At 60.0% G+C, this 50142-nt stretch carries 50 protein-coding genes and 1 pseudogene; 30 read left to right on the top strand and 21 right to left on the bottom strand.

Going from position 1 to position 50142, the window contains the following annotated elements; translation table 11 throughout:
• Positions 1–250: 250 nt before the first annotated feature.
• Positions 251–1141, bottom strand: a complete 891-nt coding sequence (locus tag NKJ09_RS29645; RefSeq protein ID WP_352496479.1) for a LysR family transcriptional regulator — start codon at positions 1139–1141, stop codon at positions 251–253.
• Between the two features lie 152 nt (positions 1142–1293).
• On the opposite strand from NKJ09_RS29645, the gene NKJ09_RS29640 reads away from it, so the two are divergent.
• From NKJ09_RS29640 to NKJ09_RS29630, 3 genes are all read left to right on the top strand, one after another.
• A complete protein-coding gene (locus NKJ09_RS29640; protein WP_352496480.1) occupies positions 1294–1677 on the top strand; it encodes a DUF1330 domain-containing protein in 384 nt (127 codons plus the stop codon).
• Positions 1678–1779: 102 nt separating this feature from the next.
• Positions 1780–2622, top strand: a complete 843-nt coding sequence (locus tag NKJ09_RS29635; protein ID WP_352496481.1) for an SDR family oxidoreductase — start codon at positions 1780–1782, stop codon at positions 2620–2622.
• A 260-nt stretch (positions 2623–2882) separates the two neighbouring features.
• The gene (locus tag NKJ09_RS29630) at positions 2883–3635 is read left to right on the top strand and encodes a 3-methyl-2-oxobutanoate hydroxymethyltransferase (protein ID WP_352496482.1); all 753 of its coding nucleotides are present in this window, start codon (positions 2883–2885) and stop codon (positions 3633–3635) included.
• A gap of 899 nt (positions 3636–4534) precedes the next feature.
• Here NKJ09_RS29630 and NKJ09_RS29625 read toward each other — a convergent pair.
• The gene (locus tag NKJ09_RS29625; RefSeq protein ID WP_095521422.1) at positions 4535–4765 is read right to left on the bottom strand and encodes a helix-turn-helix domain-containing protein; all 231 of its coding nucleotides are present in this window, start codon (positions 4763–4765) and stop codon (positions 4535–4537) included.
• Between the two features lie 554 nt (positions 4766–5319).
• On the opposite strand from NKJ09_RS29625, the gene NKJ09_RS29620 reads away from it, so the two are divergent.
• Both NKJ09_RS29620 and NKJ09_RS29615 read left to right on the top strand, forming a co-directional pair.
• A complete protein-coding gene (locus NKJ09_RS29620; RefSeq protein WP_352496483.1) occupies positions 5320–5766 on the top strand; it encodes a helix-turn-helix domain-containing protein in 447 nt (148 codons plus the stop codon).
• A complete protein-coding gene (locus NKJ09_RS29615) occupies positions 5732–6337 on the top strand; it encodes a PIN domain-containing protein (RefSeq protein WP_352516125.1) in 606 nt (201 codons plus the stop codon). The genes NKJ09_RS29620 and NKJ09_RS29615 overlap by 35 nt, the downstream gene beginning before the upstream one ends.
• Before the next feature lie 55 nt (positions 6338–6392).
• On the opposite strand, the gene NKJ09_RS29610 is transcribed toward NKJ09_RS29615, so the two are convergent.
• Positions 6393–7175: a thermonuclease family protein gene (locus NKJ09_RS29610; protein WP_352496484.1), complete on the bottom strand. Its 783-nt coding sequence runs from the start codon at positions 7173–7175 to the stop codon at positions 6393–6395.
• Between the two features lie 147 nt (positions 7176–7322).
• Between NKJ09_RS29610 and NKJ09_RS29605 the strand changes: the two genes are divergently transcribed.
• The 3 genes from NKJ09_RS29605 to NKJ09_RS29595 all read left to right on the top strand — a co-directional run bounded on the left by NKJ09_RS29605 (position 7323) and on the right by NKJ09_RS29595 (position 9701).
• Positions 7323–7568, top strand: coding sequence for a KTSC domain-containing protein (locus NKJ09_RS29605; RefSeq protein WP_352496485.1), 246 nt, complete (start codon positions 7323–7325; stop codon positions 7566–7568).
• 61 nt (positions 7569–7629) lie between these two features.
• A complete protein-coding gene (locus NKJ09_RS29600; protein ID WP_352496486.1) occupies positions 7630–8523 on the top strand; it encodes an ATP-dependent DNA ligase in 894 nt (297 codons plus the stop codon).
• Between the two features lie 539 nt (positions 8524–9062).
• Positions 9063–9701 carry a glutathione S-transferase family protein gene (locus NKJ09_RS29595; protein WP_352496487.1) on the top strand — a complete coding sequence of 213 codons (639 nt, stop codon included), beginning with the start codon at positions 9063–9065 and terminating at the stop codon, positions 9699–9701.
• A 156-nt stretch (positions 9702–9857) separates the two neighbouring features.
• Here NKJ09_RS29595 and NKJ09_RS29590 read toward each other — a convergent pair whose 3' ends face one another.
• Together NKJ09_RS29590 and NKJ09_RS29585 are read right to left on the bottom strand one after the other, a co-directional pair.
• Positions 9858–10100: a hypothetical protein gene (locus tag NKJ09_RS29590; RefSeq protein ID WP_352496488.1), complete on the bottom strand. Its 243-nt coding sequence runs from the start codon at positions 10098–10100 to the stop codon at positions 9858–9860.
• 9 nt (positions 10101–10109) lie between these two features.
• On the bottom strand, positions 10110–10292 hold the full coding sequence (locus NKJ09_RS29585) for a hypothetical protein (RefSeq protein WP_352496489.1): 183 nt from the start codon (positions 10290–10292) through the stop codon (positions 10110–10112).
• A gap of 81 nt (positions 10293–10373) precedes the next feature.
• On the opposite strand from NKJ09_RS29585, the gene NKJ09_RS29580 reads away from it, so the two are divergent.
• Entirely contained in the window at positions 10374–10667 is a 294-nt protein-coding gene (locus NKJ09_RS29580; RefSeq protein WP_352496490.1) for a hypothetical protein, read from the top strand.
• A 64-nt stretch (positions 10668–10731) separates the two neighbouring features.
• Here the strand turns inward: NKJ09_RS29580 and NKJ09_RS29575 are convergent, their stop codons facing one another.
• Entirely contained in the window at positions 10732–10878 is a 147-nt protein-coding gene (locus NKJ09_RS29575; protein ID WP_352496491.1) for a hypothetical protein, read from the bottom strand.
• A gap of 55 nt (positions 10879–10933) precedes the next feature.
• Here NKJ09_RS29575 and NKJ09_RS29570 point away from each other — a divergent pair, with 55 nt between their 5' ends.
• Positions 10934–12091: a S1 family serine peptidase gene (locus NKJ09_RS29570; RefSeq protein ID WP_352496492.1), complete on the top strand. Its 1158-nt coding sequence runs from the start codon at positions 10934–10936 to the stop codon at positions 12089–12091.
• A gap of 232 nt (positions 12092–12323) precedes the next feature.
• Here NKJ09_RS29570 and NKJ09_RS29565 read toward each other — a convergent pair whose 3' ends face one another.
• Together NKJ09_RS29565 and NKJ09_RS29560 are read right to left on the bottom strand one after the other, a co-directional pair.
• Positions 12324–13403 (bottom strand): FAD-binding oxidoreductase, encoded by a 1080-nt coding sequence (locus NKJ09_RS29565; RefSeq protein ID WP_352764303.1) that lies wholly within the window; start codon positions 13401–13403, stop codon positions 12324–12326.
• A gap of 88 nt (positions 13404–13491) precedes the next feature.
• Positions 13492–14349, bottom strand: coding sequence for a LysR family transcriptional regulator (locus tag NKJ09_RS29560; protein WP_352496494.1), 858 nt, complete (start codon positions 14347–14349; stop codon positions 13492–13494).
• 134 nt (positions 14350–14483) lie between these two features.
• On the opposite strand from NKJ09_RS29560, the gene NKJ09_RS29555 reads away from it, so the two are divergent.
• The 6 genes from NKJ09_RS29555 to NKJ09_RS29530 all read left to right on the top strand — a co-directional run bounded on the left by NKJ09_RS29555 (position 14484) and on the right by NKJ09_RS29530 (position 21287).
• Positions 14484–15566 (top strand): amidohydrolase family protein, encoded by a 1083-nt coding sequence (locus NKJ09_RS29555; RefSeq protein ID WP_352496495.1) that lies wholly within the window; start codon positions 14484–14486, stop codon positions 15564–15566.
• Between the two features lie 11 nt (positions 15567–15577).
• On the top strand, positions 15578–15931 hold the full coding sequence (locus NKJ09_RS29550) for a Rieske (2Fe-2S) protein (RefSeq protein ID WP_292653661.1): 354 nt from the start codon (positions 15578–15580) through the stop codon (positions 15929–15931).
• Between the two features lie 99 nt (positions 15932–16030).
• Entirely contained in the window at positions 16031–17638 is a 1608-nt protein-coding gene (locus tag NKJ09_RS29545; RefSeq protein WP_352496496.1) for an ABC transporter substrate-binding protein, read from the top strand.
• 100 nt (positions 17639–17738) lie between these two features.
• On the top strand, positions 17739–18785 hold the full coding sequence (locus NKJ09_RS29540) for an ABC transporter permease (RefSeq protein ID WP_352496497.1): 1047 nt from the start codon (positions 17739–17741) through the stop codon (positions 18783–18785).
• Between the two features lie 14 nt (positions 18786–18799).
• Positions 18800–19666 carry an ABC transporter permease gene (locus NKJ09_RS29535; protein WP_502896978.1) on the top strand — a complete coding sequence of 289 codons (867 nt, stop codon included), beginning with the start codon at positions 18800–18802 and terminating at the stop codon, positions 19664–19666.
• Positions 19656–21287, top strand: a complete 1632-nt coding sequence (locus NKJ09_RS29530) for an ABC transporter ATP-binding protein (protein ID WP_352496498.1) — start codon at positions 19656–19658, stop codon at positions 21285–21287. The genes NKJ09_RS29535 and NKJ09_RS29530 overlap by 11 nt, the downstream gene beginning before the upstream one ends.
• A 342-nt stretch (positions 21288–21629) precedes the next feature.
• Here the strand turns inward: NKJ09_RS29530 and NKJ09_RS29525 are convergent, their stop codons facing one another.
• Entirely contained in the window at positions 21630–22502 is an 873-nt protein-coding gene (locus tag NKJ09_RS29525) for a ferritin-like domain-containing protein (protein ID WP_352496499.1), read from the bottom strand.
• 520 nt (positions 22503–23022) lie between these two features.
• Between NKJ09_RS29525 and NKJ09_RS29520 the strand changes: the two genes are divergently transcribed.
• Positions 23023–23235: a cold-shock protein gene (locus NKJ09_RS29520; RefSeq protein WP_031194806.1), complete on the top strand. Its 213-nt coding sequence runs from the start codon at positions 23023–23025 to the stop codon at positions 23233–23235.
• Between the two features lie 463 nt (positions 23236–23698).
• Here the strand turns inward: NKJ09_RS29520 and NKJ09_RS29515 are convergent.
• Positions 23699–24888 (bottom strand): IS3 family transposase gene (locus NKJ09_RS29515; RefSeq protein WP_352536470.1). Its coding sequence is split into 2 segments (ribosomal slippage): positions 23699–24639 and positions 24639–24888, totalling 1191 coding nucleotides; the frame shifts between segments, so codons are not numbered across the junction.
• A 100-nt stretch (positions 24889–24988) separates the two neighbouring features.
• Between NKJ09_RS29515 and NKJ09_RS29510 the strand changes: the two are divergent.
• The 5 genes and pseudogenes from NKJ09_RS29510 (at position 24989) to NKJ09_RS29490 (ending at position 30305) form a co-directional block, all read left to right on the top strand.
• Positions 24989–25239: pseudogene (locus NKJ09_RS29510) on the top strand (BrnA antitoxin family protein).
• Positions 25240–25406: 167 nt separating this feature from the next.
• A complete protein-coding gene (locus tag NKJ09_RS29505) occupies positions 25407–26546 on the top strand; it encodes a metallophosphoesterase family protein (protein ID WP_352496447.1) in 1140 nt (379 codons plus the stop codon).
• Complete coding sequence (locus tag NKJ09_RS29500) at positions 26543–28630, top strand: AAA family ATPase (protein WP_352496448.1); 2088 nt, start codon at positions 26543–26545, stop codon at positions 28628–28630. Before NKJ09_RS29505 ends, NKJ09_RS29500 begins: the two co-directional genes overlap by 4 nt.
• Positions 28631–28632: 2 nt before the next feature.
• On the top strand, positions 28633–29061 hold the full coding sequence (locus NKJ09_RS32575) for a MarR family winged helix-turn-helix transcriptional regulator (protein WP_502900434.1): 429 nt from the start codon (positions 28633–28635) through the stop codon (positions 29059–29061).
• 128 nt (positions 29062–29189) lie between these two features.
• Complete coding sequence (locus tag NKJ09_RS29490) at positions 29190–30305, top strand: Fic family protein (RefSeq protein ID WP_352496449.1); 1116 nt, start codon at positions 29190–29192, stop codon at positions 30303–30305.
• Between the two features lie 277 nt (positions 30306–30582).
• On the opposite strand, the gene NKJ09_RS29485 is transcribed toward NKJ09_RS29490, so the two are convergent.
• Complete coding sequence (locus tag NKJ09_RS29485; protein ID WP_352496464.1) at positions 30583–31572, bottom strand: Tim44 domain-containing protein; 990 nt, start codon at positions 31570–31572, stop codon at positions 30583–30585.
• Between the two features lie 350 nt (positions 31573–31922).
• On the opposite strand from NKJ09_RS29485, the gene NKJ09_RS29480 reads away from it, so the two are divergent.
• From NKJ09_RS29480 to NKJ09_RS29460, 5 genes are all read left to right on the top strand, one after another.
• Positions 31923–32642, top strand: coding sequence for a FadR/GntR family transcriptional regulator (locus NKJ09_RS29480; RefSeq protein WP_352484283.1), 720 nt, complete (start codon positions 31923–31925; stop codon positions 32640–32642).
• Positions 32643–32657: 15 nt separating this feature from the next.
• Entirely contained in the window at positions 32658–33863 is a 1206-nt protein-coding gene (locus NKJ09_RS29475) for a mandelate racemase/muconate lactonizing enzyme family protein (RefSeq protein ID WP_352496450.1), read from the top strand.
• Positions 33864–33902: 39 nt separating this feature from the next.
• Positions 33903–34886 carry a sugar ABC transporter substrate-binding protein gene (locus NKJ09_RS29470; RefSeq protein WP_352496451.1) on the top strand — a complete coding sequence of 328 codons (984 nt, stop codon included), beginning with the start codon at positions 33903–33905 and terminating at the stop codon, positions 34884–34886.
• Positions 34887–35090: 204 nt separating this feature from the next.
• A complete protein-coding gene (locus tag NKJ09_RS29465) occupies positions 35091–36071 on the top strand; it encodes an ABC transporter permease (RefSeq protein WP_031194994.1) in 981 nt (326 codons plus the stop codon).
• Positions 36072–36073: 2 nt separating this feature from the next.
• Positions 36074–36805, top strand: coding sequence for an ATP-binding cassette domain-containing protein (locus NKJ09_RS29460; RefSeq protein WP_352484286.1), 732 nt, complete (start codon positions 36074–36076; stop codon positions 36803–36805).
• Positions 36806–36857: 52 nt separating this feature from the next.
• Here NKJ09_RS29460 and NKJ09_RS29455 read toward each other — a convergent pair whose 3' ends face one another.
• From NKJ09_RS29455 to NKJ09_RS29410, 10 genes are all read right to left on the bottom strand, one after another.
• Positions 36858–37856 carry a sugar-binding transcriptional regulator gene (locus NKJ09_RS29455; protein WP_352642023.1) on the bottom strand — a complete coding sequence of 333 codons (999 nt, stop codon included), beginning with the start codon at positions 37854–37856 and terminating at the stop codon, positions 36858–36860.
• Positions 37857–37955: 99 nt separating this feature from the next.
• A complete protein-coding gene (locus NKJ09_RS29450; RefSeq protein WP_352496452.1) occupies positions 37956–39011 on the bottom strand; it encodes an NAD(P)H-dependent glycerol-3-phosphate dehydrogenase in 1056 nt (351 codons plus the stop codon).
• A complete protein-coding gene (locus NKJ09_RS29445) occupies positions 39012–40094 on the bottom strand; it encodes an ABC transporter ATP-binding protein (RefSeq protein ID WP_352496453.1) in 1083 nt (360 codons plus the stop codon).
• Between the two features lie 80 nt (positions 40095–40174).
• On the bottom strand, positions 40175–41500 hold the full coding sequence (locus tag NKJ09_RS29440) for an iron-containing alcohol dehydrogenase (protein ID WP_352496454.1): 1326 nt from the start codon (positions 41498–41500) through the stop codon (positions 40175–40177).
• Positions 41493–43022: a xylulokinase gene (locus NKJ09_RS29435; protein ID WP_352516122.1), complete on the bottom strand. Its 1530-nt coding sequence runs from the start codon at positions 43020–43022 to the stop codon at positions 41493–41495. Before NKJ09_RS29435 ends, NKJ09_RS29440 begins: the two co-directional genes overlap by 8 nt.
• 65 nt (positions 43023–43087) lie before the next feature.
• Complete coding sequence (locus NKJ09_RS29430; protein WP_352496456.1) at positions 43088–44617, bottom strand: ABC transporter substrate-binding protein; 1530 nt, start codon at positions 44615–44617, stop codon at positions 43088–43090.
• Positions 44618–44664: 47 nt separating this feature from the next.
• A complete protein-coding gene (locus NKJ09_RS29425) occupies positions 44665–45564 on the bottom strand; it encodes a carbohydrate ABC transporter permease (protein ID WP_352496457.1) in 900 nt (299 codons plus the stop codon).
• On the bottom strand, positions 45564–46475 hold the full coding sequence (locus NKJ09_RS29420; protein WP_352496458.1) for a carbohydrate ABC transporter permease: 912 nt from the start codon (positions 46473–46475) through the stop codon (positions 45564–45566). Before NKJ09_RS29420 ends, NKJ09_RS29425 begins: the two co-directional genes overlap by 1 nt.
• Positions 46476–46827: 352 nt before the next feature.
• Positions 46828–47874, bottom strand: coding sequence for an NAD(P)-dependent alcohol dehydrogenase (locus NKJ09_RS29415; protein ID WP_352496459.1), 1047 nt, complete (start codon positions 47872–47874; stop codon positions 46828–46830).
• A gap of 428 nt (positions 47875–48302) precedes the next feature.
• Positions 48303–48545, bottom strand: coding sequence for a hypothetical protein (locus NKJ09_RS29410; RefSeq protein WP_352496460.1), 243 nt, complete (start codon positions 48543–48545; stop codon positions 48303–48305).
• Between the two features lie 79 nt (positions 48546–48624).
• On the opposite strand from NKJ09_RS29410, the gene NKJ09_RS29405 reads away from it, so the two are divergent.
• Genes NKJ09_RS29405 through NKJ09_RS29395 form a run of 3 tightly spaced genes read left to right on the top strand, consistent with a single transcriptional unit; the run spans position 48625 to position 49858 of the window.
• On the top strand, positions 48625–49044 hold the full coding sequence (locus tag NKJ09_RS29405; RefSeq protein WP_352496461.1) for a hypothetical protein: 420 nt from the start codon (positions 48625–48627) through the stop codon (positions 49042–49044).
• On the top strand, positions 49037–49603 hold the full coding sequence (locus NKJ09_RS29400; RefSeq protein ID WP_352496462.1) for a type II toxin-antitoxin system VapC family toxin: 567 nt from the start codon (positions 49037–49039) through the stop codon (positions 49601–49603). The genes NKJ09_RS29405 and NKJ09_RS29400 overlap by 8 nt, the downstream gene beginning before the upstream one ends.
• A gap of 24 nt (positions 49604–49627) precedes the next feature.
• The gene (locus NKJ09_RS29395) at positions 49628–49858 is read left to right on the top strand and encodes a hypothetical protein (protein ID WP_352496463.1); all 231 of its coding nucleotides are present in this window, start codon (positions 49628–49630) and stop codon (positions 49856–49858) included.
• Positions 49859–50142: the final 284 nt, after the last annotated feature.

Genomic DNA, 50142 nt, shown 5'->3' with positions numbered 1-50142 from the left:
GAATCGGTGATTGCAACGTCACCACCGTGCCATGGCCGCTCGCCCTTCAGAGCAAGCGCCGTTCTCTCTCCAAAACTTTTTGCAGAACCTTCAGGACACTATCTGCCAATTCCTAGGCCGTGAACTCATAAATTGGGGAGACCGGGATCGGTGGGAAACGGACGCTCCGGACTTTCTGTACTGAGCGGCTTGGATAGGCGCCATGGTCGCCATGGTCGCCGAGGTCTGACGATCCTTATTTCAACCGCACTCAGTCGCGGTAGCGCAGCGTTTCCAGCACGAGTGCGAAAGGCGGCGAGAGTTGGCGCCGGCTTGGATAATACAGGTGATATCCCGGCCGGAGGGGGCACCAGTCCTCAAGAACACGCACTAGGCGACCCTCTTCAAGTGGGTAGGTCACCAGATCATCAGGCAGATAGGCGAGCCCGAATCCCTCAAGGCTGGCCTGACAGATCATCGCGAGGGTGTTGAACGCGGCGTGTCCTTGAACGCGCACCTTCAACTCCCGCCCCTCCTTGCGAAACTCCCACGGTGCACAGCCGCCTGTGGGCAGTCGCAGGGGTATGCACGCATGATCGGCAAGGTCTTCAGGCGTGACCGGACGGGAGCGGCTTGCGAAGTATGAAGGCGCTACCACAACCGCCATGCGGAAGTCTGGCCCAACGCGCGCCGAGATCATGTCCTTGTCCACCTGTTCGCCAAGCCGTACACCCGCATCGAAGCGATCGGCCGCAATGTCTGCCAAGCCGTAGTCGTGGATAATCTCGACCCTGATGTCGGGATAGTCGCGCATGAGCCCGACCATGGCGGGCCAGATGATGGTCTCGCCGGCATGCTCCACCGTGGTGATCCGGACTGTGCCGGCCGGCTTGTCGCGCAGGGCGCTGAGGGCGGCAATCTCGCTTGCGATCTCATCTAACTTGGGAGCGATGCTTCGAAACAGGCGATCCCCCGCTTCGGTTAGCGAGACGCTGCGGGTCGTGCGGGTCAGCAGCCTAACGCCGAGGCGCTCTTCCATCGTCCGGATCGAATAGCTCAGAGCCGACTGCGACACGCCGAGCATGGCGGCCGCCTTGGTGAAGCTGCGCTCGCGGGCGACGGCGATGAAGGTCAGGAAGTCATCCAGGCTGTCGCGACGCATTCATCAATCCCCCTTCTAAGCTCATGCAAATTATACCATCTAATTGCATGCCGCTAAAGGAGCTAACTTCCTGACATCAAGGCCAGACGGTCAACCGGAGCAACTCTCCGCGCAATGCCTACCGTCCAACTGGCCCACTGAAGGAGAACAAAATGAAGAAGGTAATCGTGGGCGCGCTCACCGCTCTCACCATGATCGTGAGCCCGGCCGCCTTTGCTCAGGAAGCGACGGGCGCCGTCCCCCGCGCCTACATGATCGGCAGCTATGACATCAAGGATCAGGCGGTGTTTCAGCAGTACATCGAAGCCGCCTCGCCGCTCGTCACCAAGTATGGCGGCCGCGTGATCGTCTACAATCCCAATGTCACTGCCATCGAAGGAAGCTCGAGATCGGTGATCGCCATCGCCGAGTTCCCGAGCCTTGCTGACGCCCAGCGCTACTACAACTCGCCTGAATACACGGCGGCCCGGCAGTTTTTTACCAAGTCGACCGAAGGATTTCGCATCATCACCGAAGGTGCCGGCCTTCCGCAGTGACGCAGTCCGCTGGCGGATGGACACCAGCATGGGGATCAGTCCCTGCTGGCCATCGCGTCCGAATTCGAGGCCGAGCTGCGGCCTAGAGAACAGGAGCCCAATATGGGTGTTTGGTTCATCACCGGCGCAGGCCGGGGCCTCGGTCTGGATATCGCCAAGGCCGCATTGGCGGCGGGCCACAAGGTGGTGGCAACCGGCCGCAACACGGAAAAGGTCGCAAGGGCCGTCGGAAAGTCCGAGAACCTCCTTATCGTCAAGCTGGACGTGACGAGCGCGGCCGACGCCGAAGCCGCTGCCCAGGCAACGCTTGACCGGTTTGGCCGCATCGACGTGCTGGTCAACAATGCGGCGAGTTTCTTTGCCGGGTACTTCGAAGAGTTGACCGCCGAACAGATGCAACTGCAGCTCAGCACCAGCCTCGTCGGTCCCATGAAGGTGACGCGGGCCTTTCTGCCAGCGATGCGCAACCAGCGGTCCGGCAGGGTCATTTCGATCTCCTCGACGGCCGGGCTGATGGGTTTCGAGTTCTGCTCGGCCTATTCAGCCTCGAAGTTCGGCCTCGACGGCTGGATGGAGGCGCTGCAGACCGAAGTCGTGCCGTTCGGCATCGAGACGATGATCGTGAACCCCGGCTTCTTCCGCACCGAGCTTCTCACGGAAGAGTCGACCAACTATGCCGCGCCTTCCGTCGAGGACTACCATGAGCGGCGGACGGCGCAGATCGCTTTCTGGCGTTCTCAAAACGGCAAGCAAGGGGGTGACCCCGCCAAGCTTGCGCGCGCCCTGATCACGCTCGCGGCTGGGGACGTGCTGCCCCACCGTTTCCTTGCCGGTGCCGATGCCATTGCCACGGCAGAGCAGAAGATTGCCATTCTGCAGCAGCAGATCGATACCTATCGCGAGCTGTCGAGTTCCCTCGCCATCGACGACAACGGCCGCAACTAACGACCCCTGCGGAACATCCGGACTTGCGGTGCTGGTGGCTGAACACCACTGGCACTGCAATTCCGAGGTGAAGACTTCGTGGCTGCGGCACTCCCAAAATGGCCACCTGTGAATTGATCAAATACGTCCGCAAAGAGGTCGATTGTCGACTGGCGGCTTTCCTATTGCAGCGGAATCTGATTCCAGACTCTGCATGAGCCGATATGACCTGACCGACTTCGAATGGCACGTGATCGAAGAGGAACGGACAGAAGATATCCATGCTCTTCGTCAGCACGCCCGACGAGGCAGCCGCCGCTGCCGCGGCAGGCATTCACATGCTCTCCATCGAGGGCCGATACTTTGACCAGGAAATGCGACAGGCAGCCGGCGACTGTTTCGTTCAGGTCGGTCTGCCTTACGGCGGCTGGGGCAGCTTTGCTGGCCGTCCGCTCGCTACGGCAGAGGACTATCTGCGTGCGGCTTTCCACTTTGCTGGCATTGGCGGCGACGCCTTCTACTGCTCCGCGTCCTACGACATCCAGAAGGCGCTCTGCGACAACCACCTCCCTGTCGTCGGGCATATCGGCCTGATCCCTTCGTACATCACCTGGACGGGTTGGCGCGCAGTCGGAAAGAGCGCGGAAGAAGCGATACGCCTCTGGCGGCACACCCAGAAACTCGAGGAGATCGGTGTCTTCGGGGCGGAACTGGAAGTCGTGCCCGACCGGGTGGCGAAATTCCTGACCGAAAACTCGTCACTGGTCATGCTTGGCATGGGCGCCGGCGAGCATGCAGATGCGCAATACCTCTTCACAGAGGATGTCTGCGGCTATGGCAAGAACCATAAGCCTCGGCACGGAAAGGTTTACCGGAACCTCGGCCCTGAGCTGCAGAAGATCCAAGACGAGCGCGTGGCGGCGTTCAGGGAATACAAAGCCGACGTCGATTCCGGGCGGTACCCCGGTTACGAGCACACAGTTCCGATTGGGGACGCTGACTTCGATAGCTTCATGCGAGCAGCCAAAGGGTGACAACCATGCGTGCGGGGCTATCCGATTGCTCAGGAGCGGGTGTCAGGCAAGTCGAAGTCCGCAACACGAAGGCGCCAACGCTTGCTGAACTCAAAATGCTGATTGCCAAGAGGGAGCTGATCCTTCCGGCGAAGTTGGAAACTCTCGCTCGCGTGATGTTTGCAGAGCCAGACTGCGTTGCCTTCGAAAATTCCGCCTCGATCGCTCGCCGGTGCAACGTGTCAACGACAACCTTATCTCGCCTCGCTCCGCGCCTTGGCTTCAGGTCTTTTAAAGAAATGCAGAACTGCTTCCGAAATCACATCCTTGATCGAAAGGCCCAGCGCAAGCCGAGCTGATAACTCGGCTACATCGATCACTCAGAAGTCAGACCCGCGCCTTGAGCAAGCCCGCGGCCCAAAGTTCAGCTTTCTAGCCCGGCGTACCCAGAAGCTGACTTTCCGCTTAGGCCCAATTTCAGTGATCCCGATTAGAGGCCAGTGGGGCCGTTCTTGAGAGCAATATATCGTTTCGGCGAGCGGCGATTGCCGATATCTCCGTCGCTCAGCAGGTTCGTCAAAGGGTGCAGTGGCGCGAAATCGACGCTGCATTGTGGGGCAGGGAAGGGGCATGTCTTGCCCCAATCAATGCCGTTGCGCGATAATTGGCATTCTGCTCACTACCACCCGTCACACCGCGATAGAGTCGGTGGCAGGGGAAACTCGTAAGCCACTGACTTTGGAGAGAATTTGGATCGAGGCGTAGAACATTGTGATCCAGCATGCCGTGGGGTGTCGAGCGGGATTGTTATGAGCCACCCGCGCCACTCCATATCTATCTGATAGTTAACGTGAAAATTGGGATAGCGAAGTTAGTGAGGGCGGTTTCTGGGGTGCGTAGGGAGCTCTATTCGACGAGGTTCACGATTGCTCATGTTCCTTCCCGTTGAGTCGATTTGTCGCGCGGCACTTAACAGTTTGCTGATTTGCCCATTGGTTTAGGTCGGCCACGGGATAGACGATGGACTTTCCAATCTTCACGAACGCTGGCCCGACGCGCATTGCTCGCCAGTTGGCCAATGTCCCGGTCGAGATAGCGCCGCGAAAACGTTCGCTCACTTCCTCCGGTGTCAGATAAAGTGGTTCCGTCATCTTCTACCTCAAACCAAGTCTCGGTTGGGATGATCGGGTCCGCGAATGATGAACGGAGACGACCTCCTACGCTCGGGGTCGACAAGGCAATCTTCATTGAGAACATCAGTCGATACCGGGGCGTCACGCATCTCTACGGCGACTTCGCGCAAGACTAAAAGGGGGTTCTGACCACGGTAGGACCATCTCGGGCTGCCGGCTAGAAAAAGGCCGGAAGGAAGCGCGATCATTAGTCTGATGCTCCGGGCAGGATCAACCAGCAGGGCCCTCCGAAGGCAGAGGTCACAGGTTCGAATCCTGTCGGGTGCGCCAAGGTTTTCAATCACTTACGTCCTTTTCACGGGCTGACCTCTGGGCCGTCCCACACTGCCTTCCCACATAAACGGCTTTTGGCAAGTTGGAAACGTCAGGGGCGTGGCTCCGGCGAGCGAAGATCGGCACCTGCGGGGAACGGGAACCAAAGAGGTGACGGTTCGTTCACTTGTTTCGGTTATTTCGGATATTGCGATTGTTGATTCGCGGTGCTATATCCGTTGAACACAGGGAAGACGACCATGACAACGCTGCTCGAACGACCGATATTGCCTTCGGCCGACGACGCCGAATTGGCTGCGCAGGCCAGCCGCCACCTTTCTAGAGCCAAACACGAGGGCGCTGAATTGCGCGTTCAAGTGGATGGAGGAGAGATGCTGCGCCTTCCTAAGGCAGTGAATGATCTTCTCTATCATTTGCTGACCGAAATGGCGCAGGGTAACGCCGTTACCCTGTTCCCAATCCATGCCGAACTGACGACACAGGAAGCCGCTGACTATCTGAACGTGTCACGTCCTTATCTTGTTCGACTTCTCGAGGAGGGCAAGGTGAAGTTCCACATGGTAGGAACTCATCGTCGAGTTAAGTTCCGTGATTTAGATGCGTTCCGCAAGTCAACTGAGGAAGAGCGTCAGCGTGTAATGGACGAACTAGCTGCCCAAGCGCAAGACTTGGGGATGGGCTATTAGGAAGTCCAGTTACACCGTCATTCTTGACGCCTGCGCACTGTACCCAGCCCCGCTGCGAGACTTCCTCATGGAGCTCGCAGCGGGAGGGCTGTTCCGTGCGAAATGGACCGAGCGCATTCATGACGAATGGATTCGTAACGTCCTTAATGACCGCAAGGACCTTAAGCCAGAGCAGTTGTTGCGGACGAAGCAGCTGATGAATCAGGCTGTACCTGACTGCTCGGTCGAAGGCTACGAGGATCTGATCGAAGGCCTGAAGCTCCCAGACGGTGATGACAGACATGTTCTTGCAGCCGCCATCCACACGGCTTGCGACGCCATCATCACTTTCAATCTAAAAGACTTTCCGCGAGACTACCTAGCGAAGTTCCAGCTAGAGCTCCTGCATCCGGACGAATTTCTGTTCCATCAGTTCGGGCTGAATACAGCTGCGGTCGTTGTGGCGGCGCAACGCTGTCGCGCGCGCTTGAAAAACCCTCCTAGGACGGCAGAGGAATACCTCGACACCCTCGAACGGCAAGGGCTCACCAAAACCGTGGCCGAACTCCGACACTACGCCGCCGTCATTTAGTCGCAGCCGTTCGCACTCGGCACATTAACACAGCGTCTCGCATGCCACGCCGTCGCTATCGCGGTCCAACTTTCCACCCCAGGGAGCAGTTGCTAAGATACCATTGGGCCTCGTCGCACGAACTGATCTGCTTGCACGTTCGCCGCGGCTCGCATGAGTAACCGTTCTGCGCGACCAACTTGCGGCTGACGAGGCCAAGCGGCTGGCTGGGCGTCGCCCTATCGGCGTGCGCCGCCCGCCACTCCCAGGGCGCCTGAAACGTTCCGACCCACAGACCGACCTTCGCCGCCTTTGCCTTTGCTTGCTGCTCCGCGTACGCGCCGTGGCTGTAGCGCGGCCAATCCAGCGCCTGGCCGTTCTCGACCATCCATGAGGCGACACTGGAGCCGTCCGCCCGCCAGCAATCCCCGACAAAGCGGCCGTAGCGGTCCCAAGTGACGAAACTGCATTGCACCGGCCTCGAGGCGGCCAGGAACGTGTCCAGCGCGTTAGCGGCCCGTCGCCCGCAGGAATACTCAGAACCGTTCGCGTCGTTGCAGTACTGCCGGCTCTCGGGCGCATCGATGCCGTTGAAGCGGATGCGCTGGCCGTGGATCTCGATCGTATCGCCATCGATGACAGACGCGACACCGGCGATCGGCGCCGGCTTTGATCCGATCCAGTTTGATACGTTGAGCTCGGGCACAGGATCGCTATGCTGCATGACGAACTGCGTCACGTAGGCTGCCATCGCCGCCAAGGCCACGAACACGAGCCGCTTCGGAACGCCAGCCAGTTGGCGCACGCGCCCCGGCTTACGCCACTGGTCGGTTCGACCATTATAGCGAGACTTGCCCAACCCCTGTCTCCTCTTGAGGGGCAGAGTGCTTCTAATTGACGGCCAAGTCTAGAGCCGACGGCGGTCGGGTTCTTGGCCGGCGCACCGCACTGACCCAGGAACGCCACCGCTTCTCTGATCGTTGACTGCTTTTATTGAGCCGCGGTCATGCCATCTACCTCGATCCGCAAAACGGAATATGATCCCGGCAGCAAAACCCTCTCGGTGTGGTTCGTGGCCAGCGGAAAAGGGTACGTATTCGAGGACGTCCCACCGGAAACTTACGCCGCGTTCCGAGCTGCATTCGCCAAGGGCCGCTACTTCAACGACCATATCCGCAATCACTTCCGTTACCGAGATCGGTATGGCATCCGATCTGCCCGCGTCTCCTCCCTCCAGAGACGCGGGCTTTGAGGTTCGCGGAACCGAAACGTTCAAAGTTTATTGAATCGGGTTGGTGTGGCGTGGAGTTTGTATGAACGGGGCGAGGCTGGCGTTTATCCGTCCGATGGAGCCCAAGCTGGTCGCAAAGCCACCCGAGGGTGAACACCGGATTCACGAGATCAAGCTCGATGGCTACCGAACCCAGATCATCTTAAACAGCCCTGACGATATTCGCGCCTTCAGCAGCAGCGGAGCGGATTGGACGAGGAAATACACCGGCATCATCGAGGCGGCGCGGGATCTCGACGTCAAGAGCGCGATCTTTGAGGGCGAGGCGGTCGTCACGGGCGTGAATGGCCTGCCCGATTTCGACGCACTACAGAAAGCCGTACACAGCGATCGCTACGCCACGATCCTCGGCGCCTTCGACATCATGCATCTTGACGGCCACGATCTGCGCGACGTTGGCTGCAAGGCGCGCCGGGAAATTTTATTTGGCATCATCAAGCCGAACAGCCGCATCCAGTTCAGCGAGGCTCTACCCGGTGATGCCAAGTCGATTTTCTACCTCGCTGACCAGGCTGGCCTTGAAGGGATCGTCTCCAAGCGCGCCGACAGCCCGTATCGGAGTGGCCCGACGTTGAATTGGCTGAAGACCAAGAGCTGGACGGTCGAGGAATTCGAACTGCTCGGCGTCGAGCGCGAGCCGGGCAAGGCGGCGTTCGCCTTGCTCGCGCATCCCGACACCGGAAAGTATGTCGGTTCAGCCTTCATCTCGTTGGGGCGCGACATGAAGGAGCGGCTGTGGAAGCGGGTCAAGGAACATGCCGGCCCACCTCCGGGCGGCATCAAGAAGCGACCGGCGACGCTGTGGGTTGAGCCAGGCGTGAAGCTACGGATCAAGCATCTTCGTGGCGAGCACAGGTATATACGCCACGCTTCGCTGCTTGGCTTCGGCGACGATCCGGAGCGTCCGGGGAGATAAGGGCCCGCCTGCCAAATCCAGCAATGGCCGGCGGGCCCCCATCAGCGCAATGAAGGGACTTTTCTTGCTCCGATTTCTCCTTTCGGAGATGACGCTACCAACTATGAATGGGATGCGGCAGTTCCCGACGCCGCCCGTGCACCGGACCATTGAGCAGTCAGGTCAGACTTGGGTCCCGATGATCGGAGCGACGGTGCTGGGGCGCACCTCAATTGGGGCAGCGGGTCAGTCGCTCGACCGTCTCAATAATCGCCTTTGCCAGCGCCTCGCCCTCATGCACCGGCAGCGGTCCATAGAGCGTTGACCGCCTGCTCGCTCGGCAGCACGCCGGCGGGGCAGGTTAGCTCGATCGCTATGCGAACGAGCTGCAGGCCGGTTCTTTCGCGTGCTTGGCTTTTGCCCGCGAATGCGGGACTGTCCTGATCGTCGGCTTGTTCCAATCGAACCACCTGCTAGTTACTCCGATCTCATCCCGCTTCTTGGAAAACGGGTTCGCACCCGACGTGATGGGGGGTAAGATGCGGTTTTCGGAGGAATTGATGCATTACACACTCCATGCTGCGCCAGGCTCTTGCTCTTTTGCACCTCACATCGTCATGGAGGAGATTGGAAGGCCCTATTCGCTGGCGTTGATGTCGCCAGGCCATCCCGAAGCCAAGACCGACGAATTTCACCGCTTAAACCCGAAAGGGCGAATCCCTGTTCTCATTGCCGACAATTTCACTCTCACTGAAGCGCCGGCAATCTTATTTCACCTGGCCCTGACGAATCCAGACGCGCGGCTCCTGGGAGCGGATGCAGAAAATATCATCCGTTCCATCGAATGGTTTAACTGGCTATCGAGTGCGGTTCACGCGGTCGCCGTCCGAATGATCTGGCGCGCCGACTTTTTCTTACCGGATCAATCGATGTACGAGCCCTTGATTCATAAAGGAAAGGAGCACTTGGCTTCTGCGTTTGCCCTTATAGAATCCAAGTTGACGGACCGAGATTGGGCCGTAGGAGAGTCCTATTCAATTGTTGATCCGTATTTGCTCGTATTCTACAGGTGGGGAAATCGTATGGCCGTTGACATGCGAAATACCTACCCAGCTTGGACCTCTCATGCACGTCGGTTGGAGGAGCGAGCGGCTGTGCAACGAGCCTTAACGCAAGAGGGAATATCCCTCTGGGAGTAGCTGTCGCGTTGCCGAATCCAAAAATTCACAAGACCATCGATCCTACGCGGTCGTGCTTAAATGTCTGGTAGCGTTGTTTAGCGGGAAACCAACGCTACGGCCTCATAAATGTAGTTCTCGTCCATCGTCAGGATACTGGCGCTGCGGTGGCGATCGTCAAGGCCGGCCAGCACGCATCATCGCGCGCGCGATGGCGAGCTGCGCCTCGACTTTGGCGTTTTCCTTCTGCGTCATGTTGTCGGCCGCGATCAGCCGCCGAAGCGACCGCATGATTTCGCCGCGCGTCAAACCTGCTTCGAGCATGCAATCAATGATCGCCTGAAAGCCTGGCTCCATCGCCTCCTGGCAATCGATCTCGCGGTCGGCATATTCGCCCTGTCGTCTCGGCGGCGTGATCATGCTCGCTCCCTAGAGATACGCTTCGCCGTCCGCACCATGTTCAAAACAGAACCAGTGCGACGGCTGTTTGGGCTTGGCGAAGCACCATCCTGCATCCTTGCCACAGTCGGGACGCTCGCACCTATGGTGCTGAATGCCAGGCCGCGTGACGGGCTCTATTGCGCCGGGAAGGCGGATCAGGTCGTCGCTCATCGGTAGTTTCTCGGCTTAGGTTGGTTCGAAAGATTCCATAGCCGGTCTTGACGATCAAGGAAATGTTCCTTTTCTGTTCTCATGGCGCACGATCCGATCGACACGCTGGGCAAGGCGACCCGACACAATATGCTCGTCAAGGCCGAATGCAGCTGCGGCAATGTCCGCTACTGCCGCTCGGCCGATCTCATGATGGTCTATGGCGGCGGCGCCGATCCGCTGAAGCTCAAATTCGACTGCAGCCGCTGCAAGCCAACAGTGAAGATCACCTTGCTCGAGATTCACCCCGAGCATCTGCCGAAGCGCCTGATGATCCACAAGCCGATGAAGATTGACGGCAAGATCGTCTGGCATACGGAACGGTTTAGGGCATGACTAGCGATGCTGACCTGAATGGGTTGGCCGGCGCCGCTGGGATTGGGGCCTGACAGGCGACCGGCTAGACAAAGATAAGCGACGTCCCGCCATTAGCGGACGCGCTGGCCGCGATGCGCGCCTGAATACGCGCCCAATCCGCATCAAGGACTGTCTGCGGATCACGACCTGAAACTTCCAGGTTCTCCACCCAGCCACGATAGAGCTTCATTTGGTTTGCTGCTGTTACCTGCGCAGGCACAAAGGCAAGTAGCGCGCCGGGAGTGATGCCGAACTGGGGCCTCTTTGCCGAGAAGTCTCCAGTGTTTGCAATTCCAACCGCGCCAGTGGCTATCTTGGAACCAAGCGCCGACTTGACGCGTAAGCCACGCCCGGCAGCATTTCGCCAGAACGCCAGTTGGCACATCTGGCCAAAAATCGTGCTGTCGGCAGTGACACCCAGCGAGTCGATAGTGCCCGCAACGCATGTGCGGATCGCTGGGGTCGACGTCGACCGCGCTGACGACCACGCGACGGTTCTTCTTAAGAAGCCAGTCAAAGGTGGTGTGCCCATTGCCTTAGCTATGGCGCCGATGCCAAAAGACCAACCGATCATTACGATTTCCGGCTATCAGGATATTGCGAGGAAGGAGATAGACAACCGAGACGCCGTGGTCCAAGCCTGTGCCGTCCGCGACGTTGAATTTTCGCAAGGTGATTGGAATAGGCCGACGGTTTACCATTCCGATTGCGACTTGCACCCAGGCATGTCGGGAGGAGCAGTTATCGTCAAGTCCGAAAGTGGCTTGAACGCCGTGGCTTTGATGATCGAAAGCGGATTGGAGAAATTGAACGGACTTGACTACAATCTTCGGACTGGAAGTTACGGGTCCATGACCGGCCTGGATAACACGTTCCTTTCCGACATCATGGATTTGCGCAAGGCCACTCCGAAGAAAAAGGGAGTGGTCTGGAGCCACTCTCCAGCAAACCGGCCTCCATCGGCGGGGGCCCAATGTGTGACCCGCAGCAAGTTGATCACGCATACCGCGACGGGCAGCTTTCTGTCGTTGCATTTTCACAGCGATTGCGCAACGTCCATCCAATGCACACTGTCAGGCAGCTACAGACTGGCTCGGAGGCTGTTCGATCGATTTGATGACAGTTTTACCCTGGCGGTCGGGGAAACCAACACGCGCAAGTTCTACGGCGTGAACTCGGAGATGGAGGAGTACGATCAGTTTCGGTGCGAGGCAGTGGGCACTACTCCACCCGCCGAGCAAAGCAAGGGTGTGCATGCGGAGCAAACCGAGGCTCAGCCGGCCGAGCCAAGCAAGGTTACGCCGAAAAAGGTCAAGACCGTGACTATCAGGACCGGCGAATGTGCAAACAAACAGAATTGCGTTTCCAATAACTCCACGCCCGGAACGTCGAACAGCAAGTAATGTGTTCGAAGCGAATTAGAGTGTGCTATGGGATTGAGAATTTCATGCTCTTGGTTGCAAAGACAGCCAATTGGGCACTCGTTCCCTAGCGATTGTGCACGAGACGATCTCGCTGGTGAAAGTGATAGGCGGAAAAACAGGTTCCGAAACGCTAACCACTTGCGGTCGCATTAGTATGGCTTGGTCGTGGAACGCAAAGGCTGACCCGATTTCGTCCCGCGATGCGGTACAGTTAGAGATCAAGCAAAACGTCGCCATGTGGGCGGCTGCAGCACGCTAGGATGTAGCCTGCCGATTGATCCTCCAAGGTCAGCCCGCCTAGGTCATCCATGACGACTTCGCCGGACAGCTTGGCGATCCGGCACGTACCGCAAATTCCCTGCTGGCAGGCGGTGGGGATGTGGACGCCACATTGGCGCGCCGCTTCCAGCAGGGTCTCTCCGGGCGCACAGTGATGCGCAATGCCGGAGCGGGCGAAGCGGACCGAAGACGAAATCTTTGAAGCCAGTTCCGAACGCGAACCGTTGCCGCCTCCGAAGCTCTCCTCATGAAACTGTGAAGGGGCGAGGCCGATTGCCTCCAGGCAGGCGCGTGCCGCCTTCATGTAGGATTCCGGCCCACAGGCGAAAACGGTCCGGCTGTGAAGATCGGGAACCAGATTCAGGAGCATTTGACTGCTAATGCGTCCAGTTGGACCCGTCCAGGCTGGGTCTTCCTGACCGCAAATGCAAGTCACTTGAACATTGGGAAAGCGAGCGGCAAGTGCGTCCAGTTCGAGCCGAAAGATGATGTCGTCCGGCGTTTTCGCACTGTGAATGAAGTGGATATCCTGGGCGGCTGCGCGGTCGGTAAGTGCCCGCAACATAGACATGACGGGAGTTATCCCGCTGCCACCTGAAAGGAAGAGGGACTTTCCATGCGGCAGATCGTCGAGATTGAACGAGCCGAGCGGCCCTTCGATCTCGATCGCATCGCCCGGCATCAAATTGTCATGGAGCCAATTCGAAACGAGCCCGCCCGGCGTCCGTTTCACGGTAATCTGAAGGTCGAGCGGTCGCGTCGGTGGTGACGAAACAGAGTAGGAGCGCGTCACCGCGGCACCGTCGATCCTCAGGTGCACCAGAACATACTGGCCAGCGCTGAAGCAGAACATTCGATCTGAAGCGGGTGTGAGAACGAATGTTTTCACATCGTGCGTTTCGTCGATCACGCGCCGGCAGTGCACAAGCTGCGGTGTGGTCTGTGCCCACTGCCGGTGACGCTTTGTTGGGACGAAGCCGGAGGCTGCAAAGGCCGCGTATGCATTCATCATTCAACTCAGGTTTGGAGTCGAGCCAAGATGCCATTTCAAACCCCGCTGAACAGCCGCGCAATCCTGCCTTTATGATCGGTAATTTCGATTAAACTTCCAGTGACATCACAGCGACCTGGAGGGCTCGGATGCCTTTGCGAATGATGGGTTCGTGTTTGCGGCGCGCGAGTATCGCGGTGTGGACTGGCTGGTGCAGCGTCGGCGCTCCCTCGACCAGGAACGATCGGAGTTCAGCAGTGAACCTGCGCGCATCGTCGCTACGCATATAGCAGGTGCCACCCGTTCGTCGGAGCATGATCTCCGCCAGAGTTTCCGATCCCGTCGAAAGCCGACAGATCGCCAGCTCGGCCAGCAGCTCTGCGTGCGTCTTTTCCAGCACGGCGGTATAGCCCGGGCGAATGTACGTTTCAGGGTCCACGTCGGACAGCGTTCTGGCAGCCGTCGAAACCATCACATATTCCTCGACCATCAGATGTTCGTAGGCGATCTCAGGCAGGTAGCGAGGCGCATAAAGCACGGCGATATCCAGATTTCCCATGCTAAGATCGCTGACCATCTGGTTTGAATAATCCGACTCGACATGGATCGAGGACTTTGGAAGGGCCTGGCATAGTGTCTCGACCCATCCGGGCAGGACCGAGCGGGTCATGCCCACCTGTGCGGCGATGCGCAAGGTGCCCTCGAAACGGTTGAACGCCCGCACGTCGTGGCGAGCTTGCGACCAGGTTGACAGCAGGGATCTGGCGTACGCTTCGAACCGCCGTCCCGCGGCTGTCGGCTCAGCGCCGGCGCGCCCGCGCTGAAAGAGCTCGGACCCGATCGCGCTCTCGAGGTTCTTGATGCGGGTGCTGATCGTCGACTGGGTCAACCCCAAGCGATCGGCGGTACGATTGAAATTTCGCGACTCGATGATGTCGAGAAAGGTTTCGATGTGATCTAGCTGCACGGGACCTCCCGATCGAAAAAGTCGATCATATTGCGCAGGATCATAAGCTTGATCAAACAATACTCAAGGCGGAAGCTGCCCTCGGTGAAATCGGCCGGCAGATCGACCAGGCTGAAGCTACGGAGCTGAGCAACGTGTTCATAGTCGACTGCGATTGTCACAATTACTGGTCAAGCGCGACCGTACTGGAGTCCTACCTTTCCGGCCTATGGAAGGACATGTTCGTTGAAGGCGAGAAGACAGGCCCCGTTGGCGCCTTCCCGCATGGCCATCGTCCCTGGTTTCATCCGCAGGACTTCTCCCGCAAGGACGTCCGTCCGAAAACAGAAGCCGACAACTATCTCATCATGAAGGAAAAACACCTCGACAAGTACAAGGTCGATGTGGCGATCCTGACCGGCGATGAGCCGATCGAGGCTTCCACCCTCGCCAATCCTTATTATGCCAGCGCCCTCGTCAGCGCCTACAATGACTACCAGATCGACCAATGGCTGCCGAAGGACGATCGCTTCATGGGCTCGATCATCATCGCGCCACAGGATCCGAAGCTCGCGGCCGCCGAGATACGCCGTCTGGGCAATCATCCGCGCATGGTTCAGGTTCTCGCTTCGCAAGGCTCCGTCAAGCCTTATGGCGATCCGTTTTACCATCCAATCTACGAGGCTTGCGCCGAGGTGGGGCTGCCCTTTGCCATACATCTGGGCGGCCATGGCGGCGTGAATTCGACCGCGATTGCTCCGGCCCCGACGACATTCTTCTGGGAGACCCATGCCATCCTGCACATGTCGGCGATTTCGCATGTCGCAAGCATGATTGCGCATGGCGTCTTCGAAAAATGGCCGGACCTCTACTTCGTGGTCATCGAATGCGGCGTCGCCTGGGTGCCGTCGGTGCTGTGGCGCCTGGACGCCGATTACAAAGCCCTACGCAAAGAGACGCCATGGCTGAAAATGCTGCCTTCCGAATACTGCCGGCGCAACATCCGCTTTTCCACGCAGCCACTGGAGCAGCCCGCAAATATTCAGCATCTCTGGTCCACTCTCGAGGCAATGGACGGAGAAAATACGCTGATGTTTGCCTCAGACTATCCGCATTGGGATTACGACGATGCCAACACGCTGCAAATCCCTCCTGCCTGGAAGAGCAAGATCATGGGGCTGAATGCGCTGGAGGTTTACAAACGCATCCCCCGCGCGCAAGCGGCGAATGCCGCCTGAGGAAGCAGACGATGCCCGAGAAGACATACATCTGCCGCGTCGACGAGATCGAAACCGGATCTCCCTTCATCGCCAAGATCCGCAGCCTTTCGGTCGGCGTTTTTCGCATCGGAGACTCATTCCACGCGCTGCTGAATGTTTGTCCGCACCGCGGCGCTCCGCTTTGCGAGGGGCCGCAATGCGGAACAACTGCACCGGTCGAAGAGGCGCAATTCATCTATCACCGCGAAAACGAGATCGTGCGCTGCGCCTGGCATGGCTGGGAATTCGACATCAAATCAGGCGCGGCCCTGGTCGATCCGTCCGTTCGCGCGCGCACATTTCCAGTAACCGTCGAGGCGGGCAGCATCTATGTGACGGCCTGATTGAGGTACGGATTCGAAGAGTAGAAGAAAGGTGATCGAAACTAACTTCACAGGTGCTTGACGAACAATAACGCGGAAAATCCGTAATGGGAGAGTCAAATGTCAGAATCTGAATACAAGCTTGGTATCGCTCAAAGCCTGATTGGTCACGGCAAGATTTCCCGCCGTGACTTCATTCATCTTGGGCTGGCCGCTGGGCTGACGGTCACCGCTGCGAACAAGCTCTTTGTCAGCACGGCCCGGGCCGAACCGCTGCAGGGCGGCTTCGCCAAGCTCGGCATGGCTCATGGCGCAACGACGGATTCGATCGATCCGGCCGGCTACCCGGACACATTCACACAAACGGCATTCTCCGGCTCGATGTCCAACAGCCTCACCGAGGTCGACGCGAAAGGCAACGTCCAACCGGATCTTGCCGAGAGCTTTGAATCATCCGATGGCGCCAAAACCTGGGTCTTCAAGCTGCGCAAGGGCGCAACCTTCCACAATGGCAAGAATGTGACGGCGGACGATGTCGTGACTTCGCTGCGCTATCATATGGGCGACGAAACCAAATCGGCGGCGAAGCCGCTGCTTGAGCCCGTCGCGAGCATCAAGGCGGATGGCCCGGAAACGGTTGTCTTCACGCTGAAAAGCGGCAACGCCGATTTCCCCTACATCATGAGTGACTACCATTTGGTCATCATGCCGGCCAAGGACGGCAAGGCGGATTGGGGATCGGGCGTTCGCACCGGTGCTTTCGTGCTTGAGAATTTCCAGCCCGGAGTTTCGGCAAAACTCAAGCGCAATCCGAACTACTTCAAGAACGGCAAACCCTATCTCGACGAGGTGGAGTTCATCGCCATCACCGATCTCGCCGCTCGCATGGCCGCGCTATCGACAGGGGAGGTGGACTATATTGGCCGCGCCGACCTCAAGACCCTCGGCATGTTGAAACGCAATCCCAAGGTGGAGATCGTCGAGGTCACCGGCTATGGCCACTATACCTTGCCGATGAATGTCACGGTTGCGCCGTTCGACAATCCAGACGTCCGAATGGCTTTGAAATGGGCGATTAACCGTCAGGAGATCGTCGACAAGATCTTTCTCGGCCACGCCACTGTGGCCAACGACAACCCGATCGCGCCGGCGATCAAATTCGCTACGAATCCGCAGCCGCAACACAGTTTTGATCCCGAAAAAGCCAAGCACTATCTGAAAAAGGCCGGAATGGAAAAGCTGAAGGTGGACCTCTCGGTCGCCGATGCCGCCTTTGCCGGCGCTGTGGACGCGGCTGCCCTCATCCGCGAGACGGCAGCCCAGTGCGGCATCGACGTAAACGTCGTGCGTGAGGCCGAGGACGCCTATTGGGACAATGTCTGGCTCAAGAAACCTTGGTGCGCTTCCTATTGGAGCGGTCGCGCGACGGCCGACTGGATGTTCACGCAAGCCTTCGCCGCAGACTCCAGCTGGAACGAGTCGTTCTGGAAAAATCCCCGCTTCAACGAGTTGCTTGTCCAGGCGCGCGCCGAGACGGACGAGGCCAAGCGGGCGGCAATGTATGCCGAGATGCAGCAACTGACCCATGATGATGGCGGCAGCATCGTGCTGGTGTTCAACAATTTCGTCAGCGCCAAATCCAATAAGCTCGCACATGGCGAGGTGGCGCCGAACTGGGAGAATGATGGATTGAAGATGGCCGAACGCTGGTGGATCGCCACTGCGTGAGAGTGCGGGCCGGACCCGCGATGGCTATTAGGCTCCGGCTTGCAACCGCGTGCCCTGACTGGTGTGGCAGGGCGGCGGCAGCAACGAGAAACGCGTACCCATGAACCCCGTCGCAAGAACGGTTTTGCAGCGCCTTGGCCTCGGCCTGGTCACGCTGTTCATCGTGTCCATCATCATCTTCTCTGCGATTGCAATGCTGCCGGGCGACTTCGCCAAGGCGATGCTCGGGCAATCGGCGACACCCGAAACGGTCGTCGCCTTCCAGCGAGAAATCGGCATCGACCGTCCGCCTGTCGAGCGCTACTTCGTCTGGGTCGGGCAGATGCTCCACGGTGATTTCGGCTCTTCATTCGCGAGCCGCACCGGGTACCGGCGCACCGTGGCCGAGATCATCGCGCCACGCCTCTACAACACGATGTTCCTAGCAGCGATGACCGCGCTGATAGCAGTTCCGCTGGCCCTGGGACTGGGCATCCTCGCTGCGCTCTACCGCAATGGCTGGTTCGACCGGCTGGTGAACGCAGTGACGCTGACGACCATTTCGTTCCCCGAGTTTTTCGTCGCCTATATGCTTGCCTACCTCGTCATCTCGCGCGACACGTTCATCGGATCCGAGTTCGCACAATCCCTGCCGCACTGGCTCGCGGTCTCGCTGAACTGGATACTCAATGCAGTTCCTAAGTTCCCGACATTGTCGAATGTGAACGATCAGACGCCGTTTTGGGAACATGTCTGGAGAGTAGCCTTGCCGGCGATCACTCTTACGCTCGTCATCGTGGCGCACATGATGCGAATGACACGAGCGGCGATCATCAACATGCTGGCAAGCCCATATATCGACATGGCGCGTCTCAAGGGAATGTCGCCCATGGCCATCGTACTCAGGCATGCCTTGCCCAACGCATGGGCTCCGATCGTCACGGTGGTGGCGTTCAATCTTGCTTATCTCGTCGTCGGAGTGGTCGTGGTCGAAGTGGTATTCGTCTATCCCGGCATCGGTCAGCTGATGGTTGACGCGGTCAAATCAAGGGATGTTCCGGTTGTCCAGGCCTGCGCCCTGATTTTCGCCGCGACCTACATCCTGCTCAATCTGACCGCCGATATTATTTCCATCGCCACCAATCCAAGACTCTTGCATCCACGATGACCAGCTACGAACCCATGGCTCAGGTTCACAGGCTGAGGCGCTCGCGCGCCACCCGTGCGAAAACGGCGCTGAAGAAGGCACCCTTCAGTGCATGGTTCGGCATCCTCGTGATCCTCGGTTATGTCATCGTTGCGGTGTTCGCGCATTGGATAGCCCCATACGGCGAAACGCAGGTCTTCAGCGAAGCCTTTGCACCGTGGAGCCAGCAGTTCAAATTGGGAACCGACCAGCTCGGCCGGGACATGCTCACGCGCCTGATTTACGGTGCGCGCAACACCATCGGTATCGCCGTCGCGACCACATTGCTGTCCTTCGCGGTCGGCGTCTCGCTCGGCCTTCTTGCCGCATTGTATAGGGGATGGCTCGACCAGATACTGTCGCGTGCGGTGGACGTGTTGATGTCGATCCCAAGCCTGATCTTCGCCCTGGTGCTGCTCTCGATCTTCGGCTCGTCGATCACCAGCCTGATAATCATCATTGCGCTGCTCGATTCCACCCGCGTCTTTCGGCTCGCACGCGCCGTCGGGCTTAACGTGGCAGTGATGGAATATGTCGAGGTGGCGCGATTGCGCGGCGAAGGCCCGAAATGGATCATCGCCAAGGAAATCCTTCCCAATGTCATGCCGCCGCTGGTCGCGGAGTTCGGTTTGCGATTTTGCTTCGTATTCCTCACGATCGCGGCACTGTCCTTCCTGGGCGTCGGTATTCAGCCGCCGACCGCTGATTGGGGGTCGATGGTGCGCGAGAATGCGACCCTGATCACCTACGGTGATGTCACGCCGCTGCTGCCGGCCGGCGCGATTGCCCTCCTTACAGTCTCCGTGAATTTCGTCGTCGACTGGTTCCTGCACGCAACCAGCGGGTTGCGCGATGAAAGGTAGCGGTCCGGGCTCGCGCGAAAAAGGCAAGGATCTGCTGCAGATCCGCAACCTACATGTCGAGGGTTTCTCGGACGAGCGGTGGCATCCCATTGTCCGCGGGGTCGATCTGGCGCTGAAGCGGGGGGAGGTTCTTGGCCTGATCGGCGAGTCAGGCGCCGGCAAATCCACCATTGGCCTCGCCGCGATGGGTTACGCCAAGCCAGGCTGCCGTATTACACAGGGCTCGATCCTGTTCGACGGAATCAATCTTCTGGCACTCAGCGAAACAGGGCGGCGTCGCCTCAGAGGCTCCCGCATTGCCTATGTCGCGCAAAGCGCAGCGGCCTCTTTCAATCCGGCCCACCGACTCCTTGACCAGACTGTCGAAACAGTCGTGGCCCATGGGATTGCCAGCCGCGAGAAAGCGAACCGGAGTGCCGTCGATCTCTATCGCCGTCTTCAGCTTCCAGATCCGGAGACGATCGGCTTTCGCTATCCTCATCAGGTTTCCGGCGGACAGTTGCAACGGGCAATGACCGCGATGGCGATGGCTTGCCGTCCGGACCTCATCATCTTTGACGAGCCAACGACGGCGCTCGATGTGACGACGCAGGTCGAAGTTCTCGCCTCCATTCGCAACATCGTGGAGGAATTCAACACCGCTGCAATCTATGTGACGCATGATCTGGCGGTGGTGGCGCAAATGGCGGACCGGATCATGGTTTTGCGCCATGGACTTACCGTGGAGGAGGCAGAAACGCGCCAGATGCTCGCCTCGCCCAGCCAGGAATATACCAAGACGCTCTGGGCCGTGCGCAAGCTCGCCAAGCCCGAAGTTCCGGCCGATGACTATCTGCTTACGATAGACAACGTCACGGCGGCCTACGGCCGGGCGGTTAAGGTGCTCCAGGATGTCTCCATCAACGTTCCACGTGGAAGAACAGTGGCTGTGGTCGGCGAATCCGGTTCCGGGAAATCGACGCTCGCTCGCGTTGTTACCGGCCTGCTGCCGCCGCTTTCGGGATCGATTTCCTTTGCTGGCCAGGCCCTTTCCAAGACCCTGAAGGCGCGCCCAAAAGAGATCTTGCGCCGCATACAGATGATTTATCAAATGCCCGACAACGCCCTAAATCCGCGGCAGACGGTCGAAGAAGTCATAGCTCGTCCGCTTGAATTCTACCTCGGCCTCAAGGGTGCACAGCGGGATAGGCGGATCGGCGAACTCATGCACATGGTCGAGATGAGCGAAACTTACCTGGATCGTCTGCCGGCCGAACTGTCGGGGGGTCAGAAGCAGCGCGTTTGCATCGCCCGAGCGTTGGCTGCCGATCCGGAACTCATCATCTGCGACGAAATCACGTCCGCGCTCGACCAGATTGTGCAGGAGGAAATCCTGAAGCTCTTAATGCGGCTTCAGCGCGAGCTCGGCATGAGCTACATTTTCATCACCCATGACATTGCCACCGTGCGAGCGATCGCCGACGAGATTGTGGTCATGCACCAGGGGAAAGTCGTTGAGCAGGGATTAAAGAGCGAAGTTCTCACGCCGCCGCATGCCCCCTATACCGAACGGCTTTTGTCCTCCGTGCCGGAAATGGATCCGGATTGGCTCACAAGGCTGCTCGCCAGCCGGAGGATGTGATCGTCGGGCAGAGCGTCGCGTGTCTTCCATATCGCCACCATTTTACAGCTTGGCGGTCGGCCGTACGGAACAATGCGGGAAAATTGGCGGTTCTCGCCGCACCAACTGCAGAGCCTGCTTCTCGGCAAAGCGGTCGGTTCGTTCCGTCCATCGGAACGAACCGAGCGAACTTTCCTGACGTTCTTGTGAACGCCGCAATGATCGCGGTTCGGAATTCAATCAATCTTGGGTGGGGACTCCTGCAGCGGATTTGAATCGTGATCGTCGCGCAGCCGTACCAGCAGTGCCGACCGCAGGTCCGCTGCGTCTCTTCCGGCGATCCGATCGCCTGTCGCGAGCGGGTCAGGTGCTCTTCAGGGTCCCGTTCATCCCTTCCGGATAGAAGCCACCCTTGCTGACGCCGTCCTTGTCGGTGAGATAGACGATCCGCAGCACTTCTTTCGGCGTCCTGGTGAACGCGATCGCGTCGGGCGTCGAGGGAACGAAATTGGCCTTGCCATTCACCTGGATGCCCTGGTCCTTGTCTTCCGGCCCGTCGATCTTGTCTCGTGCATCGGAGACGGCGTTGGCGGCCTTCCAGGCTTTCTCTCCCTTCCGGTATAGAGTGGAGCGCGCCATTCCCATGTGGTAGGCCTCGACCGCCAATATGCCCGCCGCGGCGGCGAGGAAGTCCTTGTTCTTCAGAAGCGTCGCAGCACCGGCATAGGCGGTGACGCCGACATCCTCGAACAGCATGCCGCCGAGAACAAAGTTCGTTTCGTTGCCAAAGGGGTCGAAGTCCCGCCCGAGGCCCGCTGCCTCCGCAACCGCTTTGAACCCAGCATCGAAATCGATGGCCGGCCTGTCGACTGCGTTCTTTGCAAGCGTCTTGCGGTAGAACCGGACATGCGCGAGTTCGTTTTCAGCAACCTCCTGCATGAATTCGCCGATGGCGGGTGTCTCGAAGGACACTTTCTTTCCGCCGACCACATCGCCGGGTTTGGAACCGGCATCGGCGGCGTCGATGCCCTTTCCGGTGGTGCCGCGAAGGTAGTATTCGGCCTCCATGTATTCCAAGTTGAGCGCAAAGCGGAAAATGTCCTCGTCCTGCAGTTCCTCCTTGGCATAGGCGCGAGAAACCGGCGCCAGGCCCGTCGTGGCGGCGAGGCTGGCTCCCAGCCCAAACTGCAATGCGCGGCGACGGGAAAGGTGGAGTGAAGGGATGGCACGTATCATGGCTTCCTCCCAAAAGCCCGCCGGCGTCACCTGTTTGGCACCTTATCGCGGGCAACGCGCCCAACTCCGCCATAGGCGAAATGTTCCTGTAAAGGTCGGACTTTGCAGGGGTTGCTCCCGGATCAATGGCTTTTTGGGCAGCGTAACGTCGGAGTTGGCATCGACTATTTGTGACCAAGCCTCGAGTCCAGACATTGAGGTGACACATTATGAGCCGGATAGGCTACGCCCGCGTCAGCACGGTCGACCAAGAACTCGAAACGCAAGTCGGCAAGCTAAGGGCCGGAGGGAAACGAGCGGGCCGTGATAACCCAGGACAGCAAGGATGGCTGGAGGGGCTTCACGCCGGAAAGGAAAATTCCTGTCGACTTGTGAGACGAGTGGGCCATCCGAGAGAAGTTGGTATTCTGGTCGATCCATCCGGCCTTGCGATTTCTCGCTTTTGCTGCGTCTATCTATGAACCGGTCTGGCCTCTTCGTCGGATCAAACACGCTGGGAAGTCACAAGGAGTATATGCACATGGCAACTGGAACCGTGAAGTGGTTCAACAGCACTAAAGGGTTTGGGTTTATCCAACCCGACGATGGCGGTCAGGACGTTTTTGTTCACATCTCCGCCGTCGAGCGCGCTGGTTTGTCGAACCTCGTTGAGGGCCAAAAGATCAACTACGACATCGAGCAGGACCGACGTACCGGCAAGTCTTCTGCTGGCAATCTCCGCAAAGCGGGTTGATTTCTCTGGCGCGCCGTGGCGAAAGCCGCAGGAGCGCGGCAAGTCGCGAATGTACTGACCGCCGTGTAAAAAAAGCGCGCGAAGCTTGGTGTGATGGAGAGACCTGGGCAGCAGATTGCTGCGACGCTTCAGAAACGATCGTGTGAACCAGGTTGTCAGGTAACGGAAGGCGGGAAGTCCCCCGCGTTTTTCGCGTTTGCGTCCTCCAGCGTAGGATGGTTGGCGACGTGGTGTTGCCGTGGAGCACTTTGGCTTGTTGTATCCTACAGCAATGTCATTGAAGATAGCCTGAGTTTGGCCCCACATGGACATCGCGTCGGATTTTTCCTCCCCCTTTGTAGGTTTAAGCTGCCTTCATACTTGGCCAGGCTCAACAGTCCGGCCTTTTTCTTTTTGTGTGGGCTGCGGTACATTGGTTATGATGCGCATTCGCTATGAGGCGCTCTGACGTTGCCCCCAGTTTCTATCCAGTTTTGAGTTCGTTTCCGGCGTGGGTTGTGCCCTGCTGGGCGGGTGAAGCGACGGGCGCTGGCGCGGAGCCTTTGGCATAGCGCAGCGCGAGCGACCGTCGCAGATTGAAGGTGGTGGCGAACTCGGCCGGTGTCTGCCAGGCGATTTGGGAATGCGGCCGCGCGATATTGTAGTCGGCGCGCCACAGGGCGATGGCGACGCGTGCCTGAGCCAGCGAAGTAAACAGCGTCTCGTTGAGCAGTTCATCGCGCAGTCGGCCGTTGAAGCTCTCGATGAAGCCATTCTGCATCGGCTTGCCGGGCGCAATGTAATGCCATTCGACGCGGTTCTGATCCGCCCAGGACAGGATGGCGTTCGAGGTGAACTCGCTGCCATTGTCGCTGACGATCATTCTCGGCCGGCCGCGCTCGGTGATGAGCCGGTCCAATTCTCGGGCAACCCGCATGCCCGAGAGAGACGTATCAACGATGAGTGCCAGGCACTCTCTCGTGCAGTCGTCGACGACGGCCAGGATGCGGAAGCGGCGCCCGTCTGTGAGCTGGTCCGATACGAAGTCGAGCGACCAGCGCTCGTCGGGCCTCAGCGGCACCACCATCGGCGCCCTGGTCCCGATCGCCCGTTTGCGGCCGCCACGGCGGCGAGCGGCGAGCTTCTCCTCCCGATAGAGCCGGAACAGCTTCTTGTGGTTCACGACCAGGCCCTCCCGCCTCAGCATCACGAGAAGACGCCGGTAGCCGAACCGGCGACGCTCCTGCGCGATCGCCTTCATCCGCTCGCGAAGCTCGCGGTCGTCCGGTCTGCTGGTCTCGTAGCGAACCGTCATGCGGCAACAGCCGATGGCTTTACACGCCCGCCGTTCGCTCATCCCGAAGCCTTCCTTCAGGCGAGCGACAGCTTTCCGCTTGGCCGCGGGCGTCACCATTTCTTTCCCACAAGATCCTTCAACGCGGCATTGTCGAGCATGGCGTCGGCCAGAAGCCGCTTCAGCCGCGTGTTCTCGTCCTCCAGAGCCTTCAGCCGCCGAGCCTCGGAGACATCCATCCCGCCGAAGCGAGCCTTCCAGTTGTAAATCGAGGCGTCGCTGACCCCGTGCTTGCGGCACAGATCGGCAACCGATACCCCGGCCTCATGTTCCTTCAAAATTCCGATGATCTGCTCTTCAGAGAAGCGGCTACGTTTCATGTCCTGGTCCTCTCGATGGGCCAGAACGAACGTCAAACCGGATTAGATCAGAGGGGCAAGGTCAGCTCGACAAGCATTATGACCAGTCAGGATCATCCAAATGGCAAATCCTCCACGCCGACCCACAAATCCGATGTAGCCGCTGAAGCCGCCTTCAAGCCGATCAAAAAGCCGGCGGCGCCGGTTCGCGAACCGTCGGCTGCTCCAAATATCAGAGAGCTTGTTTCGATCAGGATCGATAGGGCGGTGCTGGACCACTTCCAGGAAGATGGACCAGGCTGGCAGGATCGGATCAACGACACCTTGCGGCGCGCTATCTCCAAAGAACCGACCAATGCCGATGACAAATGATCAGACGACTACTGATCGGCACGGCGCTGATAGCGGCGACGCAGATGGAGTTGAACGGAAGTATAGCGTAAGCGATTGCGCACCATTTGGACAACCGACAACGCGCATCCTGGAATTTTTTCATCGAGCCGCGGCCGAACCCCTCTATGCTCCGGGCGGAGACCCGAATGGCATTTCGATTCGTACACACGGCCGACATTCACCTCGACTCGCCGCTACGTTCGCTGGCGCTGCGAAACCCTGATCTTGCCGAACTCGTGGGGGACGCCAGTCGCCAGGCATTTGTCTCGATAATAGACCTCTGCCTTGCGGAACGTGTCGATGCGCTCGTCATTGCCTTATCGCGCATATCGAAACAGCTCGTTTTTCCTGACACGGTCACGATCTTCGGCGGCCGCCCCCAGTCGGTGCTGCAAACGGCCGGCGGGCTTGACGTCGCATTCCATGGATTGAGCTTCGCGAACCCAAAGGCGCCGGAAAGCCTGCTGCCCAAGTATCCGGCGGCCCGGGAAGGGGCGGTCAATGTGGGCATCATGCACACCAGCCTCGCTGGATCGCCCGGTCACGATGTCTATGCCCCTTGCAGCATCGCTGACCTGCACGGCCATGGTTTTGACTATTGGGCGCTTGGGCACATCCACGTGCGCCAAGTCCATCCTGGAGCAAGCACCGTTGTGATGACGGGAATGCCGCAGGGCAGGGACATCAACGAGGCCGGAGAGAAATCCGCCACTCTGGTCACAATACGAGAAGACCGGTCCGTCGAGATCGAGGAAAAACTGACCAGTATCGCGCAGTTCGAGCGGGCGAGCGTCGATCTGACCGGGACGGTCGAATGGTCTGAGGTCGTCGGCCGTGTCCGTTCCGCGCTCGAAGGTATCCGGGGTTCCGTCAGATCCCGCCACGTTGTGGTCCGTCTCGGACTGGCCGGGGCGTCGCCGTTGTCATGGGCGCTGATCCGCGACAGGGACCTGCTGCTGGCCGAAGCCGAGCAGGCGGCGGAGCAGACGGGCGACACATGGGTCGAAAAACTTGAGCTTGATCTCGCTCCACAGAGCGCGGAAACAGCCGATGACGTCGCCGATCCGATTTTCGAACTCGCGCAATCCATGCATGCCAATGTCAAGTCTGAGGCCTTCCGCGCCGAGGCGAGGGCGCTTGTCCAAAAGATGATTGCCGATCTGCCGCCGGACGGGCGCGACTTCGCCGGACGGGACGAAGCTGGGCTGGAACTGTTCATCGACAAGGTGCTTGCCAGCGGTGCCGACCTGGTCACGGCCCGCCTCAAAGCAGGTGGAGCGCAATGAGGCTCCGGCGCCTTGATCTTATTCGTTATGGAAAGTTCACCGACGGGACGATCGAATTCGGCCCAAGGCCGGAGTCCGGTCCCGACTTCCACATTGTGTTCGGGCTGAACGAGGCCGGCAAGTCGACCGCACTTTCCGGTTATCTGGACCTGCTGTTCGGTATCGAGGAACGCAGCCGCTACAATTTCCTGCACGAGTACAGCGCGATGCGTATAGGCGGGGTGCTCGAACTCGCCGGCACTGAGCACACATTCACGCGCACGAAGCAGCGCACCAACTCGCTGCTGAACGCAATGGAGCAACCGGTGAGCGAGGTGGCGATAGCAGCCCATCTCGCAGGTCTGTCGCGGGACGCATACGAGACCATGTTCTCGCTGGACGACGAGACGCTGGAAGCAGGCGGAAAATCAATCCTGGAGTCGCGTGGCGACCTGGGCAAGCTCCTGTTCACGGCCAGCGCCGGTCTTGGGCATGCGAGCGACATGTTGAGCGCGCTAGAGACCGAAGCGGACGGGCTCTATCGCAAGCAGGCTCACGGAACCGAACTTGCGCTGCTCAAGAAGCGCCTTGCGGAACTCAAGTCGCGCAGGGACGCGATCGACACCTTGGCCTCGACTTTTGAGAGCCTTGAGGCCGAACGTCTTGACGCGGCGGAAAAATACGACCGCAGTATTGCTGAACGATCATTTCTGTCGGCTCGGCTTGACACCATTGCCAGGTACCTTCGCGCTATGCCGATCCTCGCCGACATTCGACGCAAGGCGGCCCAGCTTGCCGAGCTGCCTGACATCGCTTCACCATTGCGAACCTGGACAGGCACCATCACCGGATTGATCGATGACGACGCCAGCCTGAGAACGCGGCTGTCAGGGAACATCGACGACGCCGAGCGCGTGACAATGAAAATCGGCTCGGTCGATGTGGACGAGGCGATCCTGGCAATGTCCGAGCGGGTTCGGGCGCTCGCGGATCGCAAAGTGCGCCATGTCTCCGCAGGCCTGGACCTGCCAAGCCGCAGGACCGAGCTGCAGATACTCGACAGCGCCGTGGCGAATTGCCTTGCCGCCCTTGGAAGATCGTCCGAGGCAGATCCGGCTGCGCTGCTTTTGCCTGCTGCCACAGTCGGCGCTGTTCGCGCCATGCTCGAAGAGCGATCGGGAATCACCACCGGCGTACGCGTTGCCCGCAACGAATGCGCGGCGGCGCTCGATGCACTTCAGGCGGCACGCGAGCGGGTTGGGCAAGAGAGGGGGGTGCCCGAACCTGCCAGGGCAAGGCTGGCCTCGGCCTTGTCGAAAGCGCGAGCCAGCGGGCACCTAAAAGACCTCAGGATGGCCCGCGAGGCGGAGGACGCGAGCACGGTTCGATGGGAGGCGGCAATCGCTCGACTGCATCCCTGGTCCGGAGACGCCGGGGCACTGGCCAGGGTGCCCGTCCCGAGTGTCACGCAAGTTGGTGCATGGAAGGTGCGGGCAGCTGGGTTGGGAAAGGGCAGGGCTGTCCTTTGCGAACGTCTCGCCGAATACCAGGAGAGTCACGACCTGCTCTCGGCTCGCCTGGATGCGCTTCGTGCCTCGATCGATGTGCCCGACGATGAAGCCGCCGCCGCCATCCGCCGCGCCCGAGACAAGGCGTGGGCCAGGCATCGGGGCGAACTTACTGGCCAAACTGCTGACGATTTCGAGGCGCTATTGGCGCGTGACGACAGTGTTGCAGCGGTTCGGCTGGCCAACGCGCGAGAGCTCGCGGAGATCCGGACAACGCTCCGCAGCCTCACCGAAACAACAGCCGCCATCACACGTATCCGCGACCAGCTTGCACAGATCGACCTGGACGATCAGGCTGTACTCTCCGAACTTCGCGAGGTGGCCAGCGAGCTACTGGCAGAGTGCCTGGAATTCTCGCCCGAGCGTCTGATCGAAACGATCGAGGATCATACCTCTGCCCGCATTGATGCGCTCGCGGCCTGGGAGGAGGTCGAGCTGGCACGCAAGAAGGCCCGCCGCGCGCTCGACGAGGGAGAGCAGATCCAGCAGGAGTTGATCGGCGGTGCTACTTCCGGCAAAGGCAGCATGCCCCCTTAGAGATCACAACCAGACCCGAGGACCTCCCGGCGGCTTCCGGCGGGATTCGGCGGCCTGATCAGCAGCTCTGCTTTGCGCTCTATTCGGCAAGCGGGCTGATGACCCGGCTTTACCGGCCGCTGCTCGATCCGCTGGGGCTGACCTACCCGCAATATCTGGCGATGCTCGCGCTATGGGAGCGAGCGCCAAGCACGGTGGGCGAGCTTGGCGAAGTGCTTGGGCTTGATTCGGCGACGCTGACGCCGTTGCTCAAGCGGCTGGAAGCATGCGGCCTGGTCACACGGCCGTTGTCATCCCGTCGCACCACGTCGCGTGTCGCTGCACGTGCGGGGTATGAAGAACTTAAGCCGCTCATTGAGCTGGGAGAAAAAACCGAAACGTTCGAGCAACGATTGAGCGCGGCCCGCAATGCGGCGGCCCTACAAGCATGATTAAATTGATCTGGATGGTTAGCCGTTGGATCGCGCCGGGGCAAAGCCGCGACTTCTGAGGCATAGAGAAGATTGCTATAGCTCACAATTGTTGCTATCGTGAGTTATAGCAAGGTGCCCTATCACTCATGGTATGGAATTGGGAGCAAGCGGACTGGCCGCATTTTACCTACGATAAGAAGGCGTTGGAACCGCTGGAAAGCGAGTTCCTGTTGCGATCGGGCGAGTTCCTAGGCGTCTTTCGTCATGTCGGTTCCGACGATCGCGACCAGATCCGCATCGATCTTATCAGCGAAGAGGCCTTGAAGACATCCGCGATTGAGGGGGAGTACCTCGACCGCGAGAGCCTGCAATCATCCCTGCGCCAGCAACTTGGTCTGGGCGGCGAGACCAGGCGCATTCCGCCTGCCGAGCGGGGCATCGCTGAAATGATGGCCGATGTCTACTTGCATTTTGCCGATACGCTGACGCATCGCACTCTTTACGCTTGGCATACGATGGTGATGTCGGGTGAGCGTCGTATCGAGACCATCGGCAACTACCGCCAGCATGCCGATGCCATGCAGATCGTTTCCAATCGGCTGGATAAGCCCAAAGTTCATTTCGAAACGCCGCCCTCCGCGCGGGTGAAACCCGAAATGGATGCCTTCACTACTTGGTTCAACGATACCTCACCCAAAGGCAAGACACCGCTCCCAGCGTTGACGCGTGCCGCTATCGCGCACCTTTATTTCGAGAGCATTCACCCGTTCGAGGATGGCAACGGTCGCATAGGCCGTGCCCTCTGCGAAAAGGCGCTGGCGCAAAATCTGGGTGAGCCCAGCCTCATCGCGTTGGCCTATACGATAGAGCGCCGCCGCAAGGCCTACTACGACCATCTGGAGGCCAGCAACACGAGCAACGCGGTAACAGATTGGCTGCTCTACTTCGCCAACACGATCCTCGAAGCGCAGCGCGTAACGCTCGCTCGTGTCGAATTCTCCGTCGTCAAGGCCAAGTTTCACGAAGGCTACCGGGATCACTTCAACGAGCGCCAGGAAAAGGTCATCGCCCGGATGTTCCGCGCGGGCATCGACGGGTTCAAAGGGGGGCTCAGCGCCGAGAATTATATCGCAATCACGCAGGCATCGCGCGCGACGGCAACAAGAGATTTGCAGGACCTCGTTGCCAACGGTGCACTGATAAGAACCGGCGAACGGCGACACACACGTTACGCGTTGAACATTCTTGATGGCCGCACGTAAACCAGAAGAGGCAGGCTGTCAAAGAGCCTGCCTGCCTGAGCATCGAGGGGTGGCGGGCTGCAACCCGGCAGGAGGTTCGTCGATTGGGTTACACGAGACCGGAAACGCAAAAAGTCGCGCGGTACGATGCTGATTGTCCGGTCCCGGTTGAAGCCGGTGGTATAATGTTACCTCAACGCGCGTTGGGGGAAAGAAGCGCGCGGAAGGGGCGCGCTGGCCTTCGAGTGGTAGCGAGAAACCTGAACAAAACTCTTGGCAGACATCAAGGCCGGGCACATCAGCTCGGCTGCTGTATTGCGGCAAGCTTCCAGTCACCGCCGTTCTGCCGCGTAAAGGTCCACAGTTCGGTTGTCTCTGTCGGCTGATCGGCCTGGCCCTCGACAATCTTGTCACTGATGCGATCGCGGGTCACGTCGCGAGACTCGTAGCGCAAAGCAGCGGTCGCGTAGTCGCGGTCATCCTCCCGCCAGCTTTCCGCAATATCGGCCTCCAACAGGCTGACATCCGACACGTCATTCCGGACGCCCTTTTTGGCATTATCGGCAAGTTCCTCGGACAGATAGGAAACCATCTCGGGCGTCACCAACCGGCGCAAGGCAGCATGGTCCTCGCGCCCGAATGCTTCTTGAACTTCCGTCAGCCGTTGCTGGAACGTGTCGAGGTCGGTTTTAGTGAGCGTGATCTCATCGGAAGGGCTGGCCTGGCTCGTTCCGCCAAATCCCGACCCGATGCCTGGAATGGGGAATGCTTGGACGTTGCTCGGCTCGGGCCGGGCTGCTGCGCTTCGCCCAAAGCTCCCAGCACCTCGCGAGGCACCGGCCATAGCGGGCTCTGGGTTTTGCGCCGATTGCGAGCGGAAAAAGCGAATGGCCAGCATGACCACGCCGCCGATCAGCAGCACTTGAAGGAGAAGGCCGAACATGCCGGCCAAGCCGCCGAACCCATGGCCCAAAAGAACGCCGATCAAGCCGCCGAGCAGCAGCCCCCGCATCATCGATCCACCGAGGCCGTTGAAGAAGCCTGGGCGCTGGAATGCCTGCGGCTGGCGGGCCGCATTGTTCGTTGCCGCATTGGGCGTCATCGAGCGCTCGACCGGTGCGGAAGGCTGTGGCGCCGTCCTGGTCGGCGGGACCGGCTGGAAAGTGCGCATGCCGCGACTGCCGAAGCTGCCGCCACGGCGCGCATCGGCGTGATCCACAGCGACCATGGAAAATGCCAGGAACAATCCCGCAAACAAAATTGCAAACCGTCCTGAACGCGAAATCAGCATAGGCAAGTCCTCAAGTGACACTCTTTCCGCTCATATGGGGTGCGTCGATCGAAATATCAGTGAATCATCTGCCAAGAAAATTCGAACGACATGGTCGGCGGCACGCCGCTGTTCACGACGAGAATGTCGAGCGCACCAAGCAGACAATCGCCTGCTCGACCGCGCGGGCTCCTGCACCCGGCCGACCCGGCGACGGTCGCGTCAAGAGCATCGTTCGTGCAAGCCTCTTGCCATCGGTCTCTTGGCGACGACGCCGGCCCGCCTGATCTTGACATACATCTTTCTTGCATACTATCAACACCTCAGGCAAACCTGCCATACAGGTTGGCCCCTGAACTGGAGATTGCGTGAGCACGGCGGTATCCGCAAAACATTCCGACGCAGCGAGCCTGGTCAGCAATACGATCGGCGAGATCACGCGCCATATTCGCGCGCATGAACTCGGGCCCGGCGACCGGCTGCCCAGCGAGGCCGCGCTTTCGAGACAATTGAGCGTCTCGCGCACCGTGGTTCGCGAGGCCTTCAGCTCGCTCGCCGCCATGCGGCTTATCGACCTGAGGGCAGGCAGACGGGCTACCGTCGCCGAGCTGGATTATGGCGCCATGTCGCTGGTGATCGAGCATGGCGTCCACACCGAGCAGATCACGGTGCAGCAAATCTACGACGTGCGCCGCACGATTGAGACCCGCACCGCCATGCTGGCGGCCTTGCGCAGAACAGCCGACGAAGTGGAAAGGATCAGGACGCATGCGCTCGCCATGCGCGAGAATTTCCAGCGGCCGGAACAGGTCATGGAGCACGATCTCGCCTTTCACCTCGAAATCGCCAAGGCTGCAAAGAATCCGGTTTTCAGCCTCATCGTCGGCGCGTTCGAGCGCGTATCGCGCCAGACCTGGCCGATCGGCTGGCGGAGCCGCCCTTCGGATGCCGAGCAGTTGGAGATGATCCAAATCCATATCGATCTCGCCGAAGCAATCGAGACCGGTGATCCTCAGTCCGCTCGCGACCTGATGGCGAGGCATTTTGACGAGAGCGTCAAGGCCCTGCTGGCGGCTGGCATCGCCTGAGGAGCGGGGTGCGCGATGAAGATCACGAAACTGGAAACGCTGCGGATCAAGGAGCGGCCGAACCTTCTCTGGGTCCTGGTTCACACGGACGAAGGCCTCGTTGGGCTGGGCGAGACCTTCTTCATGGCCGAAACCGTCGAGACCTATCTGCACCAATATGTCGCGCCGTGCGTGATCGGGCGCAACCCCTTGCAGATCGACCTGCTTGCCGCCGATCTCGTCGGCTATCTCGGTTTCCGATCGACGGGCGCGGAAGTCAGGGGCAACTCCGCTTTCGATATCGCACTGTGGGATCTGTTCGGAAAGGCGACGGGTCAGCCGATCGCACAACTCCTCGGCGGTTTCACCCGGCACGAGATCAGGACCTACAACACCTGTGCCGGTACCGAATACATCAAGAAGACCACCGGCCAGACGACGGCCAATTACGGGCTCGATAAGCCCGGCGACGCCTATGATGATCTGAACGGCTTCCTTCACCGCGCCGACGAACTGGCGCATTCATTGTTGGAGGAAGGCATCACGGCCATGAAGATCTGGCCCTTCGACATGGCCGCCGAGAAAACGCGCGGCTTGTATATTTCGCAGCCTGATTTGAATTCCGCGCTGGCGCCATTCGAGAAAATCCGCAATGCGGTCGGCGACAAGATGGACATCATGGTTGAATTCCATTCAATGTGGCAGCTGCTGCCGGCCATGCAGATCGCCCGCGAGCTTGCCCCCTACAAGACCTTCTGGCACGAAGATCCGATCAGGATGGACAGCCTGTCCAGCCTGAAACGCTATGCCGAGGCTTCGCTGGCGCCGATATCGGCTTCGGAGACGCTCGGTTCCCGGTGGGCCTTCCGTGACCTTCTCGAGACCGGGGCGGCCGGCGTCATTATGCTCGATATCAGCTGGTGCGGCGGGCTCTCGGAGGCGCGCAAGATCGCTGCCATGGCTGAAGCATGGCACCTGCCGGTCGCGCCACACGACTGCACCGGTCCAGTTGTGCTCGGCGCATCGACCCACCTGGCGCTCAATGCGCCGAACGCGCTCGTCCAGGAGAGTGTCAGGGCCTTCTACAAGACCTGGTACCGCGACCTTGTGACCGCTTTGCCGCAGGTGAAGAACGGCATGATCACCGTGCCTTCCGGACCGGGCCTCGGCATGGAACTGAACCCGGAGATCGATCGCGCCTTCACGGCGCTTCGACGGGTGACCGACACATCGACTCTCTGAAAATGAACCTGAAGCAGCTTTCTACGGAGGAGGAGAACCATGAAGAAGCTACTTATCTCGGCAGCCTTGGGAGCAGTACTGGCTGGAGGCTCTGCAATCGGCTCACGCGCGCAGGAGCCGATGAAAATCGTCTTCACACATCATTCGTCGGCGTCAAACCCGTTCTGGCAAGCTGTGAAGAAGGGGTTTGACGACGCCTGCGCCAAGATCCAGGCCAATTGCCAGATGGTCTTCACGCAGACCGAAGGCTCGATCGAGCAACAATCGGCCAACATGCAGGCGGCGCTCGCGGCAAACCCGGACGCGCTGATCACCTCGATCGTCGACAACAATGCCTTCGACCAGATCATCGCCGACGCCCGCGCTGCCGGCGTCACGCTCATCGCATCCAATGTCGACGACACCGAGGGAGCAGCCGGCAATGCCCGCCAGGCTTTCATCGGCCAGGGCTTCATTCCCGCCGGCTACGAACTCGGCAAGAAGATGTCCGAGTTCTTCCCCAAGGAAGGCAAGATCAGGGCCCTCGTCGGCGTCTCCGCGCCCGGTCAGAACTGGTCGGAACAGCGCGCTGCCGGCGTCATGAAGTTCCTTGAGGAATACAAGGCCGCGAATGGCGGACGCGAAGTGGTCATTGAACGGCTCGACACCGGCACAGATGGCGCCGTCGTCGCCGATCGTGTTGGCGCCTATCTGTCTGCGCACCCGGACACCACGGTGTATTTCGACACCGGCCTTTGGCATGCCTACGTCGCCCAGGTACTGATCGATCGCGGCATCGAGCCGGGCAAGGTGCTGATGGGCGGCTTTGATATCGTCTCGGAAGTCCTGCAACAGATGGAAGCGGGTTATATCCAGGTCCAGGTCGACCAGCAGCCCTACATGCAGGGCTTCATGCCGGTGATGGAAGCCTATCTCGCCAAGAACGTCGGTCTGCTGCCGGCAGACATCGACACCGGCAAGGGCATCATCGTCAAGGAAGACGTGCCAAAGCTCAAGGAACTGGCCGCAAAGGGCGTGCGGTAGGCACGAAGCCGGCGTCCTCTCCTCGTTCTTACGGGGAGAGGTCGGCTGGACAAGGGGGAGGGCCAGGCAACACGGTCTTGGGCGTTGGCTCCGTCCCCATCCTCCAGCGGCATCTTCCCCGTCAAGGGCGGTAGAAGACAGACTGCCGCCATCCCCTTTGCCGATGCGATAACCAGCGGAAACGATCCCGAGCCGGAGCGAATGATGAAGCGTTTGATGAAGATTTATCTGGAGAAGCCGGAGCTTGCGGCGGTCGTGTTCCTGCTCCTGCTCCTCATCGTCTTTCAGATTCGCTCGAACGGCGTATTTTTGAACACACAGAACCTTCGCGGAATGCTTGGGCTGCTGCCCGAAATGGGGCTGGTCGCGATCGGCGTGACCCTGCTGATGATATGCGGTGAGTTTGATCTTTCGGTGGGCTCGGTCTTTGCGCTGACCCCGATGACCATGGCGGTGATGCTCGCGGCAGGCGTTCCGTTCGCGCCGGCCTTTGCCGCCGGCCTCGCGATCGCTGCCCTCATCGGCTTTTTCAACGGGTTCATAACGATTCGTTTCGCGATACCAAGCTTCATCACCACGCTTGGTATGCTGTTCATCGCGCGTTCGCTGACGGTGGTAATCTCCGGCGGCTTCCCTCCTGTCATACCAGCTAACGCTCTGCCGAAATGGCTGTTTACGGTCTATGTGGGACCGGGCGACCTCTTTCGCATGTCGTTCTTCTGGTTTCTCGCCGTGGCAATCCTGGTGACCGTGCTCCTGTCGCACACGAATTTCGGCAACTGGGTGCGCGCCACCGGCGGCTTTCTGCCCGCCGCGCAATCGATGGGTATCCCGACGGCCCGGGTGAAGGTCGCCTGCTTCATGATCTGTTCGGTGCTCGCCGGCTTTGCCGGTACCATTCAGGTGATGCGGCTCGGCGCCCCGCTGCCGTCGATCGGCGAGGGGCTGGAGCTGCAGGCCGTGTCGGCTGCCGTCATCGGTGGCGCCTCGTTGGCTGGTGGCATCGGCACCATCTTCGGCGGCATCATCGGGGCTGCCCTTATCCGCGTCATCGACAACGGACTGGTGCTGAGCCAGGTTGACGCCAACTGGTTCAAGATGGCGATCGGCTTTCTGACTATCTTCGCGGTCGTCATGAACGCATGGCTTCGAAAGCGGGGCAGGGCAATGAAGGTGGAGACCTGATCATGGCGGCGCCCATCATCGCGATCAAGGGACTCCAGAAATGGTATTCCGGCGTCCACGCCTTGAAAAACGTTACGCTGGATATCTATCCCGACGAGGCACTGGGCCTCGTCGGCGACAATGGCGCCGGCAAATCGACGCTGATCAACATCCTCTCAGGCACCCAAAAGCCCGATGGCGGCGAGATCAGGATCGAAGGTGAACCGGTCCGCTTCTCTAACCCGCGCGACGCCATGGGACGCGGCATCGAGACGATCTACCAGTACAATTCCATGGTCCCGACTATGACCATCGCCCGCAACGTTTTCATCGGACGCGAGCCGGTGAAGGGTTCGGTTTTCGGTATCGGCATCCTGGACCAGAAGCGCATGCGTGACGAAAGCGTCAAGGCGATCGCCGACGTCGACCTGCATCTGCGGTCGCCCGACGCGCTGGTCGGCGAACTGTCGGGCGGCCAGCGCCAAGGCGTGGCGATCGCCCGGGCCATGCACTTCAAGTCGAAAGTCATGATTCTCGATGAGCCAACCAACCATCTCTCGGTGAAGGAAACGCGAAAGGTGATCGGCTTCGTTCGTGGCCTCAAGGCCCAGAACATCACTAGCGTCTTCATCAGCCACAACATGCATCATGTTTTCGAATGCTGTGACCGGGTCGTGGCGATGGCGCGCGGAGAGATCGTTCTGGACAAGCCGATCGGCGAGACTTCGATCGAGGAAATCCACGAGGTGCTGTGACGTGAAGAAGCAATCACTCGCGAGCCACTCTGCTGGTGGAGATCAGTCTGCGCTACGACTTTTCCGCAAGAATAGCCTCAGCGGTTTTCTCGTCGGTGATCAGCACATCGACGACTCCCAGACGCAACACGGCGCGCAGCACCGGAACCTTGTCGAGGCCGCCGGAGGGCAGGATCACAGTGTCGACGTCGCGCAGATGTTCGGGGGCGAGGCCGATGACGCGGCTGTTTAGCGGGTGATCGACGAGTTGTCCGTCGGCGCCGATCCAGTGGCCGCAAATATCGCCGACCGCTCCGGCTTCGCGGAGTGATCTGAGATCATCGTCTCCTACCAGTCCGATCCGAAAGATGGTGGCGTCCTTGTGCACCGCGCCCACCGAAACGAAAGCGGCGTCAACGTCGCGGGCATGAGTGAAGGCGTCTTCCAGAATAGACTGGCGCATAAGCAGATCGCGTGTGGCCTCGGTATCCGTGAACACCGGTGCTGCGATGTAGAAGCATTCCGCGTCGAAGAGCGCCGCGAGCCGGGAAGCGATCTCGTAGATGTTGATCGCCGATCCACGTGTGAGCCCGCCAAGCAGGGAAACGATCGACATTCCTTTGACCGGGCGCACGGTCACCGACCGCAGACTGAGCTGGAGCGTCCGCCCCCATCCCACGCCCACCGATATCCCGTCACGGATTCTAAGCGACAGGGCTTCGCCGGCGGCGGCTGCGATGACCTGTGGCACCAGAGCAGGATCCGGCGGTGTCGGGACCACGATTGGATCCGAGACACCATAGGCGTCCCGCAGCCGGTTCTCCAACTCGATGCAGTTCGCCACCTTGGAATTGATGCGAATCTGAACGATCCCCCGCTGGCGCGCATGCGCCAGCATCCGGTTGACGCGAAGGCGGGTCAGGCCAAGAGACTTGGCGATTTGCGCCTGGGTGAGGTCACCGACATAAGCAAGCCAGGCGGCGCGCACGAGCAGCCCTTCCTCGCGATCGGCCGTGACGGAACTCGTTACGGCTTGGCGGCCGTCGCGTTTCTTTCGTGCTGGTTTCTCCATCAGATCATCCTGTCCACTCCGCGGCAGCGGGTTCAGAGCGGGCTCGGCCGAGCCATGTGCTCATCGATATGAGGCATCAATCGAGTTTCCCCGGCTCCGCTAGCCTCGACGATAGCGGTCGAAGGACAAAACCAGCGGAGCATCATGGCAAATCGCGTCGATGATGGCAGTCGTCAGCGGCAGGCGATCATGGGGAAGTACACCCCGGCCCATCATATTCTTCAAAGCCTGACCAAGGTCCAGCGCCAGTTGCGCCCCCTCAACCGTGTCCGAACTCATATGTTCGCGCTTCGCCACGGAATAGGGCAGGCCGCGGCCGAGCAGGCGTCCCATGCGACCGTTACGGCCCGCCTGGCAGGTCACATAAAGATCGCCGGAGCCGGCCAGCCCCAGCACTGTTTCGATTTTTCCACCCAGAGCTTCGACCAGAATCGCCATCTCGGCGAGGGACTGCGAGAAAAGCGACGAGGCAAGGTTGTGCATGAGCGCACCGTTGGGCGCCTTGCCGTCTCGCTCAAGCAGCCCGACGGGAGCCCCAACGGCGAGTGTATAGAAGTTCTTGAAAGCCGCGCAGATCTCGACGCCAATGAGATCGGATGATGGTCGCGCATGATAGAAAGGCGCGCGCAGGATGCGTGACGCCGCGGCCAGCTGGTCGGGATCGTGCCCAGCCACGATCACGGAGGTATCGCGCTGTGCGGCCAGTTCGCCGGCAATGCAAGGTCCGCCGACGGCCATCACCGAGATCGACAAGCCAGTACGTTGCTCAATCTCGCGGGCAAGCAGATGCGGCAGGATTTCGATGCCTTCGTCGCTCGCGGCGAGTCCTTTCGTAATCATAAGTATCGGCATGGGCGACTTGATGCTTTCAGCAATGCGGTCGATCGCCCAAGGAACGCCGGCCGACGAGACGCCGAGTACAAGCAGGTCGGCTCCATCGTTCATCGCCGTCCCGAATTCGGTCCAGGAACAGGCGGCTACCGCGTCAGGCAGAGTGATGTTGAGGCGAGGGTGATGACCTGTGTCGGCCACAGAGCTGACGATCTCCTCGTCGAGATGGGTGCCGACAAGAGTGATGCGGTTACCCGCGTGAGCGGCCGGAAGCGTCATCGCAGAGCCCATGACGCCAGCGCCGAGGATAATGATCTTCGCCATTCAGCTTCTTTCCTTGTCCAGCCGCTCGCCGCTGCCTTGGTCGAACAGGTGGATTCGCTCAGGCGCTGGCTCCAGGTGGATCACAGCTCCAGGAGAGAGCTCCATGCGGTCATGCAGCACCGAGCAGATCGCAATGTTGCCCATGGCGGCAAAGATATGGATTTCGGGGCCAGTCGGCTCGACAACCGTAATTCTCGCCGGGATGCCGCGCCCGTCTGCCACAGGTCGAAGATGTTCGGGCCGAATGCCATAGATCACCTTTTGGCCGGGCCGGACCGCAGCCTCTGGCGGAAGCGGGAGGGATAGCTCGTCGGTCCGCACCACCCAGGCGTCGCGCTCGGAAGCCACCTCGCCATGGAACATGTTCATTGCGGGCGAGCCGATGAAGGAGGCGACGAAGAGGTTTGCCGGGCGATCGTAGACATCAAGCGGGCGCCCGATCTGCTCGATGCGGCCGTCGCGCATGATGACGATGACATCGGCCATGGTCATGGCTTCGATTTGGTCATGCGTGACATACACGGTGGTGGTCTTCAGCCGCTGGTGGAGCTCCTTGATTTCGGTGCGCATTTGCACGCGCAGCTTGGCGTCGAGGTTGGACAGCGGCTCGTCGAACAGGAAGACAGTTGGGTCTCGCACGATGGCGCGACCCATGGCGACGCGTTGCCGCTGGCCGCCCGAAAGCTGGCGGGGATACCGTTCCAGATAAGGGGTCAGATTGAGGATCGATGCCGCCCATCCGACCTTCTGTTTGATTTCTTCGTTGGGGCGTTTCTTCAACTGCATGGAAAACGCCATGTTGTCGAAGACGGTCATATGCGCGTAAAGCGCGTAATTCTGGAAGACCATCGCGATATTGCGGTCTTTGGGATGAAGTGTGTTGACGACCCTGTCTCCTATCGTGATCTCACCGGACGTGATGGGCTCGAGACCGGCTATCATGCGCAACAGTGTGGACTTGCCGCACCCGGACGGCCCCAACAGAACGACGAACTGGCCATCCTCGATCGAGAGATCGAGTCCATCGATAATCGAGAGGGCGCCATAGTCTTTCTTTATGTTGCTGATGGTGACAGACGCCATAAATTGTTATCCTTCGATTGCCCTTGCCGGTTGGGTTCAACTTTCGCCATGCGAGTCATTGGCGACGGTCGGATGCGGTCTCACCATTCGCTCTCCAGAAACTCCTCCAGCAGCCCTGCATCGGCGGCCAGATTGACAAAGGACCATCGGCCACGGATTTCCCGCGAATAGCGAATGGCGTCGTGCCAAAGCGCGCGCGGCAGGCCTAGTTCTGTGCCGGTGACCGGCCCCCCGGCAGCCTTGAGTGCTGCCTCCATGCGGGCAACCGGCATCGCCATCGGCCGAACCTCCTGGCGCAGTGCCGGCCAGATTTCCGCAAGCCTGCGGTTGAAGATTTCCGTCTGGCGGGCGTCGAGTGCCGTCTTCTTCATCTCGGCAATGCAAAGTGGTCCAAGTTGTGCCCCATAGCGGGCCAGCATCGCCGCCTCGTCGATGGCGGTCGGCTTCACCTGCGGTGGCTCTTTCATGTCCAGCAGCCGCGCTTGCAGACGCGCCATGACCATCGAGGCAACCCCCACCTGCTGACCGTGCGTGGTGCCGGGATGATGGTCTTGCGCGAACATGTCGACCCAATGGGAAATCTGGTGCTCTCCCATGGATCCAGGATGGGAAACGCCGGCAAAGCACACACCCATCGAGCACAGCGTCAAGACGCGCTGGAGATGCCCGACAGCGGTGACGTCATGCCTGGCAAGGCCAGGCGCATTGGCCAGCATCGGTCCCTCATCGCCCGCCTGCAGCAGGTAGGGCACGGCAGAATAGTAGGTGTCGAACAGCCGATGCGAAGCCCACCAATCGATCTGGGCGGTGGGACGACACAGGCTGTCACCGAGCCCAGCGGCGCTGAGCCAGGCGGGCGCTGCGGCCGAAACGCCAAGGTCCAGGAAGATGCCCCGCGGCGCGTGCGAGGGCAGCGAGATCTTGAGCCCTGAAGCCAAGGTCACCGACGCTGTCGAAGCGCCATAGCCATTCATCGAGGCGGCCGTGCCGAAGACGGCATAGGGCCGCTCGTCGAGGAAGGTTGCATGCTTGCAGCTGTCGTTGAGGACGCCAGACCCGACGGCCACGACCCCGTCGGCGTGACGCGTCTTCTCCCTGACCATCTGGATCGTTGCCTCATCGCAGTCGAGGCCGTCAGGCAGCACGATTTCACTGATGTCGGCGATGGCGCGCAGCGCCTTCGCGACGCGCCGGCCCATCACATCGACGGTGTTGACATCGGACACAACAGCGATGCGACGGCCGAGCGCCAGGGGCGCAACGAGATCCGCCTCGCGGCCCTCCGTCGTCTCCAGCAATTCGATCGTCTGGAACGGCAGGACGGCAGCCTCGCCTGTCTCAGGATCTTTCCAGCGTTCCGCGACAACGTCCTCGATCAACGCGTTCCAGTTGGTCGTTTCAGCCATGATCGGCCTCCATGAAGGCCGCGAGGCGCTGGTTCCAGGCTGAAAGCGTTGGCCAAAGATCGGCATGGATCGCAAGAAGTTCGGCGTAGAGCTCGGCCCGTCTCGTGTCCGGTTCGAAGGTTTTGGCCGGCTCGCTGGCCATTGCCAAGGACGCTTCGGCGATGGTGGAAAACCAGCCCACGCCCTTTGCCGCCGCCATCGCCGCGCCAAGCGAGGAGGCTTCCACCGTCGTCGAACGCTTTATGGGACGATCGAGTGCATCCGCCAGAATTTGCATCCACAGGTCGGACTTCGCTCCTCCACCGATGGCTATGAACTGGTCGATGGTCTGGGCGGCAGCCGCAGCGGCCCGCTGACTTGTCGCGGCCTGATGCAGCGCTATGCCTTCCAGCACGGCGCGATAGATGTCGCCGCGGCGGCTGGAGCCGGATAGCCCGGCAATCACACCACGGGCGGCACTATCCCAGTGCGGGTCCATGACGCCCTGCCAGTAGGGCAGGAGCATTATGCCGCCTGCGCCGATCGGGCTGGCAGCGGCTTCGGCCTCGAGCGCCTCCAGAGCATCGCTTGCGCCATGCAGATCGACGCCAAGCATTTCGCGCGCCATCCAGTCGACGAGAAAAGTGCCGGCGCGAAGGCACGTCTCGTAGATATAGCCGTCATCGGCGACCGCCGTCTCGGTGCGGAAGGCCTGGTCGTGGACGTAGTCCGTGCCGAAGCTGCCGGAGACGACCGCCGTGCCGAGGTTGATGTAAGCGCATCGCGGCTGCAACACACCAGCGCCCGTTCCGGCGCATTGACCGTCGCCGCCGCCGGCGACGATCGGCGTGCCCTCGCGCAGGCCGGTCGAAATGGCCGCTTCCGAAGTCAGTTGGCCCAGAACGGTGCCGGGCCTCGCCAGGTCCGGCATCATGCGCCGGGCGATGCCCGCTGCGGCGAGTATTTCGTTCGACCAGTCCATAGCTTGCATATCGAGTATACCCATCGGGTCGGCGGATGCGGTGGACGTCACCCACCGGCCGCTCAAGCGAAACACCAGATAGCCGTGGACTTCGGCCATTCGCTCCACGCGGGCAAAAATCTCGGGTTGTTCCTCGCGAAACCAGATCATGCGGTAAAGGCAAGGAATGACGTCCAGCGGCTTGCCGGATATTGCGTGGACACGTGCTGCGCCGAAGCTCTCGCCGAAGCGGCGTGCTTTCCCACGGGCGCGCTCATCGAGCCAGAGGGTCGCGGGCCCGACCGCCTGGCCCTCCTCGTCGAAAAGGCCGAAGCTCTCGCGTTGGTTGGCAATCGCAAGGGCGGCAATGCGTGCGGGCGAAACTGTTGCCGCGACAGAACGAAGCGCCGTGACCGTCGAGGCCCACCATTCGGCCGGATCCTGCTCGAAATAGCCCGAACGCGGGTTCGACATTGCAAGCGGCGCACGACCTTCAGCCACGGCCAGACCATTGCGGTCCCAGGCGATCGCCTTGGTTGCCGAGGTCGAGGAATCGATGCCGATGACGAGATCCGGAACCATTGCCGCCACATTGCCAAAGGGCGAGGGCGGTCGAAGCCGCCTTCGCCCAAATCACCGACTACCCGCTAAAGACCGGCATCCTTGACTTTGCCGTCGACAATGCCGGCAATGGCATCCAGGCATGCCTTGGCGTCGCCGCCATAGTCTTGGCCCGTAAGCAATTTGCCGAGTTCAACCGGGATGTCGTTGTTCGACAAATCCGCCCAGATCGGCATGTCCGGCTCCGATCCCATCTGGTTGTCGATAGTGTATTTGATCGCCTCGAAATGGCGTGTCGTTCCGGGCCCGACAACAGCCTTCGCCTTGACCCGAGGATCTGTAAAAGAGGAATTGCGCATCGGCGAGGCGCCGCCGCCGAGCGTCGATACCCGCGCCATCACATCCTTCGAGCAGACCCACTGCATGAACAGCCATGCTGCTTCCTTGTTCTTGGAATATTGCGACAGCGAGATCGTCGAGCCACCTTGGTGGCCGACGGCCGGGATTTCGTTGAAGCCGCAATCGGCGACGGCGCGGCGGCCAGGAACCTCCTTGGGCGCGGGCAGGGCCTCGAACAGGCCTTTGACCTTGGAATCGTTGGCGTCGAAGCCGGGGAAATCCTCGCCCCAGGTGATTGCCATGGCGGCCTGACCCTGTGTCAACGCCTGTCCCTGACCGTCCCAGGTCCAAGTCGTCGCCGAGGGCGGCGAGTTTTTGACCAGCTCCTGATAGAATTGCAGTCCGGCCACGCCGCGCTCGTCATTGCCGACAAACTTCTTGTCCTTGTTGAAGATCGAACCGCCATGGCCCCACAATGCGAAGGTCCAGTCGCATTCCAGCGAATAGTGGCCGGACTTCGCCTGGCACGCTGTGCCGAAGATGCCGTTGCTTTTTTCTGCCTCTGTGAGCGCCTGCACGGCCTTGAGGTAGGCGTCGAGATCTGTCGGCAGCGCAATATTGTGTTTGTCGAAAAGATCCTTGCGGTACATCAGGATGAAGATCGGAATATCGAATGGAATTCCGCACTGTTTGCCGTTGTACATGGCGATGCCGTCGACCAGCGGCTTGGAGAAATCGTCCCAGTCGAAGTTGGGCATCGCCAGTTCTTTGTTCTGGTCATAATACTCGCGCGGATCGACGACATCCTGTGCAAATGTCGCCATCCAGGACTGGTCGAGATAGTAGACGTCGTAGGTGCCAAGCTGGCCCTGCACGTCTTGCGTGGCCTTGGCGAGAACCTGCTCCAGCGGCACGATCTCGACTTCCACCTCAATGCCGGTTGCCTTGGTGAATTCACCCGCGACAAGCTGGTTGGCCACGATCGTTGGCGGCGTCGCTTCCGAAGTGTAGCGGATTTTGGTGCCGGCGTATGGTTTGCCGACGTCGGCCAGCCACTTCAGCATATCGGCGTCCTGGGCGCGGGCTTCTTCAACCCCGAGGCCCAGCATCCCCCGATTGGTGCGGCCACCACCTAGCATAGCCGATCCGAAGGCAGAAAAGCCGACACCAGCGAGCGCCATCTTCCTCATGAAGTCGCGTTTGGTTATTCGGCGCGCCGTAAAGTCATTGCAGGTATCGGTGACGAATGTCTTCTTGTCGTGTTCACTGAAGCTCATGATCGTTCCTCCGTTGCGGTTTTGTCGTCGTTGTTCTCGTCTGCGCCTCACTCCTTCAGAGATCCGAGGGTGAGGCCGCGGACCAGATGCCGTTGAACCAGCAGGATAAAGATGAAGCTGGGTATGATCGCGGACGTGCCGAGCGCTGTGATGTAGCCCCACTCGGTCGCGGTCGAGGTGACAAAGGTCGAGATCTTCACCGGCACAGTGCGGATCGACGTTGTCAGGAACAGTGAGAGCAGGAACTCGGTCCACGAAAAGATGAAACACAGCACGGCCGTCGCAGCGATGCCGCCCTTGACCATGGGAAGGACCACGCGTCGGAACGTCTGCCAGCGCGTCGCGCCGTCAATCAGCGCCGCTTCATCAACCTCGCGCGGAACATCGTCGAAGAACGACTTCAAAAGCAAAACCGCCAGCGGCAGGTTGATCAAACTGTGAACAAGGATGAGCCCCGTATAGGTATCGCGCAAGCCGAGATCCCGGAACATGAAAACGATCGGAATGACGATCGCGATTGGCGGCATGAAGCGCTGCGAGAGAATCCAGAACAGGAAGGACTGCTGTCCACTGAACTGCATTCGTGACAGGCAATAGGCGGCCAGAGTGGCCAGCAGCAGCGTCAGCGCCGTCGATCCAACGGCTATGATGGCGCTGTCGAGCAACGACTGGCGGGAATCGTAGGAGCTGGCGCCACCCTTGATCACCCCGGCCGCCTCGCCGCCCTGTTCCATGCCGATGTCGACGCGCGAAACGCCAAGCAACGTCACACGGTAATTGTCCGGCGTCGGCGTGAAATCGACGTAGACCGGTCCGCTGCGGTCGAAGATCGCCGAATAGGGTTTGATGGACGACAGCGCCCACCACGCGATCGGGAACATGAAGATCGCCACCACAAGGACGGCGAGCACGTCACGGGCGATGGTTTGGGCGCGCGACGGTTCCATCAGAACCTCACCTTGAACAGCCTGACGAACAGGTTCGACACGACGATCAAGACGACGAGCACGATCAGCGACAGGGTCGCGGCGTAGGGAAAGTCTCCGGTGAAATAGATACGGCCAGCGTAGAATGAAAGCGTCTCGGTGGCCGTGCCAGGCCCGCCGGCGGTGATGATGTAGACGTAGTCGTAGATGCGAAAGAGATCGACGCCGCGGATCAGCACCGCGACCGCTATCACCTTGCGCAGCATCGGCAATGTGAGCCGCAAGAACGTCTGGATGCCGCTGGCGCCGTCGATCGCCGCGGCTTCGAAAGGTTCCTTCGGCAGCGCCCTGAGCCCTGCCAGGATGATGAGCACCATGAACGGCGTCCATTGCCATATGTCTGCCAGCAGGATCGCCGCCAATGCGGTTCCCGGCTGCGTCAGGATCGGCTGTGCCGGCGAGATCAGGTCGAGGGCATAGAGGTAGAACGACAGGACGCCGAAAGACCCGTCCTGCATCAGCAGGAACATCATTCCGGTCACGGCAGGCGGCACGACCAGCGGCAATGTCATCAGCGCCCGCAGCACCCCGTAGCCTTTGCGGTCGGTGTCAAGCAGAAGCGCGATGAGGATGCCGAGCGCAAGCTGAACCGCAAGCGCGACGAAGGTATAGATCAGCGTCGTTTCCAGCGAATGCCACATACGCGCATCCGAGAAGGCGCGCGTCCATTGGTGGAGCCCGGCGAAGTCGAGCTGCCGGGAGACGACATTGCGTTTGTGAAACGACAGCCAGACCGAATAGGCGAGGGGATAGATGCCGAAAACGAGAAGCATCACCGTGATCGGCGCGAGCCAGGGGAAAGGATGCTCGGCCGTCATGAACCGGGGCAGGGCCCATCTGGGCGTTTCGTGGGTCACGGTCACCGTGCTCACGCGCAAATCTCCGTTCGGTCACAGAGACGCATCGGCCCTTCTCCCTATCGGCCAGATTGTGCCAACTTGAACTTTTGTAAGTTTGTTGTGCCTTTTGTTAAGAACGTGTCGGACGGCCGCCGATTTGTCAAGTGTCGGTTCCATCAGTGCTCAAGGGATGGCTCGCGGTCCCACGCCGGTCCCACGGGACGCCGTCATCGCCTGATATGAGCTCTTTTTGGAGGCAACGCCGCTGGCAATGCCGTGTACCAGCATCAAAAGCGCCAGGGTCGCCGCCAACTTGGCGGCCCAAGAAGCTACGGAACGCGTCCAGGAGATCGGGAGGACCGCCCGGGCTTCGTTGGAACTCGCCTTATTCCGGCAATCGGATCTGAAGCTTTACGTCCGCCGGCCGAGCTTCGACTGCGCGGTCGAAGGCGGTGATGGAGTCTTCGAAGGGGAAGGTCGCCGAAATGAGTGGCTTTAGGTCGACCCGGCCCGACCCCATCAGGGCAATTGCCCGCTCATATTGGTGGGCATAGCGGAACACAGTCTCGATGCGGACTTCCTTGGTCGAGGCGGTGGCGACATCGAATGCGATCGGCGCCACCGGCAGGCCGACCACCACCACCGCGCCACCGGGCCGCGACAGATCGAGCAGGGTCTCCCATGCCTTGGACGAGCCCGAGCATTCAAAGACGACGTCGGCGCCCCAGCCATCGGTCTGGCGCTTTACCTCCGCCGCCAGGCTCTTGTCGCGGATGTTGACCGGGATCACACCTTGATAGCCGCAGGCGATGTCGAGCTTGGGTTGGGCGAGATCTGCAACAATGGCGCGGGCGCAGCCGCCGGCGAGGGCAGCGATCGCCACCATCGTGCCGATCGGCCCGGCGCCAATCACCACCGCGGTGTCACCCGGCGCGATCTTCGCTTTGGCAGCCGCCTGCATTCCGACAGCGAAAGGCTCCACCATGGCGCCTTCGGCGAAACTAACATTATCGGGCAGTTTGAAAGTGTAGTTGGCGGGGTGGACGACATAGGGCGTCAGGACGCCGTGGATCGGCGGCGTTGCCCAGAACCTGACCGCCGGATCGATGTTGTAGAGGCCGAGCCGGCTCGCCCGCGAATTGGGATCGGGGATACCCGGCTCCATGCAGACGCGGTCGCCGACCTTCAGATGCTCGACGCCTTCCCCTGTTTCGACGACGGTGCCGGCGGCTTCGTGGCCCAAGACCATCGGCGCTTCGACCACGAACGGGCCGATGCGGCCATGCGTGTAGTAATGCACGTCAGAGCCGCAGACGCCCACCGTATGGATCTTGATGCGAACTTCGCACGGGCCCACGGTCTGTGGCAGATCGATGTCACGCAGCTTGAGTTCGTGCTGGCGTTCAAGGACAAGGGCGCGAACGTTCGTCATCGACGTAATCTCCTCTAATGCCGATTGTTCGAGCCTCCTCGAACCTTACTTGCATTCGGCACGCTCATCATAGCCGCTTATCCGCGGCTTCAAAATCCAGTTCGGAAGGGTGTTGCTTGATTCCGACTATGCGTACCAACTTCCCGGCCAAGGGCTTTGAAGGCCGACCATGACGCCGCGGAATTAGCGTTTGGATCATCCAGCGTGCTCTGAGGTATCCAGTGATGGGTTGGCAACAGGACAGGAAGCCAGTGTTTAGAGCGCTACGTGCACGCTCGGTGCACACAAAAGTCGCCTATTTTTCGGTTCTGTTTTGGCGAAGCGGCGCAACAAGGGATGCGGTGACGCGATTTTGCGACATTGTTGCCCGGCTTTGGCCGCCCGAGCGACAGAGCGCCTGACGTTAGGCGATGTAGGTGCTGCGTCGATCATGGCTCCACCAGTTGCTGGATTGCGTGCATCGGTAGGACCAGCCGGAGGGAGTCCGGCAGCCGCACGAAGCCGTTTCCCTCATAGAAGACAGCGGCGCGCTCGCTGATGGTATCCACCACCAGCATCGAGGAACCGACTGTGGCCGCGCTCGCATAGGCGCGCCGCACGGCGTCGGCGAGAAGCATCGCATCCAGGCGTTCGCCCTGCCGGGCTTCCGAGACCCCCAGCCGTCGCCGCATTTCGGTGGCTCCTTGAAAATTGTCTCAATCATGTTATGTTGGACGAAATCGTGAAATGTCAGACATTGGAGGCTGCGTCATGGCGAAGGCAGCGAGGAAGAAACACACGGGTGGTGGCGCGGAACGGCAAGGGAGATTTGCCATTCAGAAGCGCGCCGGTATGGCCGGTATAATCGAAATGACGAGGAAGGCCGGCGAGCCACTTCCGAAGACTGGTCGGGCAACAAAGACCGGCAAGTCTGTCGCGGTCAGCAGAACCCGTGTTGAGGCCGTCATGAAGGCGGCGGAACGTTCTGGTCTGCTGGGTGAGAAGAGCACGCGGATCGGTGGTCGTATCAGTCCGGCGCTGATCGAAAAAGCCAAGAAGCAGACCGGGATCAAGACTGACACCGACTTGATCGAATTCGCCCTCGCCAATGTCGCCCTCGACGACAATTTCGGACAGACGTTCAGAAAGACGAGAGGCACCGTCGATCCGACGCTTAAGCTCGGTGACTGACTTTGATTTTGCCAGTTCTGTCCGCTGGGCACGATTCGATCCTCAGGAAAGGCTGTCTCGCCGCAAGGACGACGACCTTCCGTTCCTCGGTGATACTGCCGAGGCGGGGCAAGAGCTGATGCTCGATACCTGTGTCTACATTGATGGTTTGCAGAGCCACGCCCCGGATGTTGTCGCCGATCTGCTCGATCTCAGACTGAGTAATCATTCGACAGTTGCCATCCAGAAACTCATGCACACCGTCGGCGTGCTGGACCCCAAGCATCCCGGTACAAAGACTGCAATCAAACAGATTGGCGCTACCGTTCGCGGCATGCACCCGCATCGTGTCTTCGCACCGGATACGGACGTGCTTGGAAAAGCTGCGCTGCTGTCCGGCATCATGTGCCGCCTTCAGGGCTACCAGAAAGATGCTCGCCTCCGCGCGCTTCAGGATTGTGTCTTGTTCCTGCAGGCGCAGAAGCTAGGGTTCACGGTACTCACAGCGAACATCAGCGACTTCGATTATCTTCTTCAGCTAATTCCGACCGGACGGGCGCTGTTTTACCGGCAAGCCTGATCGTCACGCCCGGGACACCATCATTTGCAAGCTCTGCTTAGCGTCCCGGAGCACAAGAACCCTATCAATCGGTTCCTGATCTGGGGTCTACCGTCCGGTCATTCGCGGCGTGCTGAAGCAAAGACACTCACCATCGCGCTCGCGATTGTCGACATTGCCGACGTGGCCCGACATCGACGCATCCATCATGCTGCCGAGGCCGCCGGCGATCTGCGCGTCGCCACGGTTTACTCCCTGGGAATAGGCTGGGAATAGGGGGACCTCTGCTTGATGCTCATAGACCGCGATCGGCGGGCTGAGGTATCGTGGCGAAAATTTCTGGGCGTCGGCATCTATGCCAAGCGAAGCGCCGCAAGGAAGATTTAGTTGTGTGCGTCAAGTTCTGCAAAAATGGCGTGGCAGTAGCTGTGACGTCGGCGTGTCCGCCGCGCAGCCCGGGACTGTCGGGAATTCTGTGCGCGAGGCCATGATGATGGAAAGGAGAGAATCATCGCATGGCTATTGAGAAGGAACTTCTGGACCAACTGCTTGCCGGCCGC

This window comes from Mesorhizobium sp. M0189 (assembly GCF_040322135.1).
Lineage (GTDB): Bacteria > Pseudomonadota > Alphaproteobacteria > Rhizobiales > Rhizobiaceae > Mesorhizobium.
Note: the sequence above shows the minus strand (reverse complement) of the source record. Positions and strands in the feature narration are given on the sequence as shown.

Bases quoted from the DNA above. Each gene is read 5' to 3' on its own strand.
- NKJ09_RS29550 (WP_292653661.1), top strand. From the start codon at position 15,578: ATGCCCGAGAAGACATACATCTGCCGCGTCGACGAGATCGAAACCGGA.
- NKJ09_RS29605 (WP_352496485.1), top strand. From the start codon at position 7,323: ATGCCATCTACCTCGATCCGCAAAACGGAATATGATCCCGGCAGCAAA.
- NKJ09_RS29625 (WP_095521422.1), bottom strand. From the start codon at position 4,765: ATGACGGAACCACTTTATCTGACACCGGAGGAAGTGAGCGAACGTTTT.
- NKJ09_RS29500 (WP_352496448.1), top strand. From the start codon at position 26,543: ATGAGGCTCCGGCGCCTTGATCTTATTCGTTATGGAAAGTTCACCGAC.
- NKJ09_RS29490 (WP_352496449.1), top strand. From the start codon at position 29,190: ATGGTATGGAATTGGGAGCAAGCGGACTGGCCGCATTTTACCTACGAT.
- NKJ09_RS29435 (WP_352516122.1), bottom strand. From the start codon at position 43,022: ATGGTTCCGGATCTCGTCATCGGCATCGATTCCTCGACCTCGGCAACC.
- NKJ09_RS29595 (WP_352496487.1), top strand. From the start codon at position 9,063: ATGCATTACACACTCCATGCTGCGCCAGGCTCTTGCTCTTTTGCACCT.
- NKJ09_RS29590 (WP_352496488.1), bottom strand. From the start codon at position 10,100: ATGATCACGCCGCCGAGACGACAGGGCGAATATGCCGACCGCGAGATC.
- NKJ09_RS29545 (WP_352496496.1), top strand. From the start codon at position 16,031: ATGTCAGAATCTGAATACAAGCTTGGTATCGCTCAAAGCCTGATTGGT.
- NKJ09_RS29470 (WP_352496451.1), top strand. From the start codon at position 33,903: ATGAAGAAGCTACTTATCTCGGCAGCCTTGGGAGCAGTACTGGCTGGA.
- NKJ09_RS29505 (WP_352496447.1), top strand. From the start codon at position 25,407: ATGGCATTTCGATTCGTACACACGGCCGACATTCACCTCGACTCGCCG.
- NKJ09_RS29520 (WP_031194806.1), top strand. From the start codon at position 23,023: ATGGCAACTGGAACCGTGAAGTGGTTCAACAGCACTAAAGGGTTTGGG.
- NKJ09_RS29530 (WP_352496498.1), top strand. From the start codon at position 19,656: ATGAAAGGTAGCGGTCCGGGCTCGCGCGAAAAAGGCAAGGATCTGCTG.
- NKJ09_RS29425 (WP_352496457.1), bottom strand. From the start codon at position 45,564: ATGGAACCGTCGCGCGCCCAAACCATCGCCCGTGACGTGCTCGCCGTC.
- NKJ09_RS29635 (WP_352496481.1), top strand. From the start codon at position 1,780: ATGGGTGTTTGGTTCATCACCGGCGCAGGCCGGGGCCTCGGTCTGGAT.
- NKJ09_RS29645 (WP_352496479.1), bottom strand. From the start codon at position 1,141: ATGCGTCGCGACAGCCTGGATGACTTCCTGACCTTCATCGCCGTCGCC.
- NKJ09_RS29460 (WP_352484286.1), top strand. From the start codon at position 36,074: ATGGCGGCGCCCATCATCGCGATCAAGGGACTCCAGAAATGGTATTCC.
- NKJ09_RS29535 (WP_502896978.1), top strand. From the start codon at position 18,800: ATGGCTCAGGTTCACAGGCTGAGGCGCTCGCGCGCCACCCGTGCGAAA.
- NKJ09_RS29445 (WP_352496453.1), bottom strand. From the start codon at position 40,094: ATGGCGTCTGTCACCATCAGCAACATAAAGAAAGACTATGGCGCCCTC.
- NKJ09_RS29575 (WP_352496491.1), bottom strand. From the start codon at position 10,878: ATGAAGCTCTATCGTGGCTGGGTGGAGAACCTGGAAGTTTCAGGTCGT.
- NKJ09_RS29525 (WP_352496499.1), bottom strand. From the start codon at position 22,502: ATGATACGTGCCATCCCTTCACTCCACCTTTCCCGTCGCCGCGCATTG.
- NKJ09_RS29405 (WP_352496461.1), top strand. From the start codon at position 48,625: ATGGCGAAGGCAGCGAGGAAGAAACACACGGGTGGTGGCGCGGAACGG.
- NKJ09_RS29565 (WP_352764303.1), bottom strand. From the start codon at position 13,403: ATGATGAATGCATACGCGGCCTTTGCAGCCTCCGGCTTCGTCCCAACA.
- NKJ09_RS29440 (WP_352496454.1), bottom strand. From the start codon at position 41,500: ATGGCTGAAACGACCAACTGGAACGCGTTGATCGAGGACGTTGTCGCG.
- NKJ09_RS29585 (WP_352496489.1), bottom strand. From the start codon at position 10,292: ATGAGCGACGACCTGATCCGCCTTCCCGGCGCAATAGAGCCCGTCACG.
- NKJ09_RS29475 (WP_352496450.1), top strand. From the start codon at position 32,658: ATGAAGATCACGAAACTGGAAACGCTGCGGATCAAGGAGCGGCCGAAC.
- NKJ09_RS29540 (WP_352496497.1), top strand. From the start codon at position 17,739: ATGAACCCCGTCGCAAGAACGGTTTTGCAGCGCCTTGGCCTCGGCCTG.
- NKJ09_RS29630 (WP_352496482.1), top strand. From the start codon at position 2,883: ATGCTCTTCGTCAGCACGCCCGACGAGGCAGCCGCCGCTGCCGCGGCA.
- NKJ09_RS29430 (WP_352496456.1), bottom strand. From the start codon at position 44,617: ATGAGCTTCAGTGAACACGACAAGAAGACATTCGTCACCGATACCTGC.
- NKJ09_RS29580 (WP_352496490.1), top strand. From the start codon at position 10,374: ATGGCGCACGATCCGATCGACACGCTGGGCAAGGCGACCCGACACAAT.
- NKJ09_RS29465 (WP_031194994.1), top strand. From the start codon at position 35,091: ATGAAGCGTTTGATGAAGATTTATCTGGAGAAGCCGGAGCTTGCGGCG.
- NKJ09_RS29415 (WP_352496459.1), bottom strand. From the start codon at position 47,874: ATGACGAACGTTCGCGCCCTTGTCCTTGAACGCCAGCACGAACTCAAG.
- NKJ09_RS29620 (WP_352496483.1), top strand. From the start codon at position 5,320: ATGACAACGCTGCTCGAACGACCGATATTGCCTTCGGCCGACGACGCC.
- NKJ09_RS29450 (WP_352496452.1), bottom strand. From the start codon at position 39,011: ATGGCGAAGATCATTATCCTCGGCGCTGGCGTCATGGGCTCTGCGATG.
- NKJ09_RS29600 (WP_352496486.1), top strand. From the start codon at position 7,630: ATGAACGGGGCGAGGCTGGCGTTTATCCGTCCGATGGAGCCCAAGCTG.
- NKJ09_RS29640 (WP_352496480.1), top strand. From the start codon at position 1,294: ATGAAGAAGGTAATCGTGGGCGCGCTCACCGCTCTCACCATGATCGTG.
- NKJ09_RS29570 (WP_352496492.1), top strand. From the start codon at position 10,934: ATGCCGAACTGGGGCCTCTTTGCCGAGAAGTCTCCAGTGTTTGCAATT.
- NKJ09_RS29410 (WP_352496460.1), bottom strand. From the start codon at position 48,545: ATGCGGCGACGGCTGGGGGTCTCGGAAGCCCGGCAGGGCGAACGCCTG.
- NKJ09_RS29455 (WP_352642023.1), bottom strand. From the start codon at position 37,856: ATGGAGAAACCAGCACGAAAGAAACGCGACGGCCGCCAAGCCGTAACG.